This is a genomic window from Pelistega suis (assembly GCF_013133795.1).
Taxonomy (GTDB): domain Bacteria; phylum Pseudomonadota; class Gammaproteobacteria; order Burkholderiales; family Burkholderiaceae_B; genus Taylorella; species Taylorella suis.
Map to the genome: position 1 here is coordinate 115,118 of NZ_JABGBN010000001.1, position 57,671 is coordinate 172,788.

Annotated in this window: 54 protein-coding genes (1 of these 54 cut by a window edge); 34 read left to right on the plus strand and 20 right to left on the minus strand. The window is 42.5% G+C overall.

All coding sequences use genetic code 11. The features are described from left to right. The 5 genes in view from HKX39_RS00605 to HKX39_RS00625 are tightly spaced (at most 29 nt apart) and all read right to left on the minus strand, a layout consistent with a single transcriptional unit that may run on beyond the window. Nucleotides 1-453: the 5' portion of an amino acid aminotransferase gene (locus tag HKX39_RS00605; protein ID WP_171679379.1), read on the minus strand. It extends 732 nt beyond the left edge of the window; only the first 453 of its 1,185 coding nucleotides appear in the window; it begins with the start codon at nt 451-453; the stop codon falls past the left edge of the window. Between the two features lie 22 nt (nt 454-475). Next, nucleotides 476-1,513, minus strand: a complete 1,038-nt coding sequence (locus tag HKX39_RS00610) for an NAD(P)H-dependent glycerol-3-phosphate dehydrogenase (RefSeq protein ID WP_171679380.1) — start codon at nt 1,511-1,513, stop codon at nt 476-478. Between the two features lies 1 nt (nt 1,514). Next, nucleotides 1,515-1,988, minus strand: coding sequence for a protein-export chaperone SecB (secB, locus tag HKX39_RS00615; RefSeq protein ID WP_171679381.1), 474 nt, complete (start codon nt 1,986-1,988; stop codon nt 1,515-1,517). A 29-nt stretch (nt 1,989-2,017) separates the two neighbouring features. Then, the gene (gene grxC / locus HKX39_RS00620) at nt 2,018-2,278 is read right to left on the minus strand and encodes a glutaredoxin 3 (protein ID WP_171679382.1); all 261 of its coding nucleotides are present in this window, start codon (nt 2,276-2,278) and stop codon (nt 2,018-2,020) included. An 11-nt stretch (nt 2,279-2,289) separates the two neighbouring features. Then, nucleotides 2,290-2,712, minus strand: a complete 423-nt coding sequence (locus tag HKX39_RS00625) for a rhodanese-like domain-containing protein (protein WP_343043400.1) — start codon at nt 2,710-2,712, stop codon at nt 2,290-2,292. Between the two features lie 118 nt (nt 2,713-2,830). On the opposite strand from HKX39_RS00625, the gene gpmA reads away from it, so the two are divergent. The 4 genes from gpmA to HKX39_RS00645 are packed head-to-tail and all read left to right on the plus strand — an operon-like array spanning nt 2,831 to nt 7,558. Further along, nucleotides 2,831-3,577 (plus strand): 2,3-diphosphoglycerate-dependent phosphoglycerate mutase, encoded by a 747-nt coding sequence (gene gpmA / locus HKX39_RS00630; RefSeq protein WP_171679383.1) that lies wholly within the window; start codon nt 2,831-2,833, stop codon nt 3,575-3,577. Then, nucleotides 3,578-5,224, plus strand: coding sequence for a peptidoglycan DD-metalloendopeptidase family protein (locus HKX39_RS00635; RefSeq protein WP_343043401.1), 1,647 nt, complete (start codon nt 3,578-3,580; stop codon nt 5,222-5,224). Between the two features lie 20 nt (nt 5,225-5,244). Then, nucleotides 5,245-6,822 carry a S41 family peptidase gene (locus HKX39_RS00640; RefSeq protein ID WP_171679384.1) on the plus strand — a complete coding sequence of 526 codons (1,578 nt, stop codon included), beginning with the start codon at nt 5,245-5,247 and terminating at the stop codon, nt 6,820-6,822. Further along, nucleotides 6,815-7,558 (plus strand): HesA/MoeB/ThiF family protein, encoded by a 744-nt coding sequence (locus HKX39_RS00645; protein ID WP_171679385.1) that lies wholly within the window; start codon nt 6,815-6,817, stop codon nt 7,556-7,558. The genes HKX39_RS00640 and HKX39_RS00645 overlap by 8 nt, the downstream gene beginning before the upstream one ends. 4 nt (nt 7,559-7,562) lie before the next feature. On the opposite strand, the gene HKX39_RS00650 is transcribed toward HKX39_RS00645, so the two are convergent. Beyond that, nucleotides 7,563-9,323, minus strand: coding sequence for a M61 family metallopeptidase (locus tag HKX39_RS00650; protein ID WP_171679386.1), 1,761 nt, complete (start codon nt 9,321-9,323; stop codon nt 7,563-7,565). A gap of 177 nt (nt 9,324-9,500) precedes the next feature. Between HKX39_RS00650 and HKX39_RS00655 the strand changes: the two genes are divergently transcribed. The 10 genes from HKX39_RS00655 (at nt 9,501) to HKX39_RS00700 (ending at nt 17,781) form a co-directional block, all read left to right on the plus strand. Beyond that, entirely contained in the window at nt 9,501-10,283 is a 783-nt protein-coding gene (locus tag HKX39_RS00655; protein WP_171679387.1) for an enoyl-CoA hydratase, read from the plus strand. A 173-nt stretch (nt 10,284-10,456) separates the two neighbouring features. Beyond that, nucleotides 10,457-10,867: an ATP synthase subunit I gene (locus HKX39_RS00660; RefSeq protein ID WP_171679388.1), complete on the plus strand. Its 411-nt coding sequence runs from the start codon at nt 10,457-10,459 to the stop codon at nt 10,865-10,867. Between the two features lie 56 nt (nt 10,868-10,923). Next, nucleotides 10,924-11,811, plus strand: a complete 888-nt coding sequence (gene atpB / locus HKX39_RS00665; protein WP_171679389.1) for a F0F1 ATP synthase subunit A — start codon at nt 10,924-10,926, stop codon at nt 11,809-11,811. Between the two features lie 123 nt (nt 11,812-11,934). Further along, complete coding sequence (atpE, locus tag HKX39_RS00670) at nt 11,935-12,171, plus strand: F0F1 ATP synthase subunit C (RefSeq protein ID WP_171679390.1); 237 nt, start codon at nt 11,935-11,937, stop codon at nt 12,169-12,171. 151 nt (nt 12,172-12,322) lie between these two features. After that, nucleotides 12,323-12,793, plus strand: a complete 471-nt coding sequence (locus tag HKX39_RS00675; RefSeq protein WP_171679391.1) for a F0F1 ATP synthase subunit B — start codon at nt 12,323-12,325, stop codon at nt 12,791-12,793. A 12-nt stretch (nt 12,794-12,805) separates the two neighbouring features. Further along, on the plus strand, nt 12,806-13,345 hold the full coding sequence (locus HKX39_RS00680) for a F0F1 ATP synthase subunit delta (RefSeq protein ID WP_171679392.1): 540 nt from the start codon (nt 12,806-12,808) through the stop codon (nt 13,343-13,345). A gap of 35 nt (nt 13,346-13,380) precedes the next feature. Then, nucleotides 13,381-14,922, plus strand: a complete 1,542-nt coding sequence (atpA, locus tag HKX39_RS00685) for a F0F1 ATP synthase subunit alpha (protein ID WP_171679393.1) — start codon at nt 13,381-13,383, stop codon at nt 14,920-14,922. A gap of 66 nt (nt 14,923-14,988) precedes the next feature. Continuing rightward, nucleotides 14,989-15,897 (plus strand): F0F1 ATP synthase subunit gamma, encoded by a 909-nt coding sequence (atpG, locus tag HKX39_RS00690; protein WP_171679394.1) that lies wholly within the window; start codon nt 14,989-14,991, stop codon nt 15,895-15,897. 39 nt (nt 15,898-15,936) lie between these two features. Beyond that, nucleotides 15,937-17,337, plus strand: coding sequence for a F0F1 ATP synthase subunit beta (gene atpD / locus HKX39_RS00695; RefSeq protein ID WP_171679395.1), 1,401 nt, complete (start codon nt 15,937-15,939; stop codon nt 17,335-17,337). Between the two features lie 12 nt (nt 17,338-17,349). Next, nucleotides 17,350-17,781 carry a F0F1 ATP synthase subunit epsilon gene (locus tag HKX39_RS00700; RefSeq protein WP_171679396.1) on the plus strand — a complete coding sequence of 144 codons (432 nt, stop codon included), beginning with the start codon at nt 17,350-17,352 and terminating at the stop codon, nt 17,779-17,781. Nucleotides 17,782-17,877: 96 nt separating this feature from the next. Here HKX39_RS00700 and HKX39_RS00705 read toward each other — a convergent pair whose 3' ends face one another. Beyond that, nucleotides 17,878-18,438, minus strand: a complete 561-nt coding sequence (locus tag HKX39_RS00705; protein ID WP_171679397.1) for a cob(I)yrinic acid a,c-diamide adenosyltransferase — start codon at nt 18,436-18,438, stop codon at nt 17,878-17,880. A gap of 101 nt (nt 18,439-18,539) precedes the next feature. Beyond that, entirely contained in the window at nt 18,540-18,989 is a 450-nt protein-coding gene (locus HKX39_RS00710) for a universal stress protein (RefSeq protein ID WP_171679398.1), read from the minus strand. A 286-nt stretch (nt 18,990-19,275) separates the two neighbouring features. On the opposite strand from HKX39_RS00710, the gene HKX39_RS00715 reads away from it, so the two are divergent. Next, nucleotides 19,276-19,572 (plus strand): copper-binding protein, encoded by a 297-nt coding sequence (locus HKX39_RS00715; protein WP_171679399.1) that lies wholly within the window; start codon nt 19,276-19,278, stop codon nt 19,570-19,572. A gap of 123 nt (nt 19,573-19,695) precedes the next feature. On the opposite strand, the gene hemB is transcribed toward HKX39_RS00715, so the two are convergent. Both hemB and yihA read right to left on the minus strand, forming a co-directional pair. After that, nucleotides 19,696-20,697 (minus strand): porphobilinogen synthase, encoded by a 1,002-nt coding sequence (gene hemB / locus HKX39_RS00720; protein ID WP_171679400.1) that lies wholly within the window; start codon nt 20,695-20,697, stop codon nt 19,696-19,698. Further along, on the minus strand, nt 20,694-21,317 hold the full coding sequence (gene yihA / locus HKX39_RS00725) for a ribosome biogenesis GTP-binding protein YihA/YsxC (RefSeq protein WP_171679401.1): 624 nt from the start codon (nt 21,315-21,317) through the stop codon (nt 20,694-20,696). Before yihA ends, hemB begins: the two co-directional genes overlap by 4 nt. A gap of 179 nt (nt 21,318-21,496) precedes the next feature. On the opposite strand from yihA, the gene HKX39_RS00730 reads away from it, so the two are divergent. The 3 genes from HKX39_RS00730 (at nt 21,497) to ccsB (ending at nt 25,740) form a co-directional block, all read left to right on the plus strand. Beyond that, entirely contained in the window at nt 21,497-22,198 is a 702-nt protein-coding gene (locus HKX39_RS00730) for a c-type cytochrome (protein WP_171679402.1), read from the plus strand. Between the two features lie 106 nt (nt 22,199-22,304). Beyond that, nucleotides 22,305-24,398, plus strand: a complete 2,094-nt coding sequence (locus HKX39_RS00735) for a cytochrome c biogenesis protein ResB (RefSeq protein WP_343043402.1) — start codon at nt 22,305-22,307, stop codon at nt 24,396-24,398. Between the two features lies 1 nt (nt 24,399). Then, nucleotides 24,400-25,740 (plus strand): c-type cytochrome biogenesis protein CcsB, encoded by a 1,341-nt coding sequence (gene ccsB, locus HKX39_RS00740; protein ID WP_171679403.1) that lies wholly within the window; start codon nt 24,400-24,402, stop codon nt 25,738-25,740. 169 nt (nt 25,741-25,909) lie between these two features. Here ccsB and cyaY read toward each other — a convergent pair whose 3' ends face one another. Next, nucleotides 25,910-26,242: an iron donor protein CyaY gene (gene cyaY, locus HKX39_RS00745; protein WP_171679404.1), complete on the minus strand. Its 333-nt coding sequence runs from the start codon at nt 26,240-26,242 to the stop codon at nt 25,910-25,912. Nucleotides 26,243-26,281: 39 nt separating this feature from the next. Between cyaY and lptM the strand changes: the two genes are divergently transcribed. Both lptM and lysA read left to right on the plus strand, forming a co-directional pair. Next, nucleotides 26,282-26,527: an LPS translocon maturation chaperone LptM gene (gene lptM, locus HKX39_RS00750; protein WP_171679270.1), complete on the plus strand. Its 246-nt coding sequence runs from the start codon at nt 26,282-26,284 to the stop codon at nt 26,525-26,527. A 41-nt stretch (nt 26,528-26,568) separates the two neighbouring features. Then, on the plus strand, nt 26,569-27,852 hold the full coding sequence (lysA, locus tag HKX39_RS00755; protein ID WP_425500260.1) for a diaminopimelate decarboxylase: 1,284 nt from the start codon (nt 26,569-26,571) through the stop codon (nt 27,850-27,852). Between the two features lie 79 nt (nt 27,853-27,931). Here lysA and HKX39_RS00760 read toward each other — a convergent pair whose 3' ends face one another. Further along, nucleotides 27,932-30,439 carry a penicillin-binding protein 1A gene (locus HKX39_RS00760; protein WP_171679405.1) on the minus strand — a complete coding sequence of 836 codons (2,508 nt, stop codon included), beginning with the start codon at nt 30,437-30,439 and terminating at the stop codon, nt 27,932-27,934. Nucleotides 30,440-30,593: 154 nt separating this feature from the next. Here HKX39_RS00760 and HKX39_RS00765 point away from each other — a divergent pair, with 154 nt between their 5' ends. Genes HKX39_RS00765 through HKX39_RS00775 form a run of 3 tightly spaced genes read left to right on the plus strand, consistent with a single transcriptional unit; the run spans nt 30,594 to nt 33,355 of the window. Then, a complete protein-coding gene (locus HKX39_RS00765; protein WP_171679406.1) occupies nt 30,594-31,133 on the plus strand; it encodes a shikimate kinase in 540 nt (179 codons plus the stop codon). Between the two features lie 8 nt (nt 31,134-31,141). Beyond that, nucleotides 31,142-32,221: a 3-dehydroquinate synthase gene (aroB, locus tag HKX39_RS00770; RefSeq protein WP_171679407.1), complete on the plus strand. Its 1,080-nt coding sequence runs from the start codon at nt 31,142-31,144 to the stop codon at nt 32,219-32,221. Nucleotides 32,222-32,233: 12 nt separating this feature from the next. Continuing rightward, nucleotides 32,234-33,355: a deoxyguanosinetriphosphate triphosphohydrolase gene (locus tag HKX39_RS00775; protein ID WP_171679408.1), complete on the plus strand. Its 1,122-nt coding sequence runs from the start codon at nt 32,234-32,236 to the stop codon at nt 33,353-33,355. A 33-nt stretch (nt 33,356-33,388) separates the two neighbouring features. Here HKX39_RS00775 and uvrA read toward each other — a convergent pair whose 3' ends face one another. Next, the gene (gene uvrA / locus HKX39_RS00780) at nt 33,389-36,274 is read right to left on the minus strand and encodes an excinuclease ABC subunit UvrA (RefSeq protein ID WP_171679409.1); all 2,886 of its coding nucleotides are present in this window, start codon (nt 36,272-36,274) and stop codon (nt 33,389-33,391) included. A 110-nt stretch (nt 36,275-36,384) separates the two neighbouring features. On the opposite strand from uvrA, the gene HKX39_RS00785 reads away from it, so the two are divergent. The 5 genes from HKX39_RS00785 (at nt 36,385) to HKX39_RS00805 (ending at nt 41,016) form a co-directional block, all read left to right on the plus strand. Beyond that, nucleotides 36,385-37,593, plus strand: a complete 1,209-nt coding sequence (locus HKX39_RS00785) for an MFS transporter (protein ID WP_171679410.1) — start codon at nt 36,385-36,387, stop codon at nt 37,591-37,593. A gap of 88 nt (nt 37,594-37,681) precedes the next feature. Continuing rightward, nucleotides 37,682-38,095 (plus strand): single-stranded DNA-binding protein, encoded by a 414-nt coding sequence (gene ssb, locus HKX39_RS00790; protein ID WP_171679411.1) that lies wholly within the window; start codon nt 37,682-37,684, stop codon nt 38,093-38,095. A 116-nt stretch (nt 38,096-38,211) separates the two neighbouring features. Then, the gene (gene ssb, locus HKX39_RS00795) at nt 38,212-38,832 is read left to right on the plus strand and encodes a single-stranded DNA-binding protein (RefSeq protein WP_171679412.1); all 621 of its coding nucleotides are present in this window, start codon (nt 38,212-38,214) and stop codon (nt 38,830-38,832) included. Nucleotides 38,833-39,205: 373 nt separating this feature from the next. Then, the gene (gene yghU / locus HKX39_RS00800) at nt 39,206-40,012 is read left to right on the plus strand and encodes a glutathione-dependent disulfide-bond oxidoreductase (protein WP_171679413.1); all 807 of its coding nucleotides are present in this window, start codon (nt 39,206-39,208) and stop codon (nt 40,010-40,012) included. Nucleotides 40,013-40,026: 14 nt separating this feature from the next. Further along, nucleotides 40,027-41,016, plus strand: coding sequence for an LLM class flavin-dependent oxidoreductase (locus HKX39_RS00805; protein ID WP_171679414.1), 990 nt, complete (start codon nt 40,027-40,029; stop codon nt 41,014-41,016). A gap of 87 nt (nt 41,017-41,103) precedes the next feature. On the opposite strand, the gene HKX39_RS00810 is transcribed toward HKX39_RS00805, so the two are convergent. Continuing rightward, a complete protein-coding gene (locus tag HKX39_RS00810; protein WP_171679415.1) occupies nt 41,104-41,973 on the minus strand; it encodes a pirin family protein in 870 nt (289 codons plus the stop codon). 262 nt (nt 41,974-42,235) lie between these two features. Between HKX39_RS00810 and HKX39_RS00815 the strand changes: the two genes are divergently transcribed. Both HKX39_RS00815 and HKX39_RS00820 read left to right on the plus strand, forming a co-directional pair. Further along, nucleotides 42,236-43,042 carry a thioesterase family protein gene (locus HKX39_RS00815; protein WP_171679416.1) on the plus strand — a complete coding sequence of 269 codons (807 nt, stop codon included), beginning with the start codon at nt 42,236-42,238 and terminating at the stop codon, nt 43,040-43,042. Between the two features lie 71 nt (nt 43,043-43,113). After that, nucleotides 43,114-43,851, plus strand: a complete 738-nt coding sequence (locus HKX39_RS00820) for a glutathione peroxidase (protein ID WP_171679417.1) — start codon at nt 43,114-43,116, stop codon at nt 43,849-43,851. Between the two features lie 69 nt (nt 43,852-43,920). Here the strand turns inward: HKX39_RS00820 and msrAB are convergent, their stop codons facing one another. After that, entirely contained in the window at nt 43,921-45,459 is a 1,539-nt protein-coding gene (gene msrAB, locus HKX39_RS00825; protein ID WP_171679418.1) for a bifunctional peptide-methionine (S)-S-oxide reductase MsrA/peptide-methionine (R)-S-oxide reductase MsrB, read from the minus strand. Nucleotides 45,460-45,532: 73 nt separating this feature from the next. Between msrAB and HKX39_RS00830 the strand changes: the two genes are divergently transcribed. The 3 genes from HKX39_RS00830 to HKX39_RS00840 are packed head-to-tail and all read left to right on the plus strand — an operon-like array spanning nt 45,533 to nt 48,749. Next, nucleotides 45,533-46,036 carry an acyl-CoA thioesterase gene (locus HKX39_RS00830; RefSeq protein ID WP_171679419.1) on the plus strand — a complete coding sequence of 168 codons (504 nt, stop codon included), beginning with the start codon at nt 45,533-45,535 and terminating at the stop codon, nt 46,034-46,036. A gap of 11 nt (nt 46,037-46,047) precedes the next feature. Further along, a complete protein-coding gene (locus HKX39_RS00835) occupies nt 46,048-47,256 on the plus strand; it encodes an MFS transporter (protein ID WP_171679420.1) in 1,209 nt (402 codons plus the stop codon). After that, on the plus strand, nt 47,256-48,749 hold the full coding sequence (locus HKX39_RS00840) for a protein adenylyltransferase SelO (protein ID WP_171679421.1): 1,494 nt from the start codon (nt 47,256-47,258) through the stop codon (nt 48,747-48,749). The genes HKX39_RS00835 and HKX39_RS00840 overlap by 1 nt, the downstream gene beginning before the upstream one ends. Nucleotides 48,750-48,802: 53 nt before the next feature. Here HKX39_RS00840 and HKX39_RS00845 read toward each other — a convergent pair whose 3' ends face one another. Continuing rightward, complete coding sequence (locus tag HKX39_RS00845; protein WP_171679422.1) at nt 48,803-51,727, minus strand: FAD-binding and (Fe-S)-binding domain-containing protein; 2,925 nt, start codon at nt 51,725-51,727, stop codon at nt 48,803-48,805. Between the two features lie 79 nt (nt 51,728-51,806). Beyond that, nucleotides 51,807-53,186 (minus strand): 2-oxoadipate dioxygenase/decarboxylase HglS, encoded by a 1,380-nt coding sequence (gene hglS / locus HKX39_RS00850; RefSeq protein WP_171679423.1) that lies wholly within the window; start codon nt 53,184-53,186, stop codon nt 51,807-51,809. Between the two features lie 150 nt (nt 53,187-53,336). Here hglS and HKX39_RS00855 point away from each other — a divergent pair, with 150 nt between their 5' ends. Next, a complete protein-coding gene (locus tag HKX39_RS00855; RefSeq protein WP_171679424.1) occupies nt 53,337-54,557 on the plus strand; it encodes a DUF819 family protein in 1,221 nt (406 codons plus the stop codon). A gap of 141 nt (nt 54,558-54,698) precedes the next feature. Here HKX39_RS00855 and HKX39_RS00860 read toward each other — a convergent pair whose 3' ends face one another. Genes HKX39_RS00860 through HKX39_RS00870 form a run of 3 tightly spaced genes read right to left on the minus strand, consistent with a single transcriptional unit; the run spans nt 54,699 to nt 57,533 of the window. Then, complete coding sequence (locus HKX39_RS00860) at nt 54,699-55,733, minus strand: DctP family TRAP transporter solute-binding subunit (protein WP_171679425.1); 1,035 nt, start codon at nt 55,731-55,733, stop codon at nt 54,699-54,701. 10 nt (nt 55,734-55,743) lie between these two features. Next, on the minus strand, nt 55,744-57,045 hold the full coding sequence (locus tag HKX39_RS00865; RefSeq protein ID WP_171679426.1) for a TRAP transporter large permease: 1,302 nt from the start codon (nt 57,043-57,045) through the stop codon (nt 55,744-55,746). After that, nucleotides 57,042-57,533, minus strand: coding sequence for a TRAP transporter small permease (locus tag HKX39_RS00870; RefSeq protein WP_171679427.1), 492 nt, complete (start codon nt 57,531-57,533; stop codon nt 57,042-57,044). Before HKX39_RS00870 ends, HKX39_RS00865 begins: the two co-directional genes overlap by 4 nt. Between the last annotated feature and the right edge of the window lie 138 nt (nt 57,534-57,671).

A 57,671-nucleotide genomic window follows, 5' to 3' on the forward strand; every position in this document is an offset into this window, starting at 1 on the left:
TTCGCTGTCATAGTAGGGATAAGTGCCGACTTCAAAACCCGCTCCTTCGAAGATGCTTTTGTGGTTATCCCATGTTGGATTACTCACATAGACTTTTGAGTTTGGAAACCATTTTTTGATAAAATCTGCGCCAATTTTAAGTGCGCCGGAACCGCCTAATGTCTGAATAGTAGCAATGCGTTTGAGTAGTTGTTGGTCATGACCGAATAATAAATGTTGTACGCCTTGACGGTATTCTGCTAGACCTTCCATAGGGAGATAGCCACGAGGTTTAGCTTCTTTGGCGCGCTCGACTTCGGCAGCACGAACGCTGTCTAATACAGGTAGACGACCTTGTTCATCAAAGTAAATACCAATAGAAAGATTAACTTTATGGCTACGAGGATCTGCCATAAACTTCTCGACTAAGCTGAGGATAGGGTCACCAGCATAAAAAGCAACGTGTTGGAACATGAAATATCCTTTTAAATATAAATTATAGAATCTCTTGCTTAGCCTCGCGGGTGAGCAGTTGTTGTACCGCGATGCGGGCAGGCATGTTTTCAAATAATACCTGACAAATGGCTTCGGTGATAGGCATTTCGATATGGAGCGATTGTGCACGTTTTAATGTATCACGAGCACTGCGTACCCCTTCGGCTGTCATGCCAGAAGCGAGAATCTCATTGAGTGTCTTTCCTTGAGCAATGGCCAGTCCTACTTGGCGATTACGAGATAGGTCGCCTGTAGCGGTTAATACTAAGTCGCCTAAGCCAGTTAGTCCTGCAAAGGTGGTTGGTATCCCTCCCATGGCGGTACCTAAGCGAGTGATTTCGGCAAGACCGCGTGTAATTAAGGCTGCCCGTGCATTATGACCTAGTGATAAGCCATCAGCAATGCCACAAGCAATGGCAATGATATTTTTGAGTGCGCCACCGACTTCTACGCCAATGACATCATCACTTTGATAAATACGACAAAAGTGGCTATGCAATATCTGAGTGGTGGTATCTAGCGTATGTTGGCTATGACTAGCAATAGTTAAGGCAACGGGAAGTTGTTGGACGACTTCGCGTGCAAAAGAGGGACCTGAGAGTACGCCGATATGAGGGAATTGGCTATGGGTCTGGACGATTTCGTGGGGAAGTTGTGCGCTATCTTGAGCAAAGCCTTTACATGTCCAAACAATAGGGATGTGCGATAGATTATGAGCTTGTAGTAATTGGAACCATTGAGTACAGGTCTCTACCATACCTGCGACAGGGACGCCGAGGATAATGAGAGATTGCTCTGGAGATTGACTTAAGTGTGTAACTGCCTCATCTAATCGATGAGTCGCACGTAGCGTATCAGGGAGTAGACAATCGCTAAGGTAACGTGGATTGTAATGCGTTTTATTGATGATATCTGCCTGCTCTGAATGGCGACACCAGAGTAAGGTATCGCTATTCAAAGAGGCGGTAGCAGCTAGAGCAGTACCCCAGCTACCCGCACCAATGACGAGAGTTTTTCGTGTTGATGCGGTACTTGTCATATTATTGCTTTGTTTCAGAAGCCGCTGCTTGAGCATTTTGCTCATAGAGGGCTTGGAAATTAACTTCGGCTAAATGTAGCGGAGGTAATGATGTACGGTTAAGTAAATCGGCTACATTGGCACGTAGGTACGGGAAGAGCATAGAAGGGCATACGATACCTAGGATAGGGTCTAGCTGCTCATCATCATAATTGGCAATTTCAAAGATGCCCGCTTGTGTCGCTTCGACAAGATAAACGGTTTTTTCTTCAATTTTTGCAGTCACTGTCGCACGTACAGTGGCTTCAAAGACGCTTTCTGCAAGACGTTGACCGCCAACACTTAAAGAAATTTCAATAGAAGGACCTTCTGGTTCTAAAAAGATAAAAGGTGCATTAGGCATTTCTAATGATAAGTCTTTTAAGTAAACGCGTTGTAAAGCAAAAGATTGTTCTGTAGATGCTTCTGTTTCAGCGACTTTGTTTTCTTCAGCCATGATAAATTCCTTTGAAAGTTAAATGGTGATTATGCGGTTAGCATAGGGACTAATTTGCCCTCTGCATCGAGTGCATGAATGTCATCACAACCACCAACGTGAGTGCCATTAATAAAAATTTGAGGTACGGTAGTGCGACCACCAGAACGCTCAATCATTTCAGCGCGTGCTTCACGATTAGTGTCGATACCAATCTTTTCAATATCGGTGACACCACGTTCTTTTAAAAGCTTTTCAGCGCGTGCGCAATAAGGGCAGGTCACTTTAAAGTACATCGTTACTTTGCTCATAGAATACCTCTTTATTTCTTTGTTGAAGAGCTTTTCACTGGTAAGCCTTCAGTTAACCATTCGTTTAGGCCACTCTTAAGCCAATAAACATTTTCCACATTATTTTTCTTAAGCTGTTGAGCAACTTGAGCGGCTGTTCGCCCATTATCACAGACTAAAATCAATGGTTTTTTAGGTAATGCACTGATTTTTTCGATAATGCTGTCTTTAGGAAAGTGTTTAGATTGGGGTACAGAAGATTTTTTAAAGTCTTCTTCGGAGCGGATGTCAATAAATTGCGCATGTTCAGTATTGCTCAGTTGAACAGCTTCCTTTGCGGACAAGGCTCCTTGGGCACTTGAACCGCGCTTATGGGTAAATAGCAGCATTAAGCCAGAAATAACGGCGAAAATGATGAAATAAATCGTATTTTGATAGTATAAGAATGATTCCACAATATGTCCTATTCTCTATTGTTTTAAAACTTAATTTAATGATTATAAATTAGCAACGGATTTATAGATAATACTTCGCTAAAATATAGGAAAATTGTTTTCATATTAGGGTGTGGATATGTATAAAATTGTACTTATGCGTCATGGCGAAAGCCAATGGAATCTAGAAAATCGTTTTACAGGTTGGGCGGATGTTGATATTACTGAAACAGGTCGTCAGCAAGCTTGGGACGCAGGTAAATTATTAAAAGCAGAAGGCTATCAGTTTGATGTGGCTTATGTGTCTGTGTTAAAGCGTGCCATCCGTACACTTTGGACGGCCTTGGACGCTATGGATATGATGTATTTGCCAGTCATTAAAAATTGGCGGTTAAACGAGCGCCATTATGGTGCATTACAAGGTTTAAACAAGTCAGAGACGGCAGCGCAATACGGTGAAGAGCAAGTATTGATTTGGCGTCGTGCTTATTCGATTGCACCTAATCCACTCGCGTTAGATGATGAGCGTCACCCACGTTTTGATCCACGCTATGCTAGTTTATCAGCAGATGAATTACCTGCCACAGAATGTCTCAAAGATACCGTAGCTCGAGTTATTCCTCTGTGGGAAGAATCTATTGCTCCTGATATTAAAGCCGGTAAAAAAGTATTAATTACGGCACATGGTAATAGTTTACGTGCTTTAATTAAGTACCTAGAGGATATGAGCGAAGAAGAAATTCTTAAGCTCAATATCCCTACGGGGCAACCATTGGTTTATGAATTAGATGCTAATTTAAAACCCATCAAACATTATTACCTAGGTAATCAAGAAGAAATCGCTGCAGCTCTAGCGGCGGTCGCAGCACAAGGTAAAGCGAAGTAAGTGAAACGCAGTATTTTCCTCTTGGCAACAATGGCAGTGACTGCTCCTATACAGGCGCAGTCTATTGCCACGTTAAATGCTCAACAAGCGCAAGTAGAAAAGCAAAAAGCCGAACTACAAACGCAAATTAATAAGCTCAATACACAAATTTCTCAGCAGGAATCGAACCGTAAGGATGTTTTAGATGATTTAAGGCAAGCTGAAAGTGCGATTTCGGATATGAGTCGTAAATTAGACCGTCTTTTGGATCGAGAGCAAGAGGCAAAAGAAGATTTGGCGGCTGTTAGAGAAGAGGAAAAAACTCAGCAACAGATTCTCAATGAACAAATTGAAGAACTATCAGATCAGTTATTCAATTTGTATGTTAGCGGTGTATCGCCATGGTCAGCTTTATTGTCAGGTAAAGATGTACAGAAAATTGGGCGAGATTTAAGCTATTTAGGTTATATTTCAAAAGCACGTGCCAAAGCAGTGACAGCACTGAAGAGCGAAATTGATCGCCTGAATAAGGTTAAGAAAAAAGCGCAAGATAAGCAACGCCATCTAACACAGCTGACTAAAGATGCCCAAAAAGCGAAAAATGATTTAGAAAAAGAACAAAAAAACTATCAGACTAAACTGAAAAAAATCGAAGGTGATATTAAGACACGCCGTCAACAAGCAGGTCAGTTAAAAGCAGATGATGCGAGACTATCACAAATTATTGCGGGTATCGAAAGTAATATCCGTGCTCAGCGAGAGGCATTACGCCAGGCGGAGATTAAACGTCAGCAACAAGCCGAAGAGCGCCGTAAGGTAGTCGCAGCCGAACGTGCACGCAAAGCAGCGACTGCAGCAGCAGAGGCGAAATTAGCTCAAGAACAGGCTGCGAGAGCGAAAGCCTTGCGTGAACAGGCGCGTAAAGCGCAACTTGCAGCAATTGCACAGCAAAGAGAGGCCATGGCGCGTGCACGAGCAGCCCAAAATGAAATTAAGAAAGCACAGAATGAGTTTAGTTTAGGTGGTCTCACGGTTGCAGAGCAAGAGCAAGCCAAAGCAAAATTACAAGCGGCGTTGAATGAACAAAAGCAAGTTGAACAATCGTTAAAACGGACGGAGCAAAATTTAGCCGCAGCCCGTCAGCAAGCAGAAAATGCAGAGATTGAGCGAGCTAAAGCACGTATTGCCCAAGAAAAAGCACGAGAGGCGCAACGTTTATTATCTGAAGCCAAAGAGGATGAACGTCGAGCACAACAAGCGGTCAGTAGCGGAGGTAATGGTGGTTTATCTCGTGGTTCTCCATGGCCATTGCGCGGTTCTCTTGCGGGTCGTTTTGGGCAAACACGACCAGATACAGGTGATGTATGGCGGGGTATTTTAATTAATGCTTCCGAGGGTGCCCCGGTTAAGGCGGTAGCCTCTGGTCAGGTGGTCTTTTCGAATTGGGTGCGTGGTTTTGGTAACCTCATTATTGTGGACCATGGGAACGATTATTTGAGCGTATATGGTTATAACCAAAGCCTATCGCGTAGCGTAGGTGATAGCGTCAAAGCCGGGCAAGTGATTGCTCGAGCAGGATCGACGGGTGGTCAGGTTGAACCAGCTTTGTATTTTGAAATTCGCCGTGGCAATCAAGCCGTTGACCCATTGCAGTGGTTAGCCCGATAGCTAGAAAGGATTCTCCTTTTATGTGGACGATAAAAAGTAAGAAAATCTTGTTGATATTGGGTTTGATTAGCTCAATCGCTTATGCTCAAGAACAAAATATACCGAGTGCTACTCAGGTACCCGAAGCTGTTCAGTCAATGAGAAAAGAGACCTCTGAGGCACAGCAGTTTTCGTATGAAGAATTGCGTCGTTTTGCACGTGCTTTTGCACTCGTAAAAAACCAATATGTTGAGCCTATTAGCGATAAAGAACTTGTCGATGCGGCTATTGCGGGGATGATGGATAAGTTGGATCCTCATTCTAGTTATCTAGATGCCGAGGATATGTTGGATTTGCAAGAAGATACTGACGGTGAGTTTGGTGGCTTAGGTATTGAGATAGGTGAAGAAAAAGGCTATGTCAAAATTATTTCTCCGATTGAGGGTACGCCTGCGGCTAAAGCAGGGGTATTGCCCGGTGATTTGGTAGTGAAAATTAATGGCGATAGCATGAAAGATAAGCCTATGCGTGAAGTGATTAAACTATTGCGAGGAGAGCCGGGATCGCTTGTTACCTTGACGTTAGATAGAGCAGGAATACCTATTGATTTAGATATTAAACGTGAATTAATCAAGGTGCGCAGTGTACGTAGCAAGATGATTGAGGATATCGCGTATATTCGTATTTCGCAGTTCCAAGCCAATACTTTAAGTGATTTAGCTACGCAAGTCAGAGCATTTAAAACTGAGCCCAAAGGGTTGGTGCTCGATTTACGCAATGATCCTGGTGGATTATTAAACGTCTCGGTTGGCGTTGTCCAGATTTTTGCGGATAGTAAGGGCACAATTGTGAGTACTAAGGCGCGTAATCAAGTGGTTGAGGAGTATTCACGCTATACCCCAGATAATGTATTGGGAGAACCAACTAATTTATCTGATTTGCCTAAGTGGTTGCATACTGTTCCTATGGTGGTGTTAATCAATGTAGGTTCTGCGTCAGCATCAGAAATTGTAGCGGGAGCATTGCAGGATTTTAAGCGTGCGACGATTATGGGTAATCGAAGCTTTGGTAAAGGCTCTGTCCAAGTGGTCTTATCGATTGATGATGATACAGGGTTAAAATTAACCACAGCACGCTACTATACCCCACATGGACGCTCTATCCAAGCAACAGGGATTGTGCCTGATATCTTGGTATCAGATACTGAAAAAGGTGATTTGCTGGGTTATCAACGAGAAGTTGATTTAAAAGATCATCTTAAGAATGATGTGAGTGATGAGGCTAAGGGTGTGGGGTCTGATACCCCTAAGGCGGATATTGAGAAAATGTATGAGTTTGGTAGTCCAGAGGATTTCCAATTACAACAAGCTATCAATCATTTGCGAGGTTTGCCTGTCAATCAAGGTGTGATTAGCCCTAAAGTTAATGAGAAAGAAATAATGACTGTAACGGATGGAACGGTTATTTCCGCTGCTCCAGATACATCGGCTAAAACAGCGACAGAGCAAGCAGTAGAGAACTTATCAACACCGACACCGAGCAAAACGAATGATAAGCCGAGTGACAAAGCGCTGGATAAGGCTTTAGACAAGGTATTAGATTCCAGTAAAAATGATTGATGAACAAATGCTGCGCTACGCTCGTCATATTATGCTTGATGAGTTTGGCTTTGAAGGTCAAGAAAAATTATTAAATAGCCGAGTTCTTGTATTAGGTATAGGAGGCTTAGGCTCTCCCGCAGCGATGTATTTGGCTGCAGCAGGTGTGGGTACCTTAATCATTGCTGATGATGATCGCGTTGAGCTGAGTAATTTACAGCGCCAGATTATTCATCGTAATGATGCCATTGGTTTGTCTAAAGTTGAATCAGCAAAGCAAACGTTATGCTCGCTTAATCCTGATATTCAAATTGAGGTGATTGACCATCGCTTATCCGAAGAAGAGGCTGCGGCAGTAATTGCCAATGTTGATTTGGTATTGGATTGTAGCGATAACTACCGTACCCGACATATTCTCAATAAGTTGTGTTTGCAAGCGCGTAAACCTTTGGTTGCGGCGGCAGCGATACGTTGGGAGGGTATGATAACGAGTTTTGATTTTCGTCAGGAACAGAGCCCATGCTATGCATGCATGTTTGATCCTGAGGATAATTTAAGCCCAGATAATTGCGCGACTTTAGGAGTGGTCTCTCCTTTATTGGGCGTGATGGGGAGTATGCAAGCGCTTGAGGCGATTAAGCTTTTAATCGGTGCAGGAGATACCTTGGTAGGCAAGCTAGCGATGTTTAATGCGAAAACGAGCCAATGGAAATATCTGGATATTCCCAAAAGCTCGTTTTGTGCGGTGTGCGGTTAAGGATTTAGTGTTCATTGCGTTTAACTGTAAAACTATGCACCTCGGCTAATAGTTTAACTTTAAACTGACGTAGCTCATCGCGTCGGAACACATGGATAATCACTTTATCATTGATATGATAACGGGCGAGTAATTTATCCAAGTTTTTATCATCGACACGGATGTTGTCAATAGCGACTAGCGTATCCCCAGCGGATAAGCCCCCTAAATGTGCGGAGCCATTTTCATAGATGTGCGTAATTTGGGTTGTACCACTTACCGCTTTGGTTTTGATATGTAGACTCGGCGTTTTGCTCTTTTCTATACGCACTTGGATCCCTTGCGCTGCCCATAGTTTATCAAGCGGAACATCTTCTGTGCCTAGCGCGTAGCGTGTGACAAATTCTGTCGCATCAACGCCCGTAGCCTCTTTTATAAGGGGGATGACTTGTTCTTCGCATAACCCTTTTTTCGAACTCTTGCGATAAAAATCGCGGCCGAATTTTTTCCATAGCAAACGCATAAAGTCATCGAGAGATTTTTTGCCTCCGCTTGCTTGTTGGATAAGTAAATCGAGCCCTAAAGCAACCAGAGAGCCTTTTGTATAGTAGCTGACGATAGCGTTAAGTGAATTCTCATCTTGCTTGTAGTATTTGTTCCAGGCATCAAAAGAGCTATCTGATACGCTTTGTTTAAGACGACCTGCTCCAGAGCAGACACTATTAATCGTTTTTTGAATTAAGGCTAAATAACGCTCCTCGTCGATGAGACCAGTTCGTAGTAATACCTGATCATCATAGTAAGAAGTAAAGCCTTCAAAAATCCATAAGAGCGGTGTTGGTGTGGCTTTGGTCAAGTCGTAGGGAGCAAAAACTTGCGGTTTGATACGTTTAACATTCCATGTGTGGAAATATTCATGACTAATGAGACCGAGGAATTGTACGTAGCCGTCCGTAAGGTCTTCTTGTCCAAGCACAGGCATATCACCACGCGAGGCAATCAAGGCTGTGCTGGCACGATGCTCTAAGCCACCATAGTCCGCACCTGTAATCATGGTCATGAAAACATAGCGGTCGCTACTGTCGAGGAATGGAGCTTGATGTGTTTTAGGCTCGAATAATTTAATTTGATATTCGCAGATTTTGGCTGTATCGCGAGCAATACGTTCAATATCCATATTGGGGACAAGGCCTGTAAAGACCATTTCATGTAAGGCACCGCATGCTTCAAAGCTGATGAAGGTGGGGGTGCCCATCTCGACAGGGTGGTCAATCAAATCATCGTAATTAGCGGCTTTGTAAAGACCGAAACCATGACGTTTGGCAGCACCGCGCTCACCTTTCGCTTCAGGCAAGCTAGTGTAAACTCCCCAGTTATTTTTTATCGTAGGGCATTGAATATCGAGGTAGCAAGGTTTTTCTTCCTGTCCATGGACTTGTAAAAAGACGCTTGTGCCATTGAAAAAGCCGTGACTTTCATCAAGATGGGCAGCACGCACTGATAAGTCCCATGCATAGACACGATAGCGAATGGTAATGGCTTTGGTGCTGGGTGCTATTTGCCATGTATGGTTGTCTAGCTTGATGAGAGGGAGTTCTTTTTTACCATCGGTTGCTGTTAATCCTTGGATATGGCGAGAAAAGTCGCGGACTAAGTAAGAGCCGGGAATCCATGTAGGAAGACTGATGATTTGTCCGTTAGGGTTTGGTTTGGAAATATGCAGCTCAATGGCAAATAAGTGCCCAGCTGGATCAATAGGGGTAATACGGTAAAGAATGTCTTTCATAATCAAGAGTTGTTAAGGGAAGTAAATAGACACATCATGTAGAAGAATACGAGAGTTTTCCTTAATTATAGTGATGAAAAATCAGATATCCAGACTTTTACTGATTGCATAAGTGAAAAATAGCTCTCATAATGGCAGGATAATATGGTTTTTATTAAAAATAATGGAGATAGAGTTATGTCAGAACAGCTAGTATTGTCAGAAAAACGAGGCAAAGTAGGCTTACTTACCTTAAATCGTCCTAAAGCATTAAATGCATTAAATAATGAAATTATGCAAGCCTTGAGTGATGCTTTATTGGCGTTTGAGCAAGATGAAGGCATCCATGTGATTGTACTGACAGGCAGTGGCGATAAGGCTTTTGCGGCAGGTGCTGATATTAAGGCAATGCAAAGTTGGTCATACATGGATGTGTATAAGAGCGATTATATTGGCGGTTTCTGGGAAACGATGAAGACGAGTATCCGTAAGCCAGTCATTGCGGCGGTTAATGGCTTTGCTTTGGGTGGTGGTTGTGAGCTGGCAATGATGTGCGATATGATTATTGCCTCAGAAAGTGCTAAATTCGGTCAGCCAGAGATTAAGTTAGGTACGATTCCAGGGTTAGGAGGTACACAGCGTCTGACTCGTGCTATCGGTAAAGCAAAGGCCATGGATCTCGTATTGACAGGTCGGTTTATGGATGCGGCTGAAGCAGAAAGTTCTGGTTTGGTGGCACGTGTGTTGCCAGTCGAAAACTTTGTGGATGAAGTGGTTAAGATTGCTGAGGGTATGGCAGCCTTCTCTTCTCCTGTATTGATGATGGCAAAACAATGCGTTAATGCCGCATTAGAAACGACATTAGAACAAGGCTTACAATATGAGCGTCGTGTCTTCCATGCAACATTTGCACTAGAAGACCAGAAAGAGGGTATGGCGGCTTTTGTCGAAAAACGCGCACCTAACTTTAAAAATATGTAACAAAACCATTTGAAATATTTACTTTCCTGTCAAAAACACGCTATACTTAGTAGGATTGAGTAAATTAACCAAGATGTCAGAGATACTTCAGTTTTAGCCGCAAATTAGAAGATGATTTGCGGTTTTTTGGATGTCCTGAATCTGTGAGTTTGTCGACCTAGGGAACCAGTTCATTGGAAGCCGTTAAACTTAGCCCAGAAGAGCGTATTCGTATGAATGCGCAAGCTGCCAAAGGCTTAATGCATATACTGGTTGCGCAGTTAGTTTTGTTGGTAGTGGTGACATTGCTGACGGGTCTGATTGCAGGGCTTATGCCGATGATTTCTGCTTTTGCGGGTGGAATGGCATATTTGCTCCCGTCGGCATTGGTTATTATGCAGATGTTGATGCGTCTTTATGCAGGGACTAATGCAGCAGCAAGCTCACTCTTTATTGCTGAAGGCATAAAGATTGGTGGGACCATCGCTTTACTTATTTTGTTGGTAAAGTTTGCTGGCGAGGTGATTGTGTGGCCAGCGCTATTGGTGGGATTAATCTCAGTCATGAAAGGTTATGTTTTGCTACTTTTATTTAAGAAAATCTAAGTAGTGTTAAAGTTGATTACTAGTCTTATCGGCTAGCATTTGGGAGAATAGGTCAAATGGCTGCAGCAGAAGGTGTATCACCACAGCAGTATTATATTCAGCATCACCTAGTGCATTTTAATAACATGGGTGAAGCTCAAGGTAAGATTGCGGATTTTAGTTTTATTAACTACGACTCGCTATTTTGGGCTATCGCAACAGGTCTGATTGTTATTGGTGTACTTTATTTGGCTGCTCGTAAGGCAACAAGTGGTGTGCCGGGTCGTTTCCAAGCTGGCGTTGAGATGGTGGTGGAGATGGTTGCTGATCAGGCAAAAGGCATTGTTCACAATGAGAAGTCACGTTTATTTGTAGCGCCATTAGCGCTAACAGTGTTCTTGTGGATTGCGCTGATGAACACCTTAGACTTAGTGCCGGTTGATTTGGCGGGTTGGTTATTCCAAGTGTTTGGTCTAGCGGGTGATAGCCATAATCATGGTCCTTTATATTATCATCGCATTCTTCCAACGGCAGATTTAAATGTGCCATTAGGTATGTCTCTCTGTGTGTTATTACTATCTTTCTACTATGGTATCAAAGTAAAAGGTGGTGGTCACTTTGTTAAAGAATTATTCACAGCGCCATTCCATGCGCATGGTATCGGTGCTCTATTATTGGCTCCAGCAAACTTCGCATTAAATATCATTGAGTATGGTGCTAAGACGGTATCATTAGGTATGCGACTTTTTGGTAATATGTTTGCGGGTGAATTAGTATTTATGCTAATCGCTTTATTAGGCGGTGCATGGACAGGTTTCAATGCTCTTAGTATTGGATTAGGTGCGGGTCACATTGTGGCTGGTACGATTTGGGCAGTGTTCCATATTATGGTTATTCTGTTACAAGCGTTCATTTTCATGATGTTAACATTGGTCTATATTGGCCAAGCTCATGAAGGGCACTAAAAGGTTGTAGAGCATTGGTGTTATAATCGGTGCTCTCAATAAATCCTTCGGGATTGTTATTTTAAAAAGTAGTTTTTTATCCATCTTTTCATTTATTTTGGTTCATTACCACAAGGAGTTGTTATGGCCACATCAGCTTTCGTAGCTCTTGCTTGCGCATTTATTATTGGTTTAGGTGCTATCGGTGCGTGCATCGGTATCGCTATCATGGGTGGCAAATACCTAGAAGCATCTGCTCGTCAACCTGAGTTGATGAATGCTTTACAAACTAAAATGTTCTTATTAGCTGGTCTTATCGACGCGGCGTTCCTAATTGGTGTTGGTATTGCGATGTTATTCGCTTTCGCTAGCCCATTCTAAGAACTAGAGAGAATATTTTTACCATCGCTTGATGGTTAGTGAACTGGATGGAGCGGTGTAGGGTGTAAGCCCTACATCACACCAAATTCAGTAAAGAATTCCGGGTGCTGCAATTGTGAGCATCACCTTAACACATAGAAGGGAAACGACCGTGAATTTAAACGCGACGCTCTTTTTCCAGATGATCGTCTTCTTTGTATTAGCTTGGTTCGTTATGAAGTTCGTATGGCCACCGCTAATCACAGCAATCGACGAACGTCGTCAAAAAATTGCCGAAGGCTTAGCTGCTGCCGACAAAGGTAAGACAGACTTAGCTCAAGCTCAAGCTCGTATTAGTCAAATTGAGCAATCAGCAAAAGCTGACAATCAATTACGTCTAGCCGAAGCTGAGAAACAAGCAACTTCAATTGTGAGTGCAGCTCGCGAAGAAGCCGAAGCAGAACGTGCTCGCATCTTAGCGCAAGCTAAACAAGATGCAGAATTAGAAGTTGAACGCTTACGTGGTAGCTTACGTGATGAAGTGGCTGTTCTAGCTGTTAAAGGCGCAGAACAAATTCTTCGCCGTGAAGTTGACGCTAAAACCCATGCTGAGTTGTTAAATCAACTTAAAGCACAGCTTTAATCTAGGATCATCATGGCTGAATTATCAACAATTGCTCGTCCATATGCAGAAGCGCTTTATGCCGCTGCTCGTGACAAAAACACGGTGGTGCAATGGTCAACTGCATTGAATGAACTTGCTCAAATTTCTTCTAACGAAGATGTTCGAGAAGTGATGACTGACCCACGATTGTCAAAGGCTCAGCGCAAGGATTTATTGCTTGGTTTAGTAAAAAGTGCTTTACCAGCAGAGGCGTCAAACTTTGTCGATCTCTTAGTTGAGAACGATCGAGTAATCACTTTACCCGAAATTGCAGAGCAATTTGAAGATTTAAAAAATCGCCATGAGGGTTCTGCTATTGCTAAGATTGTTAGTGCTTTTGAGCTTTCAGATGCTCAAGTACAAGAATTATTAGTGGGTTTAGAGAAAAAGTTTGGTGTTAAACTCAAGCCCGAGGTTACAGTCGATAACTCAATTATTGGTGGCGTTCGCGTTACCGTGGGTGATCAGGTATTAGATACTTCCGTGCAAGCACAATTAACTCGCTTGCGCGATACATTGGCTGCTCAATAAGCGCCATAGAATAACAGGATTTCAGGAGTCTGAATATGCAACTCAATCCGTCAGAAATCAGCGAATTGCTAAAAAGCCGTATTGAAGGCTTGGGTGCTTCTGCCGATGTTCGTACACAGGGTACTGTCGTTTCAGTAACCGACGGTATTACACGTATCCACGGTTTATCCGATGTGATGCAAGGTGAAATGCTTGAATTTCCAAACAACGTGTTTGGTCTTGCTCTTAACTTAGAGCGTGACTCAGTTGGTGCGGTTATTTTAGGTGACTATACTGGTGTTTCAGAGGGCGACGCTGTTAAAACAACAGGTCGTATTTTGGAAGTACCTGTAGGTCCAGAATTATTAGGTCGCGTTGTGAATACATTAGGTCAACCAATCGATGGTAAAGGCCCAATCAACGCAAAAGAAACAGACATTATTGAAAAAGTAGCGCCGGGTGTAATCGCGCGTAAATCTGTAGACCAACCATTACAAACTGGTATTAAATCAGTAGACTCAATGGTACCTATCGGTCGTGGTCAGCGTGAGTTGATTATTGGTGACCGTCAGACAGGTAAAACAGCCGTTGCAGTTGACGCGATTATCAATCAAAAAGGTACAGGCGTTAAGTGTGTATACGTTGCGATTGGTCAAAAAGCATCGACAATTAACAACGTGGTGCGTAAACTTGAAGAGCACGGTGCATTAGAGTATACAATCGTTGTAGCTGCAGCTGCTTCTGATTCAGCTGCTATGCAATACCTAGCTGCTTACGCTGGTTGTACAATGGGCGAATACTTCCGTGATCGCGGTGAAGACGCATTAATCGTATATGACGATTTAACAAAACAAGCGTGGGCTTACCGTCAAGTATCTCTATTATTACGTCGTCCACCAGGTCGTGAAGCGTACCCAGGTGACGTATTCTACTTACACTCTCGTTTATTGGAGCGTGCTGCTCGTGTAAACGCTGACTATGTAGAGAAATTTACAAAAGGCGCTGTGACTGGTAAAACAGGTTCATTAACAGCATTGCCGATTATTGAAACACAAGCGGGTGACGTATCTGCATTCGTACCAACTAACGTGATTTCTATTACTGACGGTCAGATCTTCCTTGAGACAGACTTGTTTAACGCTGGTATTCGTCCAGCGATTAACGCGGGTATTTCTGTATCTCGAGTGGGTGGTGCAGCTCAAACTAAAGTGGTTAAGAAACTTTCTGGCGGTATCCGTACAGACTTAGCACAATACCGTGAGTTAGCTGCGTTTGCTCAATTTGCTTCTGATCTTGATGATGCAACTCGTCGTCAATTAGAGCGCGGTAAACGTGTGGTTGAGTTGTTAAAACAACCTCAATACGAGCCACAAAAAGTTTGGGAATTAGCGGTATCGCTATACGCGGTGAATAACGGCTACCTAGACGATGTGGACGTTAGCCAAGTATTAGCTTTCGAGAAAGCACTCAAAGACGAAATCAAGCACAAACATGCTGATTTGGTTGATGGCATCGAGAGCACAAAAGAGCTATCGAAAGAAAACGAAGAGAAGCTAAAAGGTATTTTAGCAAACTTCAAGAAAGCGAGCTCTTTCTAAGACTCAAGGTGGGGCATGCCTAAGTAATTAGGCATGCTTTTGTAAGCAATCTCCTAGGAAAGCGACATGGCTGGAATTAAGGAAATCCGTACTAAGATCAAAAGTGTACAAAATACACGTAAGATCACTAAAGCGATGGAAATGGTAGCGGCATCTAAAATGCGTAAAGCGCAGGATAGAATGCGTGCAAGCCGTCCATACACGGAAAAAGTCCGTGAGATTGCCATGCACATGATGATGACTAACCCTGACTACACGCATCCCTATTTGGAAGAGCGTAAAGAGGTTAAGAGTGTTGGCATCGTGCTGGTAACCACAGATAAAGGTTTATGTGGTGGTTTGAACACCAATATTACGCGTTTAGTGCTAAACCGTCTTAAAGAGTTCGAATCACAAGGGGTTAAAGTTCAAGCAACTGCATTCGGTAATAAGGGTGTAGGTTTCCTAACGCGTTTAGGTGTGAACTTAGTCTCACAACAGGTTAATCTTGGTGATAAACCAAACCTAGAATCATTAATCGGTGCATTGAAAGTTCAACTTGATGACTACATCAATGGTAAAATTGATGCGTTATATATCGCTACAAGCGACTTCGTAAACACAATGCGTCAGGTGCCGACATTTGTACGTCTCCTACCGTTGCCAGACGGATTGAAAGATCCATTTACGACAGAAGCCGGTAGTTTAGTAGCTGATGAAAAATCGAAGACTAATTACAATTGGGATTATATCTTCGAGCCAGGTGCTAAAGAAGTGATTGATGATTTATTGCACCGTTATGTAGAAGGTGTGGTTTATCAAGCAGTAGCTGAAAATATGGCGTCTGAGCAGTCTGCACGTATGGTTGCGATGAAGGCAGCATCAGATAATGCGAAAAAGGTTATTGGTGATTTACAGTTGGTGTACAACAAAACACGTCAGGCTGCGATTACCAAAGAAATTTCAGAAATCGTGGGAGGCGCTGCTGCGGTATAAGCGGTGGCGACTTTCAAGCGTTTAAAGTAAGGAAATAACATGAGTAACGGTACCATTGTTCAGTGCATCGGCGCCGTGGTGGATATTCAGTTCCCACGCGACAATATGCCTCATATCTATGAAGCTCTTGTTCTTGCAGATAGCAATGAATCTGCTTTTGCAGAAAAAGGTCTAACTCTAGAAGTACAACAACAACTCGGTGACGGTGTTGTTCGTACGATTGCTTTAGGTTCAAGCGACGGTTTACGTCGTGGTATGGCAGTAGAGCGTACAAATGCACCAATCTCAGTACCTGTAGGTAACGGTACTTTGGGTCGCATTATGGACGTATTAGGTCGTCCAATTGACGAAGCTGGTCCAATCCAAAGCGAAGAAAAACGTAGTATTCACCAAGCTGCTCCAAAGTTTGATGAATTATCTCCATCGGTTGAATTACTTGAAACAGGTATTAAGGTAATTGACTTAGTTTGCCCATTCGCAAAAGGTGGTAAAGTAGGTCTATTCGGTGGTGCCGGTGTAGGTAAAACCGTTAACATGATGGAATTGATTAATAACATCGCTAAACAACACTCTGGTTTATCGGTATTTGCCGGTGTGGGTGAGCGTACTCGTGAAGGTAATGACTTCTATCACGAGATGGAAGAGTCTAACGTACTTGACAAAGTAGCGATGGTGTTTGGTCAGATGAACGAACCTCCAGGTAACCGTCTACGCGTAGCGTTGACAGGTTTGACAATGGCGGAAAAATTCCGTGACGAAGGTCGTGACATTCTATTCTTCGTCGATAACATCTACCGTTATACACTAGCAGGTACTGAAGTATCAGCACTTTTAGGTCGTATGCCTTCTGCTGTAGGTTACCAACCAACGCTAGCGGAAGAGATGGGTGTTCTACAAGAGCGTATTACATCGACTAAGACTGGTTCTATTACGTCTATCCAAGCGGTATACGTACCTGCGGATGACTTAACTGACCCATCTCCAGCGACAACGTTCTTACACTTAGACTCAACAGTCGTATTATCTCGTGACATCGCTTCTTTAGGTATTTATCCAGCGGTTGATCCACTAGATTCTACTAGCCGTCAATTAGACCCTCATGTAGTGGGTGAAGAGCATTACCAAGTAGCACGTGCTGTTCAACAAACACTACAACGTTATAAAGAATTACGCGATATTATTGCGATTCTTGGTATGGATGAGTTGTCTCCAGAAGATAAACAAGCGGTGGCTCGTGCTCGTAAGATTCAACGTTTCTTATCTCAACCATTCCACGTTGCTGAGGTATTTACAGGTTCTCCAGGTAAATATGTACCTTTATCTGAAACAATCCGTGGTTTCAAGATGATTGTTGAGGGTGAATGTGACGCTATTCCTGAGCAAGCATTCTACATGGTTGGTTCTATTGACGAAGCCTTCGAGAAAGCGAAAACCTTATAATAAGGATTAATTATGTCGACTCAAACACTTCATGTTGACGTGGTAAGTCAGGAAGAATGTATCTACTCTGGTGTAGCTAAGATGGTTGTTCTTCCTGGTGAATCGGGTGAGTTAGGTATTTTACCTGGTCACACACCACTCATTTCTCGTATCCGTCCAGGACAAGTTAAGATTGTTCTAGAAAATGGTACAGAAGAGCATGTGTTTGTCGCAGGTGGCCTTTTAGAAGTCCAACCTTATGCGGTTACTGTATTATCTGATACAGCGATTCGCGCAGCGGATCTTGACGAAGCAAAAGCTTTGGCAGCACGCGAGAAAGCAGAAGAATCTCGCCGTAATGCTAAAACGCCAGAAGAGATTGCTGTGGTTGAAGCTGAACTTGCGATGTTGGCAGCACAAGCAAATGTTGCTCGCCGCTATGCAGAGCAGAAAAAGCGCCACTAATACGCGATAGCTAAACGCATAAAACCCCACATCATTGATTGTGGGGTTTTGTTTTTAAGCTGATTTGATGATTTTCTTGATTATCGTGGTAATTTCTTAATAGCCTTTTTGCCAAAAAATATCGGACTGCCCTTCGGCTTGATTAAGCGCACGGCTAAGCACAAAGAAATAATCTGACAGTCGATTGAGCAGTTGTAGACATATATCATTCATAGGTTCAGCTTCGTTTAGGGCGACTAAGTCGCGCTCGGCACGACGAGCAATAGTACGACATACATGCGCTTGGGCGGCTGCCGCTGTGCCACCAGGAAGAATAAACTCTTTAAGCGCAGGTAGGTGTTCTAGATAAGCGCTGATATAGCTTTCTATACGCTGAATATGTGCTTCAGTTAATGTGGTATAGCCTGGAATGCAAATTTCAGCTCCAGCATCGAATAAGGTATGCTGAATGGTTTGTAGTTCTTGTTTGAATTTCACATTTAAGGTCGTAGGCAAGAAAGCGCTGATTAATAAACCGATAGCGGCATTTAACTCATCGGTACTGCCAAGAGCTTGAATGCGTAAATGGCTTTTGCTGATTCTCTGACCATCTCCTAAACTGGTTGTCCCTTTATCGCCTGATTTGGTGACAATTTGGTCTAAACGATTGGTATTCATATGACATCCTAAAGTAAAAAGCCAAGTATCATTGAGGTAATACTTGGCTTAAGTGATAGCGAAGTCACTTCTCGTTAAGAGAAGGATTGATATAGTAAGAATTATTTTTCTTGGGGAATGATAGTGACTGGGCAAACACCTGAGTTAATCATCGCATAGCTCACGCTACCTAATACACCACCAAAAAATGGGTTGGTACCACGAGAGCCCATGATAATTAAATCAATAGGATTAGCTGTCTCACGACTCGCTTTGACCGTGTCTACAAGCACCTCTTTCGGGTCGCCAACGCCTAATTCAACAGTGTATTCAAGACCCGATGCTTTAAGAATATCTTCTACGCCTACAGTACATTCGTTAAATAATTGATGTTGATATTCTTCGATATCAGATTTATTAAATAATGTTTTGGCGTGTACAGTTTTGAAGCTTGGTTGAATATTCATTAGACGAATGCGAGCACCAGAAAGTTTAGCGGCATCAACAGCCCAAAGTAAAGCTTTCTTAGCATTATTAGATGCATCGTAAGGAACTAGATAGGTATGTGCCATTTGAAACCTCCTTGGCAAAGATGATGATGTTTGACTCCTCTTATTTTAACCCAGAAACAGCCTTTACAGAATGATTTTTATCAGCGACTGAGAGGTAAAAGCGGTTTTTATTCGCCTATTGGCTTAGTATTTTGCTTTTTAAAGAAAAATAGTCATTTTGGATGGAATGTAGAGTGAAAAAAGCAGTACGATGAAATATGTTTTTGTTGAAAAAAATGAATAGGGGCTTGGTCTTTAAGCTAAATTTAGGTACGATGTGGGTATGTCTTGCTTTAAGAGATTTTAAATGAAAACAATCCTAAGAAACGTATTATTGGCAACGATAGCGGTAGCGAGTGTGAGTACCGTGGTGGCACAAGAACAGGCCAAAGCTAGTGGAGAGGTGCGTCGTATTGATGCGGCTAAGGGAAAGGTAGCCATTAAACACGGTGCAATTTCTGATTTCAAATTACCTGCAATGACCTTAGTGTATGAAATTAGTCCTGCTTTACTTTCGACAGTAAAAGCAGGGGATAAAGTCAAATTTACGGCAACGCATGAGAATAATCGTTATCGTATTGATGAGATTAAAGTCGATAACTAATCTGTTTGTTTTTAAATGAGGATTTTTAACCAATACATCTTCAGCAGATATCGATAAAAAGGGGCTTGTTAATAAAGCCCCTTTTTGTTTATACGTAAGTTATTGGAAAGTTTCTACTCAGATTTAAGCCTTTTTTAGTAATTTAGCGGCCTCAATGGCAAAGTACGTCAAAATACCGTCTGCGCCTGCACGTTTAAAGCTTAATAGCGATTCCATCATTACTTTATCGTGATCCAACCAGCCATTTTGTGCTGCGGCTTTAATCATGGCATATTCACCGCTCACTTGATAAGCATAAGTTGGCATTTTGAAGTAGTCTTTGACTTCGCGTAGGATATCCAGATAAGGCATGCCTGGTTTGACCATGACTAAATCTGCACCTTCTTTAATATCTGCGGCTACTTCACGGAGTGCTTCATAGCGATTAGCAGGGTCGATTTGGTAAGTCATTTTGTTTGATTTACCAAGATTGCCTGCAGAACCCACGGCGTCACGGAATGGGCCGTAGAATGCACTAGCATACTTAGCTGAATAAGCCATGATACGGGTATAGATAAAGTGATTTTCTTCAAGCGCTTGACGAATAGCACCAATGCGACCGTCCATCATATCGCTTGGAGCGACATAATCTGCACCAGCCTCCGCTTGTATAAGGGCTTGTTGGCGAAGCATTGCAATCGTTTCATCATTGAGAACATAACCGTTGTCATCAATAATGCCATCTTGTCCGTGGCTGGTGTACGGATCAAGAGCGACGTCACAAAGGATGCCGAGTTCAGGAAATTCTTTTTTGAGACTACGCACAACACGAGGAATCAGTCCGTTTGGATTAGTCGCTTCAATACCATCTGCTGTTTTAAGGCTATTGTCGATAGAAGGGAAGAGGGCTAATACGGGAATACCCAATTTAACGCACTCTTCAGCTACTTTTAATAAGGTATCTGGGGAGTAGCGAACCTGCCCCGGCATAGAGGGAATGGGTTGAAGGAGATTCGCGCCCTCTTGTACAAAGACAGGGTAGATTAAATCGTCTACACTTAAATTATGCTCTCGGACCAGACGACGTGAGAAATCATCTCTGCGGTTACGACGTGGGCGAGCATAAGGGAAATCTGCAATTATCATGATTCGTCCTTTGGATTAATCCAATTAACAATTTCATTGGTGGTTTCTTCTAAGCCGATACGGTTGGTAGAAGAAAAAGGAATGACTTTAAGTGCGCCGATGTTTTTGAGTTCTTTTGTGACGTCAAAAACAGCTCGGACACGCTGACCATAAGGGAGCTTATCCGCCTTGGTTAGTAGAGCAAGCACAGGAATACCTGTGGGAGCAATCCACTCGGCTAAACGGCGATCGAGGTCGGTGACACCACGACGAATATCGATAAGTAAGACAATGCCGGCTAAAGATTCGCGTTCGCGTAGATAGGCACCTAGTACATCCGCCCATTCTTCGCGGGTGTTTTGGGCGACTGAGGCATAGCCGTAACCGGGTAAGTCGACAAGAAATCCCATCGCACGAGAAGTGTCTTGAGGATTAGGCACGCCAAACATATTAATGAGACGTGTTCGACCTGGTGTCTTACTAGAGAAAGCAAGACGCTTTTGGTTGGCAAGTACATTAATTGCCGATGATTTGCCCACATTCGAACGACCAACAAAACAGACTTCAGGAACAGAGGCCTCTGGGAGTTGATGGAGTTTAGCCGCAGAAACAAAGAATTTAGTTTGATGTAAAATTGACACAAGCGACCTTACGTTAGTCAGTAGTAAACCATTATTGTATAATATCTATTACAAAAGTAAGTAAATTTACTGTAATCGGTTTATACTCGCATATTAAGCGAATAATCTTATAAAATAGAGTAGTTTGAGTAAGGGTACTCTATTAAAAATAATCAGTTGATCTTGGATCGAGGGTCTAAATGAAACAAGTTTTTTCTAAGGTTGTACTAGCAAGTGGTCTAGTAATGGGTCTAGCAGCAGGTGCAGTGCAAGCACAAAATGTAAAACCAGACGCAAAGCGTGGTGAGACTTTATACACTCAGGGTGATGCACAGCGTGGTATTCTGGCCTGTGTTGCCTGTCACGGCGAAAAGGGTAATAGCGTAATCGCTATGTATCCTCATGTTGCTGGTTTACCAGCAGGCTATGTGGTAAGTCAACTGAAAAAATTCCAAATTCCAGCCGGTCAAACAAAAGCGGCGCGTATGAATGCTGACGGCTCACCAACGGCGATGACGGCGATTGTAGGTCAAATGACAGATGCGGATATGAATGACTTGGCGGCTTATATTGCTCAGCAAAAACTAGAGAAACCTGCTTTCGCTAAAGAAGCAGCTAATCTAGATTTTGTTCACCGTGGTCGTGAGATTTGGCGTGCAGGTATTCCATCACGCAATGTACCAGCCTGTGCTTCTTGTCACGGTGCTGATGGTAAGGGTATGCCAGAGCAGTTCCCATTCTTATCAGGTCAACATCCTGAGTATATCTTAGCTCAATTACAAGCGTTCGCTGAGGGTCATCGTACGCATGGTGGTACAGAAAATATGATGGGTACGATTGCTAATCGTATGAGCAACGCTGATATGAAAGCCGTTGCAGACTACGCTGCTGGCGTTCGCTAAGCTTATTGGTAGGATGTAATCCTCCAATTTAGATGCTTATTTTTTGAGAGGGGATGCCTTTTTTGGGTATCCCTTTGTTTTATCGTAACTTTATCCAGAATTGATTGTGACAAAGAGCAAATATAAAAGACAATGGGGGGCAGAGTTAGTAGAGCTATTAGGCTCTATGCGTTTTGCCATTTATCTCTTGATGATTGTGTGTATTGCAAGTGCAGTGGGTACTTTGCTTGAGCAGAATCGCGAGGAGATTTTTTATATTGATCGCTTTGGTACATATTGGTATCAGGTATTTAGCAAATTTAGTGTCAGCCAAATTTATAATGCCCCTTGGTTCCTTGTTGTGATGGCATTTTTGGTGGTATCGACGACGCTTTGTTTAATTCGTAATGTGCCTAAGATTTTGAAAGATATGCGCTCTTTCAAAGAGTATGTGCGTCAGACGAGTTTACGTGCATTTCCTCATAAGATAGAAATGCAAAGTGCTTATAATGCCGAGCAGTCGGTGGCAATGTCCAAAGTATGGCTAAAGAAAAATGGTTACGCCTTTAAAGAAAAGCAAGACGGTGAGACGTTATTGCTTGCCGCTAAAAAAGGGAGTTCTAATCGGTTAGGGTATATCTTCGCTCATTTGGCTATTGTGGTCATTTGTGTCGGTGGTTTATTGGATAGTGAGTTACCGAATCGCTTGCAGATTTGGTTAGGGAGTAAAAGTCCTATCCCAATGGAGGCGCGTTTTGTTTCTGATGTGCCCGAGATTTCAAAATTTGGGGCTAATAATATTAGTTTCCGCGGCAATATCGCCATGAGTGAGGGTGAAACTGCCAACTATGCACTTCTTGCTATGGGTGAGAATAGCTATTTACAGCAGTTGCCCTTTAGTGTGAAGCTGAATAAATTTATTATTGAGTATTACCAAAGCAATGGTATGCCAAAGCGATTTGCTAGTGATGTGACGATTACGGATTTTGAAACGGGTAAGGTTGAGAATAAAATTATTGAGGTAAATCACCCTTATGAGATTCATGGCGTGACGCTTTATCAGTCTAGTTTTAATGATGGTGGCTCTAAGCTTAAATTGGCTGTTTTACCTGTTCAAGGGGATAAGTTTAGTGCGACTGAATTAAATACGGATGTGGGTGATACCATGGAAATTAAAGCGCAAATGGCTGGTAATGAGCGCACCTATCGGTTGACGGTAAATGACTTTCGTCCGATTAATGTGGAGAATCTTGCTGCGGCAGATGGTTTAGCTAAGCCTAAAGATTTCCAAGCGCAGATTTTAGCGGTGACAGGTAGTGCAGCCGCTAAGCATAATGAAAACGTACACAATGTAGGCCCTTTAGTGCGATATACATTGACGGATGAACGTAATCAATCGGTGGAATACCAGAATTATATGTTGCCTGTGCAATTGGATGGACGTTTGGTTTATCTGATTGGGATGAAACTCCCCACGGATGAGGGCTTTAGCTATATGCGTATTCCTGCTGATGAAAAGGGAGGCATGGATGAGTTCTTATCATTACGCGCCGCATTTAATAATCCCGAAATGCGTTTGCGAGCCGCACGCGCTTATGCCGCTAAGGTTGAGGATCCTCGTATCGACAAAGAAAATATCGTGGTGTTAGCTAATCGCGCTTTAGAGATTTTTGCACGCTCAGGCTTTAAAGGTTTAGATGACTATGTTGATGGCGTTGGTGTGCCAGAAGCGGAGCGAGTTCCCGAAAATATCCGTGCTCCGATGAAAACTATCTTACGTGATTATTTGATATTTTCTGCAATAGATTTACGTAATTTTGCGCGTCAACAATTAGGTCTTCCTGAGTTAAACTACGTGGGTCAAGTGGATGCGGAAAAACAAGCGCAATGGTTTGATAGTGCTATTCGCGCTTTATCAGATTTAGCTTTTTATCCCGCTCCAGTCGTGATGCAATTGCGTAGTTTTGAGCATATTCAGGCATCCGTATTGCAAGCAACGCGTTCACCGGGTAAGTTTGTGGTATATCTAGGTTGTTTATTCCTGATTATCGGTGTATTCCAGATGTTTTATGTGAGAGAGCGTCGTTTATGGTTATGGGTAAAACCAGAGGCACAGGGCAGTGAGATTAAAGCTGCCATGACTTCATTAAAGCGCACTTTGGATTTCCAACGTGAGTTTGATCAATTTAAACAAGATTTTAGTGAATTAGAAAGGAAATAAGATGTCTGAGCAAGTATTCAATGGGCAGGCAGTACCCTCCGATAAATGGATAGACAAAATTGATACTCGCCATCCATTGCGTGGGCGACTGGATTGGACAGATGGGGCTTTTCTGGTTGTGCTATACGCTGCCGTGGTCTATATTCTTCGTACTTGGCCTGATTCTATGGATATTTATGAAAAGTATATCCTTGCGAGTACGCCTATTTTCTTAACGTGGCTAGGGTGGTTATGGCGTCCTTTACGTACCTTAATCATTGCGGTTTTACTGATTGCACTACTGTCGATTTGGTTATATGACGGCAATCTTGCCAATGGCGAACAGAAGTTTCTACTGAAGTATTTGATTTCTTCTCAATCAGCTATTTTGTGGATGAGTGCCTTGTTCTTTATGGCGACGATTTTCTATTGGGTATCTTATTTTAGCCCTCGTCTTGACCGTATTGGCAGTGCATTGACATGGTCGGGCGTGGTATTGGGCTTTGTGGGTCTATTAGTGCGTTGGCGTGAAGGACATTTGATTGCAGCAGATATGGGACATATCCCTGTGAGTAATCTTTATGAAGTGTTTGTGCTTTTCTGTTTACTGACGGCTGTCTTTTATTTGTACTACGAAAAGCGCTATAACACGCGCGCTGTAGGTGGCTTTGTCTTGCTGATTGTTTCGTCAGCGGTAATTTTCCTGTTATGGTATACCTTTGAACGAGATGCTGCGACGATTACACCGCTAAATAATGCCTTAAATAGTTGGTGGATGAAATTACATGTCCCAGCTAACTTTGTGGGGTATGGTACATTTGCGTTAGCTGCGATGGTGGGTTTTGCTTATCTTGTCAAACATCATGGCAATACCACTTCTTGGTTGCCCATGGTACCGCTTCTACTCATCGGTGGCGCATTAGTTGCTGAGGCCTTTATTTTTGGGGCACGCGGTGAGGCATCGATTTTCTGGGTGGTGTATTTTGGTATTAGTATCATGCTAGTGGCATTAATTTTGATGATGCGTAAGCGTATCGCTGAGCGTTTGCCATCGTTTGAAGTGCTTGATGACATTATGTACCGTGCCATTGCGATTGGTTTTGCCTTCTTTACGGTAGCGACAGTATTAGGAGCGCTATGGGCAGCAGACGCTTGGGGTACGTATTGGCAATGGGATCCTAAAGAAACATGGGCGTTAGTCGTATGGCTCAATTATGCCTCATGGTTGCATTTACGGTTGATGAAAGGTATGCGAGGTGTTGTGGCGGCTTATTGGGCTTTAGCAGGCTTAGTGATTACGACGTTTGCCTTTATTGGTGTAAATATTTTCTTATCTGGATTGCATTCTTATGGTGAGTTGTAAAAACTATTAAGAAGATGATGACTTCTGGTGTTTATGCATAAACTAGCGCTCTAGAAGTGCATTAGACCCCCGAGCATGGGATACTTATCCATGACGGGGGTTTTTAGTTGCTATGATGACTCGTACAGGTCATAGTGTCGCTATCGAGCTTTTAGAAATTTAGGAAAAACTAGATGCGAACGTTTAATGGTTGACCAGTGAGACTAGAGACTAAAATGCTAATTTGCTCGTCTAAATTAGGGCCTTCTTCTCGTGTATTGACCCATTGTTCACCTTGTAGGCGATAATGGAATGCTCCGCTAGGAGCAGCGAGCCACATTTCCTGTAGAGGAGTCTGTGCATTGATGACCATATGGCTTTTGGCATTAAAGATTAAGGTTAAGACTTGACCTTCACGGTTAGCATCCACATCAATATCGAGATGTTCAAACCATTCATCAGCCTGGTCTTGAATATTATCTAAAATCTTATCTGCACGGACAAGAAATTCTGTTTCTGTCATAATAAAACTCTTTTAAATCCAAAATAGTAGGAACTTGTGATGCTTGTTAATATTATGCACCGCAAAACACTTATTGTAACGCTCATTTTAGCGAGTGTGGGGCTTTCGGCCTGCGGTTATAAAGCCCCAGTCTACTACCCAACTGCAGCTCAGCGTCAAGAGCTCAAAGAGAAAGAGGAGCGTATTAAAGCTCGCAAAGAGGCTCGTAAGGCTCAGCAGAAAGCAGACAAAGCTAAACAACAAGAAGACGCTGCTAAAAACACGAAAGCGACAACAACTCCGTAAGGGATTTTCGCTAATTTGATTGATTGTATATTGAATATTGTATGATGACCACTTTACCCACACCTGTAGGAAGCCCTTTTTTTTATTACCAAGACAAGCAACTGTTTGTAGAACAATCCTCTGTTAAAGCGTTAGCAGAGCAATTTGGGACGCCTTTATATATCTACTCTAAGGCGGCTTTAGTGAGTGCTTGGCATGCTTATCAAGAGGTAATTGATACCTATCAAAATGTATTGGTTTGTTATGCTGTCAAAGCTAACTCTAATTTGGCAATTTTAAATACCTTTGCAAAATTAGGTTCAGGCTTTGATTTAGTTTCAGGCGGCGAATTAATGCGAGCTTTAAAAGCGGGTGCTGATCCTCAGAAATTATTGTTTTCTGGGGTTGGTAAGCAAGTGTGGGAAATTGAACTTGCCTTAAATGCAGGGATTAAGTGTTTTAATATTGAGTCTATTCCTGAACTTGATTTGATTTCTCAAGTGGCTACTCGCTTAGGCAAAAAAGCACCAATCTCATTACGTGTGAATCCTGATGTGGACGCGAAGACGCATCCTTATATTTCTACTGGGCTAAAAGAAAATAAGTTTGGCATTGATATTAATTTAGCCGCCGATATTTATGCTAAAGCACAATCTTTATCTGGTATTGAGATTACGGGTGTAGACTGTCATATCGGCTCGCAAATTACAGAAATTTCTCCCTTTGCAGACACTGCCGATCGTTTGGTTCAGTTGCTTAGCACGCTCCGTGCTCGGGGTATTGAACTACATCATGTGGACATTGGTGGTGGATTGGGTATTCGTTATACCGATGAGGTGGTCGCAAAACCGCTAGATATGGTTAAAATTGTCAAGGACAAATTGATTGCAGCAGGGTTTGGTGAGTTAGAATTAGTGATGGAGCCGGGTCGCTCTTTAGTGGGCAATTCAGGTATCTTGGTTACGCAGGTGCAATTGCTAAAGCCAACAGAAGCACGTAATTTTGCGATTGTGGATGCTGCCATGAATGATTTAATTCGTCCTACCTTATATGACGCTTATCATGGGGTATTGGCGGTTCAAGTCTCCGATAAAGCTAGTGAAATTTATGATATTGTGGGACCTATTTGTGAGTCGGGTGATTGGTTGGCAAAGCAACGCATATTAGCCTTGCAAACAGGGGATTATCTAGCCATTGAGTCAGCGGGTGCTTATGGCTTTGCGATGGCGAATAATTACAATACACGTCCTCGAGCGGCTGAGATTCTAGTTGACGGTACTCAAGCACATCTTATTCGTGAGCGTGAGACTGTTGAGCAATTATTTGCATTAGAACGTATTGTTTAAGTTTATCTTATCTTTTTTGAAGACAGATTAAAACAGGCTTCTTATAGGAAAACTATAAGAAGCCTTTGGCGTTTTGATACTAGAAACGAATTGGAGGACCACCAGTAGGGTTAAATGATTGAATCAAATCACCAACCGCATCATTATTGCGTTTAGGGGCAATAGGTCTAACGGCATTTGGATTAAATACGCCATTTTGGATAGTACCATTACTGCTACCGATATCGTTAGCGAATAATCCTCCACCACTAGTGAGTCCAATTGATGCAATTGCCGTATTCATTGGGAATTCTTTAAAGTAAAAGTTATCCCCAATTTTGCTCAGACCAGCAGGTATTTTTGGCGCTGGGCTAGCTGGAATACCTTTGAGTGCTTTAGACATAAAGTTAATCCAAATAGGTAAGGCTGCACCACCCCCTGTTTCGCGATCACCAAGAGAGGTAGGTTGGTCAAAACCTAACCAAGTCACGGCAACCAGTTGCGGGGTATAGCCGACAAACCATGCATCTACAGAGCGGTTAGTTGTCCCTGTTTTACCTGCGACATCAGAGCGTCCTAAGGATTTAGAGGCACTTGCTGCTGTACCAGAACGAGCAACCCCACGCATAACATCATTCATTACATAAGCTGTACGTGCATCCATCACGCGATTTTTCTCATCACCCGCTTTGAGTGGTGTGGTTTTCATAATAACAACGGCTTGAGTACTATTATTTTGGACATTGACATCTTCTACATAATCAATGATATAAGGGTTCACTCGGAAGCCACCATTAGCAAAGACAGCATAAGCAGATGCCATTTGTAGAGGGGTCACGCTACCAGTGCCAAGTGCCATTGTAAGGTAAGCCCCCTTAGGAGGTTGGCGACTCATATCAAAGCCTAAACGTTCTAAGAAAGCAGAGGAATACTCAGACCCTACCGCCTCTAGAATTCGAATAGATACCATGTTTTTAGATTTATAAAGTCCTTGACGTAAGGTCTGGCTATAGGTGTAGCTATCACCGTAGTTTTTAGGTGTCCATGGCTTGCCACCTGTGCGACGAGAGGAGAGGACGAAAGGTTGGTCAGAAATCTGTGTTTCTGGTGTAATACCGCGTTCTAAACCTGCCGCATAGATGAAAGGTTTAAAGGTAGAGCCTGGCTGACGCCATGCTTGAGTAACGCGGTTAAAGTCACCTAGATTAAAGTCAAAACCACCAATCATCGCTTTAATAGCCCCATCTTTGGGGTCAAGTGCAACCAATGCAGCTTGCACTAAAGGTAGGTTGATAATGCTCCATTCACCGCTACGCAGTTTCTCGATATAGACCACAGAACCTCGTTTAATTTTACGAGAAGGGCTGACATTATCTGCTAATGAACGTCGTGCATTGTTAAGAGAGCTACCAGTGAGTTCGATAATCTCATCAGGGCTACGCATGACAACGACTTTGTTTTTAGTGGCAGATAGCACAAGAACAGAGAGCAAATCATCGCTATCAGGGTGTTTTTCACGAATATTGCTTAATAATTTTTCAATCTTTTCAGAATCATTTTCAATATCTGCCGGTAAGTCCAGTTGTGCTGCAGGACCTGTATATGGTTTACGACGCGTGTAATTTAAAAGACCCGTACGTACTGCTTGATAGGCGGCTTGTTGCTCATTGGAGTGAACAGTTGTGTAAACTTTAAGCCCACGACCGTATAGATTGTCACCGTATTGTGTGTACATTAACTGACGAGCAAGTTCAGCAACATATTGACCATGACGAGCAATTTTTGTTTCGTTAGCGTCTTTTTGCATGCCACGAACAATAAGTTTTTCGGCTTTTGCTTGGTCAAATTGTTCTTGTGTAATGTAGTTCAGCGCCAACATACGATTTAATACGTAGTTTTGGCGAACTTGCGTGGCTTCAAGGTTGGTGCGTGGATTGACGCGCGAAGGTGATTTGGGAATACTAGCGAGTGCAGCAGCTTCGGCAAGTGTTACTTCCGAAAGTGGTTTGCCAAAGTAGGTACGAGCAGCTGCTGCAAAACCATAGGAGCGATGACCCAAATAGATTTGGTTCATATAAAGCTCAAGAATTTGATCTTTAGTCAGATTTTGTTCAATTTTGTACGTCAGTAAAATTTCGTAGAATTTACGGGTGAAATTCTTATCAGAAGATAGGTAAAAGTTACGTGCTACTTGCATCGTGATGGTACTTGCACCTTGCATTTTAGCGCCAGAGGTAATATTGGCTAGTGCAGCACGACCTACACCCATCCAATCCACGCCACCATGCTGGTAGAAACTGTCATCCTCTGCAGCGAGAATGGCTTGACGCATAACCATAGGGATTTCTTGTAGGTTCAGCACATTACGACGTTCATCACCGTATTCGGCTAATAAAACCTTATCGGCTGAGTAGATATAAAGTGGTAAGCGGGGGCGATATTCTGTCATCGCCTTTAAGTCAGGTAGGGATGTCCATGTTAATTGAACAGCTAAAATGCCGAGCAACACAAAACAAACACCGACGCCTAATAGAAAAACGAACGGCTTAAGAATAAAGCGGCTAAAAAAGGAGCCACGATTTTTTGGGGTAGAAGATTCAGTAGTCATGCTCAGATTTTAATCTGTTCAAGGAAAAAAAGGATAAAAAAATACTCTTCAGTGAATTTCAACTCGAAAAATTTTTATGCAAGAGATTATTTCTGAAGAAATCACTCATCCAATGGTAATATTTTGTTCAGTATAAAAGATTTTAGTTGACTTCATGAGTATAGAATTAACAAAAAATAACAATAAACCTGAGCTTATTATTTTAATTGGGATGATGGGTGCAGGGAAAACAACGATTGGACGTGCTTTGGCAAGAGAATTAAAGATGGATTTCTTGGATTTAGACCATGAGATTGTGCGTCGTTGCGGTGTGGCGATTCCCACTATTTTTGATATAGAGGGTGAAGATGGGTTTCGTCGTCGTGAGACTTCGGTTCTTGCGGAAGTCGTTGAACAAAAGCATTTAGTCTTGGCAACAGGTGGCGGTGCGGTGATGCGAGAAGAGAATCGTGCTTTGTTGCAAAAAGGTCGCATTATTTACTTAAAGGCCGACGTTGATGAGTTATTTGCTCGAGTTTCCAAGGATACCAACCGTCCATTGTTACAGACAGAAAATCCCAAAGAAAAATTACGTCAACTTTTAGAACTCCGAGCCCCTATTTATTCGCAATTGGCAGACGTAACCGTAGAAACGGGTTCGGGTGCTATTACGCTAACGGTGAGAAAGTTAAAAGATGCTTTAAAAGCGAGATAGGAGAAAGTATGAGTATTGTGAACGTTAATGTGGCAGGTGGCAGTTATGCCATTCATATTGCACCTAATGTCTTAAAGCAAGTGGCGACCTCTATTCCAGAAGATGCTAGCAGTATTGTGCTGATTAGTAATAAAACAATTATGCCTTTGTATGGCGATGTCGTCAAACAATCACTGTCGGTTACGGCAAAACCATTACATATTTTAGAGTTGCCTGACGGTGAAGCCTTTAAAACCTTAGAAACCTTGAATACGATTTATACGTTTTTATTAAGTCAGCGTGTCGATCGTAAAGCAGTGATTGTAGCTCTAGGTGGTGGGGTTATCGGTGATATGTGTGGATATGCAGCGGCTAGCTATATGCGAGGTATCCGTTTTATTCAAGTGCCGACAACTCTTTTGGCACAGGTAGACTCCTCTGTGGGTGGTAAGACCGCTGTTAATCATCCTCTTGGTAAGAATATGATTGGTGCTTTTTATCAACCCATTGCCGTGGATATTGATGTAACCGTACTTAAAACGTTACCAGCACGTGAGATATCGGCAGGATTAGCAGAAGTCATTAAATATGGATTGATTCTTGATGCGGAGTTTTTTGCTTGGTGTGAGGAGAATGTTGCTAAATTATTGGCTTTAGATGCTGAGACTATCTCTTATGCTATTCATCGTTCTTGTGAGCTCAAAGCATATGTGGTGGGTGAAGACGAAAAAGAAACGGGGATGCGGGCTATTCTTAACCTAGGGCATACCTTTGGACACGCCATTGAAACAGCTTTAGGTTATGGGAAATGGTTGCATGGTGAGGCTGTTGGATGTGGTATGGTGCAAGCAGCAGAGCTGTCGGCACAGGTATTAGGTTTGCCGCGTAGTGAAGTAGACCGTATTCGTTCTCTAGTAGAAGCGATTGGGTGCCCGACGGTGGCACCTAATTTCGGTACAGATAAATGGATTGAATTAATGCAAATCGATAAAAAAGCAGAGGGTGGCAAAATTAAATTTGTGCTCTTGCCAAAAATTGGTGAGGCAGTGGTAAGAACTGTTCCCTCAGAAGATTTAGGTATTGCGTTAAGTCGTACGGTAAAAGCGTAAAGAGAGTGGTTTATGGCATTAGCAAGTTATGCAAGTTTAAATGAGGCAACAAAGGGGCGAGTCCATTTTGAACAAGAAGACCCTAAGCGTAGCCCTTATCAACGAGATCGTGACCGTATTATTCATTGTGGTGCTTTTCGGCGCTTAGAGTATAAGACACAGGTGTTTGTTAATCACGAAGGTGATTTATTCCGTACTCGTCTTACGCATAGTTTAGAAGTGGCGCAAATTGGGCGTGCAATAGCGCGTAATTTGTCCTTAAATGAAGACCTCGTTGAAGCGATTGCTTTGGCACATGATTTAGGACATACGCCTTTTGGTCATGCGGGGCAAGATGCTTTAAATGAATGTATGCGTGACTATGCGCCAGAGATTGGTGGGTTTGAACATAATTTGCAAAGCTTGCGTATTGTTGATGAGTTAGAAGAACGCTATGCGAGCTTTAATGGCTTGAATCTTTGTTTTGAAACGCGAGCAGGTATTTTAAAACATTGTTCAGCACGTAATGCACGTCAATTAGGCGAGGTAGCACAACGTTTTTTAGATAGACAGCAACCAAGCTTAGAAGCACAATTGACCAATTTAGCCGACGGTATTGCTTACAATAATCACGATATTGATGATGGTTTGCGCTCTGGGTTGATTACGCTTGAGCAGATGCGAGAGATTCCCATCTTTAATGAACACTATGAGAGCGTGATGTGGTTATATCCTGAGGTTAAAGGGCGTCGGGTGATTTCTGAGACGATTCGTCGCATGATTAATACCCTTATTGTGGATTTGACGCAGACGACATTAGCGAATATTCGAGACCATCACATTAAGACAATCGAGGATGTTCATCAGGCGCCGATGTTGGTGTCTTTTTCACCAGAAATTAAAGAGCAAGAAGAAGTATTGAAAAAGTTCTTGATGGACAATCTCTATCGTCACTACAAGGTCATGCGTATGACGGCAAAGGCAACGATGATTATTCGTGATTTGTTTAAAGCCTTTTTGGAGGAGCCGCGCTTATTGCCGACAGATTATCAATTTGATGATGATAAAAGACAGCAACAAGCGATAGCAGATTATATTGCAGGTATGACGGATCGTTTTGCAATGCGTGAACATCGTCAATTATTTGAAGTATAAACTTTTATTCAGCTTGCTAGTTTAATGAGGATATTAAGCTGAATGAGCAAGATGTTTGGCTAGGTACTGTCCCGTTAGACTGTGCTTAGCTTTACAGAGCTCGGCAGGTGTGCCAGTCGCAATAATTTGTCCACCACCTTGCCCACCTTCAGGACCTAAATCAATAATCCAATCCGCTGTTTTAATGACATCCAGATTATGCTCAATAATGAGTACACTATTGCCTGCATCAACCAGTTTATTAATAACGGTTAGCAGTAATTGAATATCCGCAAAATGCAATCCGGTGGTGGGTTCATCGAGAATATACAACGTTTTGCCTGTACTACGTTTGGATAGCTCTAAGGATAGTTTGATACGCTGTGCCTCACCACCAGAAAGTGTGGTAGCACTTTGTCCTAGACGGATATAGCCTAAACCCACATCGACGAGTGTTTGCAATTTACGAGCAATAGCTGGAACGGCGGAGAAATATGCTAAAGCCTGTGTGACAGTCATCTCTAATACATCGCTAATAGTATGTCCACGATAGCGGATGTCGAGTGTCTCACGGTTATAGCGTAATCCTTTGCATGAATCGCAAGGGACGTACATATCAGGTAGAAAATGCATTTCTACTTTAATCACGCCGTCGCCTTGGCAGACCTCACAACGTCCCCCTTTCACATTAAATGAAAAGCGACCTGCATCATAGCCGCGAGCACGTGCTTCAGGCGTTCCTGCAAATAGTTCTCGGATAGGGGTGAAGAGTCCCGTATAGGTGGCTGGATTACTACGAGGGGTGCGACCAATAGGGCTTTGATCGACGTTGATAATTTTATCAAGATGTTCAATACCAGCTAAGCTTTCGTAAGGGGCGGGTTCAGTATGAGCCCTATTGAGGTCACGCATTAAAATCGCAGCTAAGGTTTCATTAATGAGTGTTGATTTACCAGAACCCGATACACCCGTAATGCAAACTAATTTTCCTAAAGGGACATTTAGTGTGACGTTTTTAAGGTTATTGCCCGTGCAGCCTACTAAGGTTAGCCATGGGGTATCTTCATTAATCTGGCGAGATTGTGTTGCGTGAATTTGCTTACGTCCACTGAGATAGTCGCCCGTAATAGAGGTTTTGTGCTGTATCAAATCATGGGCTGTCCCTTGGGCGATGACTTGTCCGCCTAGTTCACCTGCTCCTGGTCCCATATCAATGACCCAGTCGGCTGAGCGAATCATGTCCTCATCATGCTCGACAACAATTACACTATTGCCAAGGTTGCGTAGGTGTAGCAAGGTATCAATAAGTCTATCGTTATCGCGTTGATGTAGGCCGATAGAAGGCTCGTCTAGGACATACATCACTCCGGTCAATCCAGAGCCAATTTGTGAGGCAAGACGGATACGTTGCGCCTCACCGCCAGAAATCGTATCTGCACTACGGTCAAGTGATAGATAGGTGAGACCGACATTATTGAGAAAATGTAGACGGGATTGGATTTCACGAATAATACGCTCAGCAATCTCTTGCTTGGCTCCCTCTAATGTGAGTTGTTCAAACCATGCCAAACATTCGGCTAGTGAGAGTGCTTCTACTTCGTAAATTCCAAGACCCTTTTTCTTATCATGAGGACGTTTGTCGTGACCAATCATGACATGACGAGCGTCTTCTTTTAGACGAGAGCCATGACAACTAGGACAGACGACGGTTGAGCGTAATTTATTTAATTCCTCTTTGATATGTGAATCTTCGGTGTCTTTCCAGCGGCGTTCCAGATTGGGTAGGATGCCTTCAAAGGAATGCTTTTTAATATTGGTTCGTCCATTTTCGTTTAAATATAAAAAGTCGATTTCCTCAGAGCCTGAACCATGCAATAGAATTTGCTGAACGTTTTCATCTAGCTCATTAAATGGGGTATCTAAATCAAAACCATAGTGGAGGGCTAGACTATTTAAAATCGTATGGGTAAATTTATTACGCGTATCCCAACCTTGAATAGCGCCACTTGCCAAGCTCAGCTCAGGAAAGGCAACGATACGATGAGGGTCGAATACTTGCGTATGTCCAAGACCGTCGCATGTTTGGCAAGCACCCATAGGATTATTAAAGCTAAATAAACGAGGCTCAAGCTCACTTAGACTATATCCACAGACAGGACACGCATAGCGACTCGAATAAGCGGTTTCTTCTTCGGTATCCATATTGAAGACAATGACACGCCCATCGCTGAGTTTAAGCGCCGTCTCAATGCTGTCGGCAAGGCGTTGTTTGTTGTCTTGGCGTACTTTTAGGCGATCAATCACGACATCAATATCGTGTTTTTCGTGTTTATTTAATGGTGGTACATGGTCTAGTTCCATCATTTCACCATTGATACGAACACGAATAAAGCCTTGTGCTTGGAATTGATTAAATTTGTCTTCAAAAGTCCCTTTGTTTGCACGAGCGATAGGGGCAAGCAGACTGATTCGGGTATCGTCGGGAAGATTTAAAATACTATCAACAATATGCGATACACTTTGTGCTTGTAGAGGTTCTTCATGAATAGGACAATGTGGTGTACCCACGCGAGCATAGAGTAGGCGTAGATAGTCATGAATCTCGGTAATCGTACCCACGGTAGAGCGAGGATTGTGTCCTGCTGTTTTTTGTTCAATCGCAATGGCTGGTGACAGACCTTCGATGAGGTCTACATCGGGTTTATCCATTAATTGCAAAAATTGACGTGCATAAGCTGACAGACTCTCTACGTACCGGCGTTGTCCTTCGGCATATAAGGTATCAAAAGCTAATGAAGACTTACCCGAACCAGATAAGCCAGTGATGACGACTAATTGGTGGCGAGGAATGTCCACTGAAATGTTTTTTAAATTATGTGTACGTGCGCCGCGAATTCGAATCACTTCTTGCAGGGAAAGTTCAGTGGTTTTGGGTGTCATAAGCTTTGAAAATAGAACAACAAAAATTTTTGTACAACCCATTACTATAACTTAGCTTATAACTTAGGTAAAATATAAACTTATTAAATGATGATTTACCACGATTAATTATGGCTAATTCTGCATCAGCACAACAATCTTCTCGCCCACCACGTATTCCTCTCACCGCTCAAGAGCGTAAAGTCAGTGCAAATCTGGCTTTATTATTTTCTGTTCGAATGTTGGGTTTGTTTTTGCTGACCCCTGTGTTTGCTGATGCGGCAAGACAGTTAGCGGGTGGAGATAATTTGCTGTTGGTCGGCTTAGCCATTGGTGCTTATGGGTTGACACAAGCTATTATGCAAATCCCTTTTGGTATGTTATCGGATAAATTTGGACGTCGCCCCATTATTGTTGTTGGGATGATTTTATTCATCATCGGTGGTATGGTGTGCGCCCTATCAGATAGTGTTATGGGGGTTTTGATTGGTCGTGCGATTCAGGGGTTTGGGGCGGTATCCGCAGCGATTACCGCTTGGATTGCGGACTCTACTCGCCCTGAAGTGCGTACGCGAGCGATGTCGATGGTAGGTGGCTCTATTGGTCTAGCATTTGCTTTATCACTTGTATTATCCCCCTTATTTGTGGAGTGGTTGGGCTTAAGTGGTTTATTTTGGGTGATTAGTGCTTTAGGCTTTATTTGTTTATTATTGGCGACGTTTCTTGTGCCAGTCGTGCCTATGCATGCCGCAGTCATTAGTGATGTACCAGCAAGAGAGGTGTTGAACAACGATAGTCTCTTACGATTAAATCTAGGCGTCTTTTGTTTGCATTTTGCCTTAATGGCTATTTTTGTTGTCCTTCCTTCTTCACTCGTCTCACTAGGTGGATTAAGTTTGGGTGAGTTGTGGAAAGTCTATCTGCCAGTTATTTTGATTGCCTTGGTTTGCATGGTGCCAGCCGTTTTTTATTTAGAAACACGTAAAAAGCATAAGATTGGCTTAGAAGTGTGTGTCGCGGTGTTAGTGGCGCTGTTATTGCTTTGGGGGCTTGCAACGTATTCATTTTGGGCTTCTGTCATTGCCTTATTAGTTTTTTTTATTGTCTTTAATGTATTAGAGGCGTTGCAACCTTCTATGGTGTCGCGTGTTACCCCGCCGCAGCATAAAGGCTTAGCGTTAGGTCTTTACAATATGAGTCAGGCTTTGGGTGTGGCAGCGGGTGGTGCAGTAGGGGGGCTACTCGGACAATATTCGCCCATATGGGTTTTTGTGATGGCGGCATTATTATCACTAGGCTGGTTCTTGGTGGCCAGAAAAATGAAACCAATGCCGATTTAGGGTGGATAAATTTATCCATGGGGGCTATGCAAAATAAAAAAACTCTTTAAGAATATGCATAAATACATGGTTAATAAGGAGAGAAAATATGGCCTCAGTGAATAAAGTCATTCTTATTGGTAATCTCGGACGGGACCCAGAAGTGCGCTATAACCCCAATGGTTTTAGCGTGGCGAATCTTAGTGTTGCTACGACACATGTTTGGACAGATAAACAAAGTGGTTCTCGCCGAGAGGAGACGGAGTGGCACCGTGTCGTTGCCTTTGGTGCGGTGACCGAGATTATTGATCGTTACTTAAAAAAAGGTAGTCAGGTTTATATTGAGGGTCGTTTAAGAACACGTAAATGGCAAGATAAAGCAGGCAAAGATCAATATACGACAGAAGTTGTTGTTGAAAGTTTGCAGATGTTAGGTGCTAAACTTCCTTCAACAGATGAAGAATCTGATGAGGTTGAGGCTGAGCCTTATACTGATCACGATGACGAAGCTCCGCCATTTTAAATCGTAAAGTGTTTTCTCTTCGGCAGTGATAAGGACAAAAGGTTATAATGACCCTAACATCAAATTTGAGGATGAGGGTGGTTTTTATCCCTTATCACACTGGATAGGAATAATAAATGGCATCAGTCAATAAAGTAATTTTAGTTGGTAATCTAGGGCGTGATCCTGAAGTGCGTTCTACACCAGATGGGTTTAATGTTGCTAATGTGAGCATTGCAACAACATTCTCTTGGCGTGATAAGAATACAGGTGAACGCCGTGATGAAACGGAGTGGCATCGTGTGGTTTTTTATAACCGCCAAGCTGAAGTTGTTGGGCAATATTTGAAAAAAGGCAGTCAAATTTATGTTGAAGGTCGTTTGAGAACACGCAAATATACTGGTCAAGACGGTATTGAGCGTTATACAACAGAGATTGTTGCCGATGCGATGCAAATGCTAGGCGGACGCAATGGTGGCGATGCACCGATGGCTGAGCCAATGACACGTGCTGGAGCGTCTACGCAGGGAGCTGGCCAGTATAGCACTCCTTCCTCGGGAGCTCGTGATAGCTTTGGGGATGAGTTTGCTTCGTCATCTCCAGCGCCTCAAGCGGGGCGTCAGGCTACGGCTCATGTATCTCGTCAGTCGGCTACACCCATGCAGCAGACACGTACCGCTCCGTCACAGGCAGAACGCCCAGCCGCGCCTCAGACAAGCGAGCCGTTTAATGATATGGATGATGATGTGCCGTTCTAAATAGGTCGCCTAATGAAACAGCAGTCTTTTTGAAAACAGAAAGACTGCTTTTTTTATGTTTGAAAACTAAACCCGTACCAACTTCATTATCGGTTCAAACGAATATAAAGCCGATTTTCTGTCCTAGTGATAGTCTACCGCTTGTGAGAAATCTAAAGCGTTCAGCATTTTGTTAAGCAGAGTGTAAACAGCAAGCTGCCTTTTTATCGATTTCATGAAACTACTTGAAATGATATCTTAACAAGTATGTTTTCATTTGATTGCTTATTCATTCCCTTCACGTTTTCGATAGAAATGGCAAGTGGTAGAATGGATTATCTTACAGCTTATTGAGTAGTTTAGTATTAGGTTTTGAATATATAGGGAGTTATGGATGAGTTATACACCACCAGCTGTTTGGGACTATGAAACGGTCAAATCACAAAATGGGGGCAAATTTGGTGGCACAAATCGACCTACTGCAGGTGCCACCCATCAACAGATCCTACCAAAGGGATCTCAACCTTATCAACTGTATTCTTTAAATACACCCAATGGTATTAAGGTGAATATTCTTCTTGAAGAGTTAAAGGCATTGGGTAAAATCAGCGGTTTTGATGCTTATAAAATAGATATTATGAAAGGTGAGCAATTTGGCTCCGATTTCGTGGCGATTAACCCTAATTCTAAAATTCCAGCCTTGGTTGATATGACGACTACGCCAGCAACGCCTGTTTTTGAAAGTGGGGCTATTTTGTTGTATCTAGCGAATAAACATCAATCTTTTATTCCTCAAAATATGTCTAAACACACGCAGATGTTGTCATGGTTGATGTGGCAAATGGGATCTGCACCTTTTGTGGGTGGCGGTTTTGGGCATTTTTATGCCTATGCACCTTTCCCTCAAGAATATCCCATCAATCGCTATGCGATGGAAACTAAGCGTCAGTTAGATGTATTAAATCAGCACTTGGCACAGCATACTTATATGGTGGGTGATGAATATACGATTGCGGATATGGCGATTTATCCTTGGTATGGGCGCTTGTGCTTAGGTCAGTTATACGTGAGTGATACGTATGATGCAGCTCGCTTTTTAGCCGTTCATGAGTATACGCATATTATTCGTTGGGCAGAGATGTTGGCCGAGCGAGGAACCATACAAAAAGCACAGACATTGGTTTTACAAGCGATTGCTTAAAAAGGAGAAGTTAGATGAAGCTATCCATACTTAATCTTGTGCCTTTGCGAGAGGGGCAGGATTATCGACAGGCGATAGAGGCGATGGTAAGTTTGGCTAAGCTTGCGGAGTCTTTAGGTGTGGAGCGTTACTGGATTGCAGAGCATCATAATATGCCCAATTTAGCGAGTTCAGCGACACAGTTATTGATTCAACACACCTTGGCGAATACATCTACTTTAAAAGTAGGGTCTGGCGGGGTCATGTTACCTAACCATGCGCCTTATCTTGTGGCTGAGCAATACGGTACTTTAGCGACGCTATATCCCGGTCGTGTGCAGTTAGGTTTAGGAAGAGCGCCGGGGACAGATATGCGAACGGCGAGAGCATTACGTCGAGGGGCGATTCATCCTGAGTTTATGGATGATTTGCTCGAACTACGAGGGTATTTTGAAAATACGAATCCCGTATCCGCTTATCCAGCAGCAGGTTTAGAAATCCCTTTTTATATTTTAGGTTCAAGTACAGATAGTGCGTATCTCGCTGCAGAGCTTGGTTTACCTTATGCATTTGCCTCACATTTTGCTCCCGAAATGATGGAGGAGGCGGTAGCTATTTATCGTCGTTTATTTAAACCATCTAAGCATTTAGAGAAACCTTATGTGATTTTGGGGGCAAATGCTATCTTAGCGGATACGCATGAGCAAGCGCAACAGCTTGCTACGACCTATATGCTATTTGCTTTAGGTATTCTGCGAAATGCTCGCCGAAAATTACACGAACCTTTTGCCTCTCTTGAGGAATTATGGGAGACGTTCTCGGTGAGTCCCCAAGAGCAAGCGTGGTTAGCTCAACGCAGTGAGTATGCTTTTATTGGTACACCTGCTACAGTCGCTTTCCGTTTGGAGCAGCTTCAAAAACAGGTGGAGTTTGATGAGTTAATGGCAGTCAGCTATATCTTTGATGAAGAAAAACAGCATTATTCATATTCTTTGTTAAAGAATGTTGTGGATGGTCTTTCTTAGAAGATAGAAAATAATTAAATGCTTTTTAGAGCGTAAAAAGGGTTGAGAGCTTAGTAGCTTTCAACCCTTCTACTTAGAGGATAGTATTTATTGGACAATTTGTCCGAAACGTCCTGTTTGTACATCCATGATGGCTTGGCGAATTTCTTCTTCGCTATTCATGACGAATGGACCATAACCAACCACAGGCTCATCAATCGGCTCACCGCTTAGCAAAAGAATTTTTGCATCGGTGTTGGCTTCAATCTCAACGTCTTTGCCACCTTTTTCAAAACTTACTAATTGGCTAGCACGTACAATATGTTCACCATTCACAAGAACAGTACCCTCTAATACGAGTAGTAACAAGTTATGGCTTTCTGGTATAGCAAAGACTTGTTGTTTACCTGCATTAAGACGAATATCCCACATATTAATGGGGGTAAATGTTGATGCCGTGCCGGCTGTCTCGGCAAAATTACCAGCGATAATACGGGCGACACCTGCCTCATTTGTCAATGCGACCTCAGGAATATTCTCTGACGTAATCGCTTGGTATTTTGGTGTGGTCATTTTATCTTTTGCAGGTAAATTAACCCAAAGTTGAACCATTTCAAACATACCACCAGCTTTGGAGAATTCTTCAGAATGAAACTCTTGGTGCATCAAGCCTGAGCCAGCTGTCATCCATTGCACATCCCCTTCTTTAATCGTGCCGCCACCACCGTGAGAGTCTTTATGAGAAACCTCGCCTTGATAGGCAATAGTGACGGTCTCAAAACCTCGATGAGGGTGTTCACCAACGCCACGTGGGCTACCATGATTAGGCTCAAACATACGAGGTGAGTTGTAATCCATGAGTAAAAATGGACTAAGGTTAGTAACACGATCATTGTAGGCAAACATACCGTGCACATGAAAACCATTACCTACCCAATGTTTAGCAGGAGCAGAATGTACACGAGCAACTTTTTTCATTTTGGAATCCTTTGCTAGAAATACTAGCTGGAAATTGAACATGTAAGCATTATAGATTGTTCTAACTAATAGATAAATGCCTTAAAGAGCAACTAATCGTTTCTATTTTTGCAACGAATTTTGTCATAATTTGTTGACTGGTTTTACATGACGATACTTGCTTTGAAGATGAAAGATAGTAATGATTAAAAATAAAGTGTTAAGCCCCTTGATTTCTTATTTACGTTTACGTAAAGTAAAGAAAAAGAAAGGAGATATAAAAATGACAGAGGCATATTATCAACTTATTTCGCGAGAAATGACGCCAGAGGGTATATGTATTGCGACGTATGACCCTACTCAACATGCACAGGGAGCATGGAATCCGCATGAGCAACATATGGCACCTGCGAGTGGTGTGATGGCACGCGAGTTAGAAAATTTTCATCCTCGGGACGATGTTCGGATTGGTCGGGTGAGCTATGATATTTTTGGTTTAATTTCGTTAGATCGATTTACGGTGGAAACCAAGGTGATTCGTCCGGGTAAAACCATTGAGCTACTTGAAGCAACGATGAAATCACAAGGCAAAACATGTATCGTAGCGCGTGCTTGGCGTATGATGGTGAGTGATACATCCTCAGTTTCAGGACTCGAAGATCAAGTTATTGCTCAACCGATGGATTTTCCTGAGTGGGGAGGGATGTCTCGATGGGCGGGTGGTTATATTCGCTCTGTTACCGTTCGTGCCTCACCTGATAAGCGTCCCGGTAAAGGTATTGTGTGGATTAGTACATCAAAAGAGATGGTGGAGGGTGAGACGACGAGTAGTTTTACACGTTTGCTAGGTCTCATTGATACAGCGAATGGTATCGTGCCTCGTCAAGAGGGGGAGTTTGCGTGGGCTTTTCCAAATTTGGATTTACAAGTGCATATGCATCGCTTACCGCAAGGGGATTGGTTAGGATTAGAAACTGTTCAACAATATGGGGGCGATGGTATTGGCTTGACGAGTTCTATTCTGCATGATGTGTACGGGCCTTTTGGGCGTAGCGAACAAATTTTAACGATTCGTCCCATGCCGAAGTAAGTTTTGTCGTTTATAATAAAAGCGTAGTGTTTTATTGTTAAGAACACCATAACCTTATTTAGGAGATAAATATGGCATTAGTTGATCGTACTGGTCAAAATGTACCCAATTGCACATTCCGTACACGAGTAGCAGATTCTTGGAAAGACGTTACAACAGACGAACTATTTAAAGGCAAAAAGGTCGTTGTATTCTCATTACCAGGTGCGTTTACACCTACATGTTCTTCTTCACACTTGCCTCGTTATAACGAATTAGTACCAGCATTTAAAGCCAATGGTGTGGACAGCGTACTTTGTGTATCAGTCAATGATACCTTCGTGATGAATGCATGGGCAGCAGACGAAGAATCTAGCAACATCGTGATGATTCCTGACGGTAACGGTGAGTTCACTGAAGGCATGGGTATGCTTGTTGACAAGAACAACTTAGGCTTTGGTAAGCGTTCTTGGCGTTATTCTATGCTTGTGAATGATGGCAAGATTGAAAAAATGTTTATCGAGCCAGAAAAAGAAGGTGATCCATTTGAAGTGTCTGATGCGGACACAATGTTGAAATTTGTGAACAAAGAGTGGAAACCACAAGAATCTATCGCTATCTTCACAAAACCAGGTTGCCCATTCTGCACAAAAGCAAAAGAAGCGTTAAAAGCAAAAGGCTTATCATTTGAAGAAATCGTACTAGGTAAAGATGCAAGCATCGTATCTGTCCGTGCGATTACAGGTAAAGCAACTGCTCCTCAAGTATTTATCGGTGGTAAATACATCGGCGGTAGCGAAGATTTAGAAGCTTACTTAGCGAATAAATAATCCTTCTAGTGGCTGACGAGCCAACAGAATGCCTGATAGAAATAGTTTATCTATCAGGCATTTTTATGTTTATTTATTTTTAATCTTATCCTTCCATTCCGCATACCCTTGAGCCTCTAGGTCTGCGTAAGGGATAAAACGTAAGCTTGCTCCATTGATACAATAACGTAATCCCCCTCGGTCACTAGGGCCGTCAGGAAATACATGCCCTAGATGAGAGTCTGCTGCCTGACTACGTACTTCGATACGTTGCATATTGTGGCTATAATCCGCCAGTTTTTTAATGACCTTATCATCAACTGGACGAGTAAAGCTAGGCCATCCGCAGTGAGAGTTGTATTTATCATCTGAGCTAAAGAGAGGTTGCCCACTCACGACATCCACATAGAGACCAGGTTCGAAGAGCTCATCGTAACTATGGCTAAAAGCATATTCTGTCCCATTCTCTTGGGTAATGCGATATTGTTCTGGTGTGAGCATTTGGCGTAGCTCTGCATCACTAGGTTTCTTGTAGGTTTTCATATCAAATCCTTTGGGTTTATTTTGTGTAAGGGGTTCTTCGGCTTTTTTAAGGTCGATATGGCAATAGCCATTGGGATTTTTAATTAAATAATCTTGATGATATTCTTCCGCAGGATAAAAGTGCGTTAAAAGCTGATTTTCAACAACGATAGGCTTGTTGTAATTGGCTTGTTCTTTAGCGAGTGCGGCAGCGACGATAGAGGCATAGTCTGGGTTAGTATAGTAGATGCCCGTACGATATTGTGAGCCACGGTCATTGCCTTGTTTATTTACACTAGTTGGGTCGATAATACGAAAATAATACTCAAATAGCTGAGCTAATGTGAGTTTATCAATATCATAGGTGACTTTAACTGTTTCGGCATGTCCCGTATGACGATAAATGACGTCTTGATAGGAGGGGTTATCAGTTTTGCCATTCGCATAACCTGATACAGCATCTACTACGCCGTCAACACGTTGGAAATAGGCCTCAACACCCCAGAAACAACCGCCAGCAAAATAAATCGTTTCAGTACGGATAGGGCGTGCCTTTTGATTTTTTAGGGAGGCTGTTTGATAAAAATCCTTCTTGATGTGTTGAATATCTATTTCGTGATTTGAGAGGACGGCTAAGGCTTGTTCTTTGGTTAAGCTACCTTTAATGACGCGGACGATATGTTGTTTTTTATCGAGGACTACCCAAGAGGGATAGACACGTAGATTAAGTAGTTTAGCGAGACTACCCTCAGGGTCAATAATGACGGAGGGCTTTGGTGTTGTAATTCCTTGATACCATTGAATAAAGTCCTTTTTTTCTCCCAGATAGCCAGGTGATGCTACGGTGAGGATATTAGCATGTGCAAAGTCTTTATCTTTTTGCCAATTGGCGGTGCTTTCTAACTCACTAAGACAAAGCGGACACCAACTTGCCCAGAACTTTACGAGGCTGGGTTGGTCTTTTTTAATAAGTTCTTGTGCAGGCCTACCCTCAATCGTCGTTTGTGTATAAAACGGTAATGGAGCAGCAGAGACGGATAGTGCGCACACAATAGTCAGTATGATGCCTTGTAAGGTATGGCGTAATAGATTGAAGAAAGCATTCATCGTTAAATTTCACAAGATAGATTAATAAGAGTATGATTTCATCTATGTCAATTTATTTAAAAGATGAAGATATATGCCTATATTAGACCAAGAAAGACCGATTGCTCAAGCAGAACAAGCTGAATTGACCATGAGTGTGTTGATGACACCCGATACCGCCAACTTTTCCGGTAATGTTCATGGTGGAACCATTTTAAAGTTATTAGACCAAGTCGCCTATGCGTGCGCAAGCCGTTTTTCTGGTGGCTATGTTGTAACGCTCTCCGTCGATCAAGTCTTATTCAAAGAGCCTATTTTTGTAGGGGAATTGGTTCAATTTCTAGCTACAGTTAATTATGTTGGACGCACGTCGATGGAAGTGGGGATTCGTGTTGAGGCACAGAATATCCAAAAGCGGACGGTTCGTCATACCAATAGTTGTTACTTTACGATGGTAGCTGTTGATGAAAATGGGCAACCGCGGGAAGTACCTAATCTCGTAATTGATTCAACCTTAAAGCAATGTCGATTTGATGCGGGTAAGCGCCGTAAAGAAGCACGATTACAGTACCAGCAACAAGCACCTTCATGCGGTTAAGGTGGTGTGAGATGAGTACACATACACAACCCATTTTAGGGAAAAAGGGCTTGTTCTTATTGTTGCTGATTTTGGGAATGACAGCACCCTTGTCGATTGACATGTATTTAGCCGCATTCCCTCTGATTTTGGAAGAGTTAGCAACAACACCGCAAATGCTGAGTTTTACCTTGATAGGTTTTACCTTGTGTATGGCGATTAGTATGCTCTTTATGGGGACATTAAGCGATAAGTTCGGTCGTAAAAAAGTTTTATTTTTTAGTTTGATTACCTATATTTTGGGTTCCTTGGGGTGTGTTTTTACGCCTTCCATTGAGTTCTTTATCGCATCACGTATGCTGCAAGCGATAGGTGCTGGTGGCATGGTCTCTGTGCCTATGGCCGTTGTCAAAGATAGTTTTGACAATGAAGAACGCACAAATATGATTGCCACCTTGCAGATGTTTACGGTATTAGGACCTACTATTGCCCCGATTTTAGGTGCTTATTTAATTAAGGTCTTTCCTTGGCAAGCAAGTTTTGTTGTACTCGCCTTGATTGCGACAATCAGTATCATACTCACATTTTGTTTGCGAGAAACCTTACCTCCAGAAAAACGCTTACAGGGAAATGTATTTCAATCCATCCTTTCGCTAGGCATAGTGTTGCGTCATCAGCCATTTATGAGTTTTCTGGGTTCAACAGCTATGGTAACTATTGTTTTTATGGGATATTTATCGCTGAGTTCCTATATTTATATTCAGTGGTTTGGTCTTAGTGAGACAACGTTTAGTTATTTCTTTGCTTTTAATTCATTGCTTCTAATTGCAGCACCTAAGCTATACGTTTTAATCAAGCCTCGCTTTAGACCCGCCGTTATTTTAAAAACAACGGTGGCAGTCGTATTGGTAGCAAGTTTGCTGACAGCCTCTATTGGACAGACTTCACCTTATGTATTCTTAGTCTGCTTTGCTCCTGTCGCGTTAAGTAGCAGTTTCTTGCGTGCCTTTGTGACAGATATGCTGTTGGCGCAATCGGGGCTAAATGCAGGTGCGGTGGTGTCTACGATTAGCTTTACCAATGTTGCGCTCGGAGCAGTAGGGATGTTGGTTGCCAATTCCTTTACTGGCTATAACTTTGTCTTGGTACTCGGTATGATGGGGATTACCGTAGGGATATTGAGTGCTTTACAAATATGGCGATTTACGGCGAAAGGTCTGTTAATCGAGGGGTATCGGTAATGACATTACCATTACAACGCAGTCGATTTGCTCAACTAGGTAAAGCCTTTTATACCGAGCTAATGCCTACGCCATTAACAGCGCCTATTCGCTGGGGAGCATGTAATAATGGGTTGGCAAAAGAGCTTGGCTTGACTGAGGATTTCTTTGAGCAGGATGAGCATTGTCTATTGTTGGCAGGTAGTGCGGCGAGTGATGCTTATCAGGTGATGCCTTTTGCCTCTGTGTATAGTGGTCATCAATTTGGTGTATGGGCAGGTCAGCTTGGTGATGGGCGTGCTATTTTATTAGGCGAGAGCGTAGATAGTCATGGTCAATATCAAGAGTGGCAATTAAAGGGAGCGGGTAAAACACCTTATTCTCGTTTTGGTGATGGACGTGCGGTATTGCGCTCTTCTATTCGCGAGTACTTGTGTTCTGAGGCGATGTACGGGTTAGGTATTCCCACGACGAGAGCGCTGGCAATGACGGTAAGTCCAGAAAAGGTGCATCGTGAGGAGGTGGAAACGGCAGCGGTTGTCACGCGTATTGCCCCAAGTTTTATCCGTTTTGGACACTTTGAGCATTTTTTTCATCGTGGTCAAATGGATCAGCTTAAAACTTTATTGGATTTTGTGATTGATGAATATTATCCAATAGTGAAATCCGCTGTAAATCCTTATGCTGAACTTTTTCATAAGGTGTTGCAATCAACAGCAGAGCTTGTAGCTGCATGGCAAAGTGTAGGTTTCTGTCATGGTGTGATGAATACCGATAATATGTCTATTTTAGGCTTAACAATTGACTATGGGCCGTTTGGTTTCCTAGATGCATTTGATGTGGAGCATATTTGCAATCATTCGGATACACAAGGACGTTATGCGTATCAGCAGCAACCTTATATTGCACATTGGAATTTGGTTCGATTAGCAAATTGTTTTTTACCATTTGTAGAGAAGGAAGAACTAGTAGCGAGCTTAGATCGATTTCCAGCTTATTTTGAGGATGCTTATCAAGGACGTATGCGAGCTAAATTGGGTCTAGATACCTATGAGAATTCGGATGATAGCCTTATCGCCGATTTGATGGTGACTTTACATACCTTAAAAGTCGATTTCACCCTCTTTTTCCGTTATCTGAGTGAAGTGAGCAAAGAAAGCTTGACGCATATGTTTGATGTGCAGTTTTCTCAGACTCGCCTAGCGAGTTTGTTTGTAGGAAAACGGGTGGATGATATGAATCGTTGGTTAGCTTTATATGCAAAACGCTTAGGGTATGAGAAGCGAGGAGATGCAGAACGTCTTCAAATGATGAGGAAAGTAAATCCTATTTATATCTTACGGAATTATTTGTTGCAAGAGGCTATTGAAAAAGCGCAAACAGGCAATTTTTCTGAGATAGAGCGTTTACATCGTTGTATTCAGCAACCTTTTGAAGAAAGAGAGGAGTTTATGGACTATGCCAAACTCCCGCCTAGCTGGGCAGGAGATATTTGCGTTAGTTGCTCTAGTTAAGAGAGAAAAGTTATAAAGGGGGAGATATGTAATCTACCCCTTTATTATTTGTGTTATCCATTCATGGCGGCTAATAGCACCTGTAGTGGATGTTTGATTTCTCGATTTTCCATACGCGCCACTTGGCAACGACAAGAGAATCCCGTGGCGACTAAGCTATCCGTATTTTTACGAACAACAGCTTGCCAAGATTGCTCATAAATACCGCGAGAAAGTTCTTTGTGCTCTTGCTCATGACCATAGGTACCCGCCATACCACAACAGCCTAAATTAGGTGTTTCTAGCTTAATGCCAAAAGCCTTGAAAATATCTTGCCATTGCTTATTCGTACTGGCAACTTGTGTTCGCTCAGTACAGTGTGCGGCTAATTGATACACTTTGTCTGTTGTTACGGTTGGCACTGGATTATTCGCTAACCATTTTAATAGCCACTCTTGTAATAACTGCACATTAACTTTTAAAGCGGGTGCCTTATCATCTAAGTACGCTTTCGTATATTCCTGACGATAGACAAGCGTCATGGCAGGATCCAGACCAATGAGTGACATGCCTAGCGATTCAGCTTTTGCCAATAGAGCAATATTATTGCGACGTACCTTATCAAAACGTTTTAAGAATCCATGAACATGCAGCGGTTTGCCGTTGGCGAAATAAGGTAGGACATAGACCTTGGCACCAAGGCGATTGAGGAGTTGCAATAAATCGATGAGTACCTGACTATCAAAGAAACGGGTAAAAGCATCCTGCACAATCGCGACGGCATTGTCGCTAGGGGTGTAATTGCTGAGGTCCTTATTAAGCAATGTTGCACCGTATTTATCCCATTCGATGTGTGCTTCAGTATGGAAAGATGGTAGGTCGACTAATTGCACCGTACGTTCTTGTAAACTACGGACAAAGCCAATGTTTTGTAAAGCATTATAAAGACCTTTGACAGGCAATAAATAAGGTAATACTTGTTCTAAAGAGGCTAATGCATAGTCACGTAATTGACGTTTATTGCGTTGGTGATAGCGCTCTAGGAAACGTGCTTTAGCATCTGGGATATCGACTTTGACAGGACATTGACCTGCACAAGACTTACAGGACAAACAACCATGCAATGCCTCATAGACCTCTTTGTCAAAGGAGTTGCTTTGCTCACCGATGGTTTCGCGACGTAGCCATTCTTTGAGTAAGGTAGCACGCCCTTTGGGAGAGTGGACACGGTCGCGGGTGACTTTATATGATGGACACATTGGGTCATTTAAGTCATAGTTAAAACAGGCACCGTTGCCATTGCAATGCATGGCATTACCAAAAGCGAGCCAGTCAGCTTGGTTTACTTGACGGTCACGGTCGCCACGGAAAGCTACTTCGGTGAGTGGGGTGAGGACATATTCCTTATTGCTAGTTGGTGTCGCGATTTTGCCCGGATTTAATTGATTGTGTGGGTCAAAGAGGGTTTTGACTTTTTGGACGAGAGGGTAAGCCTCACCAAAGAAAATCGGTGCATAAGCAGAGCGTAGCCCTTTACCATGCTCACCCCAGAGAACACCCCCATATTTATGGGTTAGCTCAGCGACTTTATCACTAATATCCTGAATTATTTGTTTGGCTTGTGGCTCTTTCATATCAATGAGAGGGCGCACATGCAGTACTCCTGCATCTACATGTCCAAACATACCATAGTCCAATCCCATTCCGTCCAATAAAGCACGGAATTCGGCAATATAGTCAGCAAGATTTTCTGGTGGAACAGCGGTATCTTCTACAAAAGGTTGAGGGCGCTTTTCGCCTTGGACATTGCCGAGTAAACCTACTGCTCGTTTGCGCATGGCGTAAATATGATTAACAGCAGTACGTCCTACTGCAGTGGTGATACTTAAGCGTTTTACGGAAGTATCTGTTTCTAAATGCGAGAGGAAGGCTTGTTTGAGCTGTTCTAACTCTGTTTCATCATCTGAGGTAATTTCAACCAGATTGATGCCTGCGATAGGCTCTGCAGCTTCGGGGAAATATTGAGCCACATTATTCCAGACAATATCTTGCTTGGCTAAACCGAGTACCTTAGCATCGACTGTCTCGATAGAAAGTGGATTACGTGCCATTAGGGCTTTGGCATCACGTAATGCAGCTTGGAAATCCGTGTAACCGATATTAATCAGTAGTTGATGTTTAGGAATAGGAAGGACATTGAGTGTTGCTTCAGCAATAAATCCTAAGGTACCCTCACTACCACAGAGAATACTGTTCATATCAAACTGTGTATCGGTGAGTAGATTAGGCAAATCATAACCGGTAAGAGAGCGATTTAACTCAGGGAAACTCTGTTGAATAAGTGCCGTATTGTTATTAGCTAATTCAAAAAGTTCTAGGTATAGAGATTTTTGATAATCAGACTTATCTGTAATAGCCTCTTGCCAACTGTTCTTATCAAGAGAAACCGTCTCTAGTACGTCACCACCGAGTAAGACAGTTTTTAGCCCTAAAACATGATGGCGTGTTTTGCCGTAACGACAGCTACCTTGACCACTGGCGTCCGTATTAATCATTCCGCCAATCGTAGCTCGATTTGAGGTGGAGAGTTCAGGCGCAAAGAATAAACCATGTTCTTTTAAGGCAGCATTCAATTGATCCTTGACTACACCTGCTTGCACGGTTGCCGTACGCTTTTCTGGGTCAATGGCAATGATATGATTCATATGGCGAGACATATCCACAATCACACCGTCAGTTAGCGATTGACCATTTGTCCCCGTCCCACCGCCACGAGCAGTAAGGACGACTTTCTTAAAACTGTCTTGTTGAGCAAGTTTAGCGAGCGCTTGCAAGTCTGAGATGTCTTTCGGAAAGATAATGGCTTGCGGAATACGTTGATAAATCGAATTGTCTGTAGAAAAAACAAGACGAGAGGATTCATCACTAGCAATATCGCCTTTGAAGTTCGGACGGAGTTCAGAGAGAAAGCGTTGAACGAGAGGACTAATAGTAGACATGGTTTCAATCTAAGGGCAATAAGTGTAAAAATGCAATAAGTCTTGTGTCATATTAAGACTTATTGCACATTGTAGCAGTTTAAGGATTAAGTGCCTTTAGACAAGCCTCAATAGAAGATTGTTGTATCTCTGCATAGAGTGCCAGCTCATCATAGACGGCTGTACCGAGTGCTTGTTCAAAGGATTGCTTATTAGAGACTTCATCATACATTTTTTGTTGTGCATCACCCAGATTGGATTGGAAAATACCCGCAGCAGATACGGGTAAAAAATCCTCATAGACAATCGGCTCAATTTCAATTATCCCTTGGGTTAATAAACTAGGAATATCTTGTGAGGTCACAGGCTTATCGAGCTTTTTAGCGTCTTTTTTAGCGAAATAGTAGAAATAAGCAAGACCTTGCTCTTGTAATTCCTGATATGAATCGGGAAAATCGGCAAAAGCTTGTTGATGAATCTCCATATAGCCAACAGGTTCTTGAGATACACCTTTTTCTTTACTTAGCTGACGAGATTGGTTTAATAATTGATCATAGAGGGCACGGCCTTTTGGTGTGAGAGCTACACCTCGCTGTTCAATTTCACCAAAGCGTGCCGTATGGCTACCGAGTTCTTTATCGGTTTCATTGATAAAGAACACTTGTTCCTCTAGGGCTTTAAAGCTAGTTTGACGCAATAAAATAGGGCATTTTCTGGTAGGAGGTCCTTCAATAATTTCTTTGGGAGGAATGCCTCGCTTTAACATACCTGCTTGAACAGCATCGATATCTAATGTTCTTGGGGTGAGATGATTGATATGAGGGCCTTTAAATGCCACCACATCCGCAATGAGTCGGTGTTGGTCGTGCAGAGCCTTATAGACCTCACTACTGACGGCAGCCTCTTTATGCCAACGGAATGTTTCAAGGACTTCGTTGACAAATTGCTCAGCTTGCTCTTTGGTGAGTCCCCCTTGTTGTTCGCAAATCTCAGTTAGCTCTATTGCTTTAGGTGTAAAAATATTGCGTTTAGCAAGAATTTCTGCTGCTGTATTACGTAGATTAACGTCATCAATGAGTTCTAGTCGTAGTAATGAGGTAAAAATACGAAAAGGACTCTGATTGAGTGATTCTGCATCAATAGCACGAAAGGCGGTTGAGTGTACAGGCACACCAGCAGGTGCTAAGTCATAATAGCCTACTGGAAACATCCCCATCACAGCAAATATACGGCGTATGGTGGCCAGCTCTTGTGCCGTTCCTAAGCGAATCGCGCCATGACGCTCTAAATCTAGACGAGGTAACTCACCGGTGAGTTCTAGCTGCTGTTTTAATTCTGGTTGCTTAGTGAGTACGGCTTGATTGACCTCTGATACCAAATCAATTAAATCCCCATAAAGAGGGACTTCTTTTTGATACATATCGGACATTAATGCTGAAAAACGAGAGCGAATTTCATTGGGACTAAGAAAATTAGACATTTATAGATCTCCACCTATTTGTAAAAATTATTTCATCTGTCATTCTAAAATATTTTTTATAAAAAACGACGGATTTTTTTTGAAAAAACTAGACATTTTTATAATATCGTGCAAAATATTGTTACATAGTTTGAATTTAAAGGAATGGGTATGGAGAGTTTAATTTCAGCTAATAATAATTTGGCATTATGGGCATTTGTGATGTTGGCAGCAGCTGCCGCAATTTTGATTGAGCAAAGGACGAAGTTAGGTGCAAAAGTTCCCGGAGCAGTTATTGCTTTATTGATTGCCATTGCAGCGTCGAATTTTGGAGTAGTCCCAGTCGATGCTCCAGTATATGACGCTGTTTGGGGATATGTTGTTCCATTGGCGATACCGCTTTTACTCTTTCAGCTGAATTTACATGCCTTGGTCAAAGAGAGCGGTCGCTTACTATTTTTATTCTTGATTAGTTCGGTGGGTACGGTTTTAGGCGTCTTCTTAGGCTTTGGTTTACTCAAAGATTACATCCCTGAGTTAGATAAAATTGCGGCTATTATCAGTGCTTCTTATACGGGTGGTGGCGTGAATTTGGCTGCGATGACCGCTAAATTGCAACCCAGTCCAACGATGATTTCAGCAACATATGTCGCTGATAATCTGATGATGGCGTGTTATTTCTTTGTCTTGATTGCTTTACCAGCTAGTCAGTTCGTACGTAAATTTTGGGGTAGTCCTTACCAAGACCAGAACGAACGTCATCGTGTGGTAGAGGACGGCGATAATGCGGCAGCAAGTTATTGGAAACCTAAAGAAATCTCACTACAAAATATCGCTATTGCTTTAGGTGCAGCGATTTTATTAGTCGCTGTCGCATTTAACTTATCGGCATTTTTAAAAGGGATTTTGACGGTGACCGAGGAAACTAGTGTGGTAGTGACTATGCTAGTAGGTCTGGTGACAGATAAATACTTATTATTAACGACACTCACATTCTTAGTGATGTTGCTCTTTCCAAAATGCACAGAGAAGCTGAATGGTAGTCAGGAGCTTGGTACTTATTGTATTTATTTATTCTTTGTGGTGATCGGTGTGCCAGCGTCTATTCCGTTGATTATTGACAATGCACCGTTGTTATTTGTCTTTACGATGACAGTGGCATTAGTCAATTTAGTGGTGACATTATTCTTTGGTAAGATTTTCAGATTTGGTATCGAAGAGATTACACTTGCTTGCAATGCCAATGTGGGTGGTCCAACGACAGCCGCTGCACTAGCAATTGGTCAAGGTTGGCGCGACCTCGTGGGTCCAATTTTAGTGATTGGTACGGTAGGTTACATTATTGGTAACTATATCGGTGCCATGGTATATGCCGTATTGGGATCTATGTAGGAAATAGTTGCTGATTAAAACATTGTAGTCTTTGAGTGATAAACCCCCCATAAGTGGTGTCCAACTTATGGGGGTTTTATTTAGATTTTTGGCGAGTTTTAATTCGACATGATGTTATGCCTAGATTAGATGCTGTCACCGTTAACGTTTAGCAATATCTTCTTGTGCTTTTTCGACAAGGTCAGCACCAATACGCTCTTTCCACTTATTAAAGACTGATTCTGTGGCTTTCACAAAGGCTTGATATTCCTCATTGCTTAGGGTATGCACTTCGACCCCTTGTGCTTCAATCTCTTTGATTAAACTATTATCCTCAGCCGTTGTTCCTTTACGAGCAATTTCGATTTCTTGTTTACCTGCGTCAATCGCTGCTTGGCGTACGATTTCACGGTCTTCGGGTGTCCAAGAGTTCCATACTTCTTTATTTACCACAAAAATAAGAGGGTCGTTTACATAGTTCCATAGCGTCAGATGTTTTTGACCGACGTTATAGAGTTTCGAGCCATTGTAAATCGATAAAGGATTTTCTTGACCATCTACCGCTTTACTAGCGAGTGCTGGTTGAGCATCAGCCCAGCTCATTTGTACAGGGTTGGCACCTAATGCGGTAAAGGTATCCATATATAGAGGTGAACCGACTACGCGAAGTTTTAAGCCTTTTAAGTCCTCAGGTTTACGAATAGGGTGTTTTGAATTGCTGACTTGGCGATAGCCATTTTCACCCCAGGCGAGAGGAATGACACCTGCTTTTTCGATGCGTTCAAAAATACGTTTGCCTACTTCACCTTGTGTGAGCGCATCTACAGCACGGTAATCTGGCATAAGGAAGGGCATCGAAAAGAGGTTAAGTTCTTTGACTTGTGGTGACCAGTTAATTGTTGAGCCTACAGCGACATCAATGACACCTTGACGGATAGCTGGAAATTCACGAGTTTGATCGCCTTGTACCAGAGAGGTGCCTGGATAAATTTTAAAGTTAATTCGACCATTAGTACGTTCACGGACTAAATCAGACCAGATAACTGTTGCCTGTCCCCAAGGGAAAGTCGTATTGACGACTAGTGATAATTTATATTCATCTTTATATTTTGCTTGAGCCATTGCTTGTGGAGCAAGACTCGTCAGCCCAATGGCGAGGCCAGTGGCAAAGCAAAGTTTTTGTAAAAACGTTTTCATTAAAGTCTCCTTAATTTTTATTGAAGTAATGTGGTAAAGCGGTGACTAAGTCTGGAAAAATCACCAATAAGAGTAACACAATCAGCATACCTAGGACTAACCAGAGTACCCAACGAATGGTCGATTCAATGGGTACTTTGGCAATACGGCATGACACCATAAGGTTAACGGCGAGTGGGGGTGTAAACTGACCAATAGCCACCATCATGGTCAGAATGATGCCGAACCATACCAAATCCCATTCAAAGTGATTAGCAATAGGGAGAAGTAAAGGGATAAAAATCAAAAAGATAGAAATACCATCTAGGAACATACCAAAAATAATCAGTAATACGATGATAAAGGCTAATACGCCATATTCGCCCAGTCCTGAGTTCACGACGGCATTGGTGATTGGGTCAATAATACTGAGTGTTGACAAAGCCCACGCAAAAATACCTGAAATAGTGACAATAAATAGAATGACAGCAGAGAGTTCGGCCGAATCACGTAAAATTCCTAGCAAGTCTTTAAGGCTAATGCTACGATAAATCACCATTCCGACAAAGAGGCCGTAAAAGACGGCTACAACGGCCGCTTCTGTCGGTGTAAACCAGCCTAAACGCATTCCACCGAGAATCACCACGGGCGCCATAAGTCCCCAGAATGCTTTTAGAAAGCTATCCCATAAAGGGGGACGAGATATTTCAGTTTCTAATTGTCCCATCTTATGCTTACGCGAGAGATAGATAGCGGGAATGATAATGCCGATACCCGCCAGAATACCCGGAATAATCCCAGCAACAAATAAATCAGGTACAGAAGCCTGTGGGACTAAAATCGCATAGATAATAAAAGCAACAGATGGAGGAATAAGAATATCGGTCGCGGCACCAGCAGCAACGACACTAGCAGAAAAAGACGGGATATAACCCGCTCTTGTCATGGCAGCAATCATCACACCACCGACTGCTGCGGCACTGGCAGGACCTGACCCTGAAATGCCTCCCATAAACATCGCCACACATACGCAAATGAGTGGTAGCATACCGGGACCTCGACCGATTAATGCGGTGGCAAAATTTACAATACGAAGAGCAACGCCAGAACGCTCAAAAATTGTCCCTAATAAGATAAACATAGGGATGGCCAACAACGGGTATTTAGATAGACCTGCATAAAAGCTCTGAGGCACACTCATCAGACCGAACCAATGTGTATCTAGATTGTTAAAAATAATGGCAACAACACCAGATACGCCTAAGGCAATAGCAACAGGGACACCAATAATGAGTAAGACAGCAAATAAAACAAAAAGTAACGTTGCAATCATTTTTTACCTCTAAGGATAGCTGTGCTAAGTTCCCACCATTGACGGAGTAAGCGTAAGCTAATTAATAGAGAAAACAGAGGTAAGAAAATGGTGTAATACCACATAGGAACGCCAATGGCGGGTGAAATGTCGCCATATTCTATCTCATCCAAACATAGGCGTATAAAGAGTACCGTAAAAAGAATAAAGAAGGCCAAGCAAACAGTACTAGCCACCCAATCTAATCGTTGTCTGAGTTGGGATGAACAACTATTAATAATTAATTCAATACGGATATGTTGGTAGCGAATAAAGGCAGAGCTTGAGCCTACCATCGTGACCAAAATCAGTAAAAAGATTGAGAGTTCCTCTGTCCAAGCAAAAGACGAGGTCGTAAAGTAACGTGCTAAAACATTGCACATCGTAATACAGGCAAGTGCTGCCATAAAAAGTACGAGTAAGCTATCTTCAAAAAGTAACCACTTTTTAGTAGGGGTTTCATCCGACATTTGTCCACATCCTTATGTCTCCAAGCTAGCTAAACTAGAGGAGTATTTAATCTTATGAAATGTGAGCATTGAGAATCGAATAGGTCGTGGTTATACCTTGGCGAAAAATAAATCTTGTGGATTATTTTATACGTGCCT

Bases quoted from the DNA above. Each gene is read 5' to 3' on its own strand.
- HKX39_RS00655 (WP_171679387.1), top strand. From the start codon at position 9,501: ATGTCAGAACAGCTAGTATTGTCAGAAAAACGAGGCAAAGTAGGCTTA.
- HKX39_RS00705 (WP_171679397.1), bottom strand. From the start codon at position 18,438: ATGAATACCAATCGTTTAGACCAAATTGTCACCAAATCAGGCGATAAA.
- lptM (WP_171679270.1), top strand. From the start codon at position 26,282: ATGCTTGTTAATATTATGCACCGCAAAACACTTATTGTAACGCTCATT.
- HKX39_RS00760 (WP_171679405.1), bottom strand. From the start codon at position 30,439: ATGACTACTGAATCTTCTACCCCAAAAAATCGTGGCTCCTTTTTTAGC.
- HKX39_RS00715 (WP_171679399.1), top strand. From the start codon at position 19,276: ATGAAAACAATCCTAAGAAACGTATTATTGGCAACGATAGCGGTAGCG.
- HKX39_RS00775 (WP_171679408.1), top strand. From the start codon at position 32,234: ATGGCATTAGCAAGTTATGCAAGTTTAAATGAGGCAACAAAGGGGCGA.
- lysA (WP_425500260.1), top strand. From the start codon at position 26,569: ATGATGACCACTTTACCCACACCTGTAGGAAGCCCTTTTTTTTATTAC.
- uvrA (WP_171679409.1), bottom strand. From the start codon at position 36,274: ATGACACCCAAAACCACTGAACTTTCCCTGCAAGAAGTGATTCGAATT.
- atpB (WP_171679389.1), top strand. From the start codon at position 10,924: ATGGCTGCAGCAGAAGGTGTATCACCACAGCAGTATTATATTCAGCAT.
- hglS (WP_171679423.1), bottom strand. From the start codon at position 53,186: ATGTCTAATTTTCTTAGTCCCAATGAAATTCGCTCTCGTTTTTCAGCA.
- HKX39_RS00785 (WP_171679410.1), top strand. From the start codon at position 36,385: ATGGCTAATTCTGCATCAGCACAACAATCTTCTCGCCCACCACGTATT.
- msrAB (WP_171679418.1), bottom strand. From the start codon at position 45,459: ATGAATGCTTTCTTCAATCTATTACGCCATACCTTACAAGGCATCATA.
- yghU (WP_171679413.1), top strand. From the start codon at position 39,206: ATGAGTTATACACCACCAGCTGTTTGGGACTATGAAACGGTCAAATCA.
- HKX39_RS00870 (WP_171679427.1), bottom strand. From the start codon at position 57,533: ATGTCGGATGAAACCCCTACTAAAAAGTGGTTACTTTTTGAAGATAGC.
- ccsB (WP_171679403.1), top strand. From the start codon at position 24,400: ATGTCTGAGCAAGTATTCAATGGGCAGGCAGTACCCTCCGATAAATGG.
- HKX39_RS00810 (WP_171679415.1), bottom strand. From the start codon at position 41,973: ATGAAAAAAGTTGCTCGTGTACATTCTGCTCCTGCTAAACATTGGGTA.
- HKX39_RS00865 (WP_171679426.1), bottom strand. From the start codon at position 57,045: ATGATTGCAACGTTACTTTTTGTTTTATTTGCTGTCTTACTCATTATT.
- HKX39_RS00640 (WP_171679384.1), top strand. From the start codon at position 5,245: ATGTGGACGATAAAAAGTAAGAAAATCTTGTTGATATTGGGTTTGATT.
- HKX39_RS00815 (WP_171679416.1), top strand. From the start codon at position 42,236: ATGACAGAGGCATATTATCAACTTATTTCGCGAGAAATGACGCCAGAG.
- atpE (WP_171679390.1), top strand. From the start codon at position 11,935: ATGGCCACATCAGCTTTCGTAGCTCTTGCTTGCGCATTTATTATTGGT.
- HKX39_RS00845 (WP_171679422.1), bottom strand. From the start codon at position 51,727: ATGTCTACTATTAGTCCTCTCGTTCAACGCTTTCTCTCTGAACTCCGT.
- HKX39_RS00610 (WP_171679380.1), bottom strand. From the start codon at position 1,513: ATGACAAGTACCGCATCAACACGAAAAACTCTCGTCATTGGTGCGGGT.
- HKX39_RS00820 (WP_171679417.1), top strand. From the start codon at position 43,114: ATGGCATTAGTTGATCGTACTGGTCAAAATGTACCCAATTGCACATTC.
- atpG (WP_171679394.1), top strand. From the start codon at position 14,989: ATGGCTGGAATTAAGGAAATCCGTACTAAGATCAAAAGTGTACAAAAT.
- HKX39_RS00650 (WP_171679386.1), bottom strand. From the start codon at position 9,323: ATGAAAGACATTCTTTACCGTATTACCCCTATTGATCCAGCTGGGCAC.
- aroB (WP_171679407.1), top strand. From the start codon at position 31,142: ATGAGTATTGTGAACGTTAATGTGGCAGGTGGCAGTTATGCCATTCAT.
- ssb (WP_171679411.1), top strand. From the start codon at position 37,682: ATGGCCTCAGTGAATAAAGTCATTCTTATTGGTAATCTCGGACGGGAC.
- HKX39_RS00860 (WP_171679425.1), bottom strand. From the start codon at position 55,733: ATGAAAACGTTTTTACAAAAACTTTGCTTTGCCACTGGCCTCGCCATT.
- hemB (WP_171679400.1), bottom strand. From the start codon at position 20,697: ATGATAATTGCAGATTTCCCTTATGCTCGCCCACGTCGTAACCGCAGA.
- gpmA (WP_171679383.1), top strand. From the start codon at position 2,831: ATGTATAAAATTGTACTTATGCGTCATGGCGAAAGCCAATGGAATCTA.
- HKX39_RS00855 (WP_171679424.1), top strand. From the start codon at position 53,337: ATGGAGAGTTTAATTTCAGCTAATAATAATTTGGCATTATGGGCATTT.
- atpD (WP_171679395.1), top strand. From the start codon at position 15,937: ATGAGTAACGGTACCATTGTTCAGTGCATCGGCGCCGTGGTGGATATT.
- HKX39_RS00805 (WP_171679414.1), top strand. From the start codon at position 40,027: ATGAAGCTATCCATACTTAATCTTGTGCCTTTGCGAGAGGGGCAGGAT.
- HKX39_RS00765 (WP_171679406.1), top strand. From the start codon at position 30,594: ATGAGTATAGAATTAACAAAAAATAACAATAAACCTGAGCTTATTATT.
- secB (WP_171679381.1), bottom strand. From the start codon at position 1,988: ATGGCTGAAGAAAACAAAGTCGCTGAAACAGAAGCATCTACAGAACAA.
- HKX39_RS00840 (WP_171679421.1), top strand. From the start codon at position 47,256: ATGACATTACCATTACAACGCAGTCGATTTGCTCAACTAGGTAAAGCC.
- ssb (WP_171679412.1), top strand. From the start codon at position 38,212: ATGGCATCAGTCAATAAAGTAATTTTAGTTGGTAATCTAGGGCGTGAT.
- grxC (WP_171679382.1), bottom strand. From the start codon at position 2,278: ATGAGCAAAGTAACGATGTACTTTAAAGTGACCTGCCCTTATTGCGCA.
- cyaY (WP_171679404.1), bottom strand. From the start codon at position 26,242: ATGACAGAAACAGAATTTCTTGTCCGTGCAGATAAGATTTTAGATAAT.
- HKX39_RS00700 (WP_171679396.1), top strand. From the start codon at position 17,350: ATGTCGACTCAAACACTTCATGTTGACGTGGTAAGTCAGGAAGAATGT.
- HKX39_RS00835 (WP_171679420.1), top strand. From the start codon at position 46,048: ATGAGTACACATACACAACCCATTTTAGGGAAAAAGGGCTTGTTCTTA.
- atpA (WP_171679393.1), top strand. From the start codon at position 13,381: ATGCAACTCAATCCGTCAGAAATCAGCGAATTGCTAAAAAGCCGTATT.
- HKX39_RS00645 (WP_171679385.1), top strand. From the start codon at position 6,815: ATGATTGATGAACAAATGCTGCGCTACGCTCGTCATATTATGCTTGAT.
- HKX39_RS00680 (WP_171679392.1), top strand. From the start codon at position 12,806: ATGGCTGAATTATCAACAATTGCTCGTCCATATGCAGAAGCGCTTTAT.
- HKX39_RS00830 (WP_171679419.1), top strand. From the start codon at position 45,533: ATGCCTATATTAGACCAAGAAAGACCGATTGCTCAAGCAGAACAAGCT.
- HKX39_RS00710 (WP_171679398.1), bottom strand. From the start codon at position 18,989: ATGGCACATACCTATCTAGTTCCTTACGATGCATCTAATAATGCTAAG.
- HKX39_RS00730 (WP_171679402.1), top strand. From the start codon at position 21,497: ATGAAACAAGTTTTTTCTAAGGTTGTACTAGCAAGTGGTCTAGTAATG.